The following is a 57193-nucleotide window of genomic DNA, read 5'->3' on the forward strand; positions in this document are numbered from 1 at the left end:
CCCACTCCGCCCCCGGCGCCTTCGACTTCCACACCCTCAAGGCGACGACCTTCGACCAGGACCTCGACTTCGACAACCTGGAGCCGCGCCTGAACTTCACCACCGGACGGTCCGACGACGTCAGCGTCCGCTGGACCGGGAAGCTCGTCCCGGAGAAGACCGGCCCGCACACCTTCTCGATCACCGGCGACAACGGCTTCCGCCTCTGGATCGACGGCGAACTCGCCATCGACCACTGGGTCGACGACTGGGACCGCGAACAGGCCTCCCGGCCCCTCGACCTCACAGCAGGCCGGTCCTACGACCTCAAGGTCGAGTACTTCGAGCACTACGGCGGCTCCAACCTCCACCTCCGCTGGACCCCGCCCGGCGCCGCCAAGGAACCCGTCCCGCGGTCGGCGTTCCGCCTCCCCGACGGTTTCGACTACGACGGAGCCCTCGCGGCCACCGTCCAGGCCACCGGCCGCACCCTGAAGCTCGACTTCGCCCAGCCCCTCACCGCGCCCCCGGCCGGCTTTACCGACCACCTGGACGCGGTGATCGGCGGCGCCGCATGGCCCCTGGGCCGGGCGCGCCTCGACCCCGCCGACCCCACGTCCCTCCTGGTGGCCCTCGAGGAGCCGGTCGTCGGCAACAAGACCGGCACGGCCCGCGGCACCGCCGACATCCGCTACGACGGCCAAGGCGGCCTCTCCGGCACCGATGGCAACGTTGTCAAGGAGTTCTGGAGCAGCGGTCCCAACCACTCCACGTACCAACTGCGCACCCGCTGGGCCGACGAGGTCGGACCGGGCAACGCCCTCCCGGAGTACCCCCGCCCGCAGCTGACCCGGGACGCCTGGCGCAGTCTCAACGGCCGCTGGCAGTTCGCCGCCGCCGAGCCGGGCGAGCAGCCGCCCGTCGGCAGGACCCTGACGGAGCGCATCCTCGTCCCGTATCCGGTGGAGTCCCAGCTCTCCGGCATCGAACGGCGCGAGGACCGCATGTGGTACCGCCGCACGTTCACCGTCCCCGCCGACTGGCACATCGGCTCCGGCAAGCGGCTCAGGCTCAACTTCGGGGCCGTCGACTGGCGCTCCGAGGTGTATGTCAACGGCACGAAGGTCACCACGCACGAGGGCGGCTACGACAAGTTCAGCGCCGACATCACCGACGCGCTGAAGCCCGGCCGCACCCAGGAGCTGATCGTCGGCGTGTACGACCCGACCGACGCGGCCTCCGGCGAGAACCCGCCGCTCGGCAAGCAGCGCCTGGACCCCAGCGGCATCTGGTACACCCCGTCCTCCGGCATCTGGCAGACGGTCTGGATGGAGCCCGTGGCCCGCGACCACGTGGACTCCCTCAAGATCACCCCCGACGTGGCCGGCGAGAAGGTCACCGTGGAGGCCCGGGGCGTCCGCGACGGCGTACCGGTCACGGCGACGGCGTACGAGGGCCGGCGCAAGGTGGCCACGGCGAGCGGGCGCACCGGGGCCCCGCTGACCCTGACCGTCCACGATCCGCACCTCTGGTCGCCCGACGACCCCTTCCTTTACAGGCTCGAGGTCAAGGTCGGCGCCGACCGGGTCGGCAGCTACTTCGGGATGCGCTCCATCGCCGTCGAGAAGATCGACGGCGTGCCGCGCACGGTCCTCAACGGCGAGCCGGTCTTCATGATGGCCACGCTCGACCAGGGCTTCTGGCCGGACGGCCTGCACACCGCGCCCACCGACGAGGCGCTGGCCTACGACCTGAAGGCGCACAAGCGGCTCGGCTTCAACTCCGTGCGCAAGCACATCAAGGTCGAGCCGGACCGCTGGTTCTACTGGGCCGACAGGCTCGGGCTGCTGGTGTGGCAGGACATGCCGGCGATGACGGCCGGGGTGAATCCGAGCGCGACGTCCCGCGCCCGCTACGAGCGTGAGATGAAGGAGATGATCGACGAGCACATCAGCAGCCCGTCGGTCGTCATGTGGGTGACCTTCAACGAGGGCTGGGGCCAGTACGACGTGGGCCGGGTCGCCGAGCAGGCCAAGGCCTGGGACCCGACCCGGCTGGTGAACGGCCAGTCCGGGCTGAACCTCGGCGCCGACGGCGGCACCGGCGACCTCATGGACGAGCACGGCTACCCCAGCCCCGCCCTGCCGCCCCGGCCGGACGGCGAGCGCGCCCTGGTCAGCGGCGAGTACGGCGGCCTGGGCCTCGCGGTGCCCGGCCACGCCTGGTCGGTCCAGCAGTCCTACGTCGACGTCGACCCGGCGACCTATACCGAGGACTACCTCACGAAGCTGGACGAGGTCCGGGCGCTGGTCTGCAAGGGCAGCAACGGCGCGGTGTACACCCAGATCGCGGACGTGGAGGGTGAGCTGAACGGCTTCCTCACGTACGACCGGGCCGTACTGAAACCCGACACCGTCAAGCTGAAGGCCGCGCACGAGGCGTTGATCCGTGACGCCTCCCGGGTGACTCCCACGGGGTGCCCGGCGGCGCAACCTGTGCTGAACTGACGGCAGATGCACCATAAGTCCCGCCCCCTTCACCGGGGCGGGACTTAATCTGCTGTTAACTGTACGTAGCGTGATCGTACTTGACCGTAATCGGCTGGGGGCGATTGACTGCTGGCCCACCCGTCGTCGACGCGAGGCAAGCCCTTGACTGCTGATCTGCTCGCTCCTCTCGACCTGGCGTTCTGGAACATCGAGTCCGCCGATCACCCGATGCACCTCGGTGCGCTCGGGATCTTCTCGGCGCACTCGCCCGCGGCGGGCGCCCACGCGGCCGATCTGCTCGCGGCCCGGGCCGCCGGTGTCCCCGGACTGCGGATGCGCATCCGTGACGTGTGGCAGCCGCTGCCCTCCGCCCTGCGCCGGCCCCTCGCCTTCGGCGGCGCGGCCCGGGAGGCGGACCGGGACTTCGACCCGCTGAACCATGTGCGGCTGCACGCCCCGACCGCCGACTTCCACGCGGTGGCGGGCCGGCTCATGGAGCGCCCCCTGGAGCGCGACCGGCCGCCCTGGGAGGCCCATGTGCTGCCGGGCGAGGACGGGGTCTGCTTCGCCGTGCTGTTCAAGTTCCACCACGCCCTGGCCGACGGGCTGCGGGCGCTGACCCTCGCCGCCGGCGTCATGGACCCCATGGACATGCCCGCCCCCCGGCCCCGCCCCGCCGAGACCCCGCGCGGCGTCCTGCCGGACGTGCGCGATCTCCCCGGCATGATGCGCGGCGCCCTGTCCGACATGAGCCGCGCGCTGGACATCGGCGCCTCCGTCGCCCGCTCCTCCCTCGACGTGCGCTCCACCCCCGCGCTCACCTGCGAGCCGAGCGGCACCCGCCGCACCGCCGGAGTGGTGCTCGACCTCGACGACGTGCACCGCGTCCGCAAGACCGTCGGCGGCACCGTCAACGACGTCCTCATCGCCGTTGTCGCGGGCGCCCTGCGCCGCTGGCTCGACGAGCGCGGCGACGGCAGCGAGGACGTCGCGCCCCGCGCCCTGATCCCCGTCTCCAAGCGCCGCCCGCGCACCGCGTACCCGCAGGGCAACCGGCTCTCCGGGTACCTGATACGGCTTCCGGTGGACGACCCCGACCCGCTGGCCCGCCTCGCCTCGGTCCGGGACGCCATGGACCGCAACAAGGACGCCGGCCCCAACCGGGGCGCGGGCGCCGTCGCCCTGCTCGCCGACCACGTCCCCGCCCTCGCCCACCGGCTGGGCGGCCCCCTGGTCGGCCAGGCGGCCCGGCTCTGGTTCGACCTCCTGGTGACCAGCGTGCCCCTGCCCAGTCTGGGCCTGACGCTCGGCGGCCACCCGCTCACGGCCGTCTTCCCCTTCGCCCCGCTGGCCCCCGGCCACTCCCTGGCGGTCGCGGTCTCCACGTACCGGGGCAGCGTGCACTACGGCCTCGTCGCCGACGGAGAGGCGGTCCCCGACCTCGATCTGTTCGCCACGGCCGTCTCGAAGGAGGTGGCGACGCTGATCAAGGCCTGCCGGTCGTGATCAAGGCGAGTTTGGCGGTGCGGCCCGGCGCTCCGTAAAATTCGCCCTTCGCAAGCGGGCGCGACCGGCGCGCGCGACGGCAGAGCAGGGAACGACAGCGGCGATGACGGTGACAGAGGACGGCCCGCAGGCCATGGACGAGGCGAGCGGGCTCTCGTACGGGCCCGGCATCGACCCGGAGCGGCTGGCCGTCTGCCTCAGCGTGCTCGAGGAACTCGACAAGCTGGAGGTCGACCACCCGGACGCCATCGCGGTGCGCCGGGCCACGGCCGGCGTCTACCGCACGGTCAAGCAGCGCCGGCGCCAGGAGCGCCGGGCCGCCAAGACCGCCCACGACAAGGCGGTCACGGAGGCCACGGCGACCGGCTCCGCCCAGCGCATCGACGACGAGACCGAGGGCCTGCTGCCCTCCTCGCCCACCGAGGAGGGCAGGATCGCCGGGATACTCCAGCGCCCGCGCTCCTGCTACACCTGCAAGGCCCGGTACGTGGAAGTCGACTACTTCTACCACCAGCTCTGTCCGGACTGCGCCCGCCAGAACCGCGAGAAGCGCGACGTCCGCGCCGACCTCACCGGCAAGCGCGCGCTGCTCACCGGCGGCCGGGCCAAGATCGGCATGTACATCGCGCTGAGGCTGCTGCGCGACGGCGCGCACACCACGATCACCACGCGTTTCCCGAAGGACGCCATCCGCCGCTTCAAGGCGATGGACGACTCCGCGGACTGGATGCACCGCCTGGAGGTCGTCGGCATCGACCTGCGCGACCCGGCCCAGGCCGTGGCCCTCGCCGACCGGATCGCCGATGCGGGCCCGCTCGACATCCTCGTCAACAACGCGACGCAGACGGTGCGCCGCCTGCCCTCCGCCTATGCCGCGCTGGTCGAGGGCGAGAGCGCCCCGCTGCCCGCCGGTGAGCTGCCCGCCCACCACGTCATCGGCGCCTTCAACTCCGGCGCGGTCGACGGCATCGCCGCGCTGCCCCTCGGCACGAGCGGACTCGACGCCCAGCAGGTCGCCGGCCTCGCCCTGGTCGCCGGCAACGCCAGCGTCGAGCGGCACCTGGACGGCACGGCGATCGACGCGGGCGGGCTCGTGCCCGACGTGGTCGACTCCAACACCTGGGTGCAGACGATCGAGCAGATCTCGCCCGTCGAGCTGCTGGAGACGCAGCTGTGCAACTACACGGCGCCGTTCATCCTGATCAGCAAGTTGCGGCCGGCCATGGCCGAGGCCGCGAAGAAGGCGGAGAGCGGGCGCGCGTACGTGGTGAACGTCTCCGCGATGGAGGGGGTCTTCGGGCGCGGGTACAAGGGCGCAGGGCATCCGAACACCAATGCAGCGAAGGCCGCGATGAACATGGTGACGCGGACCAGCGCGCAGGAGATGTTCCAGACCGACGGCATTCTGATGACCTCGGTGGACACGGGCTGGATCACGGACGAGCGGCCGCACTACGACAAGCTGCGGCTCGCCGAGGCCGGGTTCCACGCGCCGCTCGACCTGGTCGACGGTGCGGCCCGGGTCTACGACCCGATCGTGCGGGGCGAGGCGGGGGAGGACCTGTACGGGGTCTTCCTGAAGGACTACGCGCCCGGGAAGTGGTAGCCGCCCGCTTCCCGTGACACGTCGTCAGCCGACGGCTCCGAGACGGGAGTTGCGTGCCGCGGGCAGCTGGAGGGACCGTGCGCCGGTCATCCGGGGCCCCGGCGTCGAAACCGGCCGTGCGGCCCTCCTCGGACACCTGGCACAGGGTGAGGAGGCCGTCGCCGGCCGCAGCGGCCCGCCGGCGGGCCGCACCCGACCCGCGGCCTGGAGCTCCTTGCCGGCCGGGCGGCCACGGCGCAGCGGCGCGGCGATGCGCACCGCGTGGTCGTGCGGTCGACGGCGGGCGGGCCCGGGCCGGGGCGTCCGTGAGGCCGCGACACAGTCAACGGCGCCTGAGCTGCGCAACCGGCTGGAAAGCGCCATCGCCGACCTACGCCGTTCGAGTGATTCGCAAAACGCCCTTCTGTCCACAAACCCGTACGTGAACACGAGTTGACCTACGGATGACGCGCGATCGTTACCGGTTGTTTTCAGCCCCATCGAGCGGGGCCCCGCTCATTTGGTTAGTCTGATGCGGACGGACACCAGCACGGGGTCCTACCCACACCCATGGTCCGTCATGGGACCAGCCGGTTCACCACGGCCTGCTCTCCCGTGAGTCGACCGGCGCCACCGCGTCCGAACTGCTTTTGACATAGAGGCCCGAGCGGGCGTCAGGCGCAGCAGGACCGGCGCGTACGTCCCGAGGGTGACCGACACATAAGGAGTGCGCGGTGACACCGGAGAAGACGAATCGCGATCAGCGCCCCAAGGAACGCGGCGAGCGCGCCGGCCGACGGGTCGACGAGCTCGGCAGCCTCGACGTGTGGGCCCGTTCGGCCCCCATCCGCCTCGCGGGCTACGAGGAGGACCTCGCAGAGCCCCACATCCTGCCCAGCGTCGACTGACGGGCGGGCAGCCCCCACCGCGATCGCAGCGCATGGGCGTGCCAGACTCACGACCATGCTGATCAGGCAAGCAAAGGCCGACGACTGGCCTCGCATCTGGCCGTTCTGGCACCGCATCGTCGCCGCGGGCGAGACCTACGCATGGGACCCGGGCACCTCCGAGGAGGAGGCCCGGGTCCTGTGGATGAACCCGGCGAAACGCGTCTACGTCGTCGAGGACGACCACGGCGGCGTCGTCGCCTCCGCCTACCTCACCCCCAACTACGGTGGCCCGGCCGCCGGCATCGCCAACGCCGGCTTCATGGTCGACCCCGGTCAGGGCGGCCGGGGCTACGGCCGGGCCCTCGCCGAACACCTCCTGGCCGAAGCCCGGGCCGCCGGCTACCGGGGCATGGTGTTCAACGCCGTCGTCGAGACCAACCCGGCCGTGACACTGTGGACGTCCCTCGGCTTCACGATCCTCGGCACGGTGCCCGACGCGTTCGACCACCCCCGGCACGGCCGGGTGGGGCTGCACATCATGTACCGGGCGTTGTAGACGGACCGGGCGGCCGCGGCTCTCAGGGCCGGGCGTACGGCCGGGTCATGATCTCCATGTTGTGGCCGTCCGGGTCGTCGAAGTAGGCGCCGCGACCGCCGAAGAGGTCGTTGACCCGGCCGGGCCGCGTGTGGCTCGGGTCGGCGTAGTAGGTGACACCGATCGCCTCCAGACGGCCGATCATGCCGTCGAACTGCTCCTCGGGCACGAGGAACGCGTAGTGCTGCGGCTGGATCGGCTCGTCGGTCTTCTCGTAGTAGTCGAGGGTCACGCCGTTGCCCAGGTCGACGGGCAGGAACGGGCCGAAGGGGGCGCCGACCTCCAGCCCCAGGACGGCCGCGAGGAACTCCGCCGACAACTGGCGGTGGGAGGCGTAGACGGCGGTGTGATTCAGGTGGGCGACCGTGGTCGGCAGTTCGGTGGAGCGCAGGGTGTCGGACATACGTGGGTTCGTCTCCGGGTCTCGGGGTCCGTGATGAAGCGCCTCTGAAGGGCGCGGGATGAAGACACGGAGGCGAGAGGCGGGGCGCGTGCCCTCTCCGGCTCTCGGACGGGGCCGGGCGGGGTCACCCCCGCCGCGCTCACGTCGAGGCCGGGCGCCTCACTCGTGCATGGCCTACGGCCGACCCGGCAGTCACCCGGCCGACCTTAGTCCATGGGCGCCGTACGCTGCCACGGGTTTCGTTCCTCCAGCTGCCCGGCCAGATCCAGGAGTTGCGACTCCGTGCCGGGACGGCCCACCAGCTGCACGGCACATGGGGCGCCGGAGGGGAGAGTGCCGCAGGGGACGGACATGGCCGGCCAGCCGGTCAGGTTCCACGGAGGCGTCAGAGGCGAGTAGTTCGTGTTCGCCAGCACATTGCTCAGCCAGCCCCGCTCGTGCCACGGCCCGGCCTTCGGGGAGCGGCGGGCGAGCGCGGGCGTGAGCAGCACGTCGTGCTCGGCGAAGAACGGCTCCAGCCGCCGGCGCAGCTGCTCCCGGCCCGCCCCGGAGCTCACGGTGCGCAGGAAGAGCCGGCCGAGCCCGGCGTGGACGCGGGTACGCCGGGTCAGCAGCCGGGGGTCGAGGGGCCGGGCGTCCGCGGCGGTGCCCGCCGTCCAGTGGGCCAGGGAGGTCGTGGCGAGGGACATCGGGTAGGGCGGGTCGGCGCGCCGGACCTGATGGCCCGCCCTCATCAGCAGTCCGGCCGCGTCCCGGGCGGCCGCCGCGTACGGGCGGCTGACGGCGACACCGGCCAGCGGACTGCGCAGCGACACCGCGACCCGCAGGACGCCCGGCGCGGACACGGGGCCGGGTTCGGTGCCGGCGAGGACCGAGAACATCAGGCGGGCGTCCTCGACCGTCGTGGCGAGCGGCCCGTTCTCCGACATGCCGAACCAGGTGCTGTCCCCTTCACCGGTCGGGACCACTCCCCGCCCCGGTTTGATGGTGACGAGGCCGCAGTTGGCGGCCGGGATGCGCAAGGAGCCCATGCCGTCGTTGCCGAGGGCGATCGGCACCATCCCGGCGGCGACGGCGGCCGCGCTGCCGCCCGACGAACCACCCGCCGAACGCGAAGGGTCCCACGGGTTGCGGGCGATGCCCAGCACACCGTCCGTGGTGCCGAAGACGCACAGTTCGGGGACGTTCGTCAGGCCTACGACCACCGCGCCCGCCGCCCGCAGCCTGGCCACCGTCACATGGTCCTGTGCGGCCGGCGTGTCCGGTGTCGCGGCCGAGCCGATCCGCCGGGACTCACCGCGCACGGCGAGATTGTCCTTGACGGCCACGGGCACCCCGGCCAGCGGCAGTTCCGCGAAGTCGCCGCGCGCCGCCACCTCGTCGGCCTCGGCCAGGGCCGCCTCGGCGCGCACCGCGCGGAAGGCCCCGACCCGGGCGTCGAGCCGCTCGATCCGCGCCAGGTGCTCGGCGACCACCTCGCGCGGCGTCACCCGCTTGTCGCGTACGGCGGCGGATATCTCGGCGGCGGTGCGGCCGGCCCAGGTGGTCACAGCGGCTCCTCGGAGGGGGGAGGGCGGACTTACTGACGAGTACGTAGGGAGAACTGTGCACCCGGTGAAGGCCGTGCGTCGAGGTCGCCGGCCATGCCGGGGCCGGGCCGATGCCGAGGGCGGGGGCCCTGCGGCGGCCGGTTCAGCGCAGATGGCGCTCGAGGAAGGCCTCGGTGACGTCCATCGAGGCCGCCCACTTCGGCCCGAACGTGTGCCCCTCGCCGGTGACCGTGCGGAGCTCGACGTCCTTGCCCGCCTTCTCGAACACGGCGGCGGCCTCGCGTGACCAGGGCAGGGGGCAGGTGTCGTCCGCGGTCCCGTGCTGGATCAGCAGGGGCTCGGTCATGCGGTCGGCATGGGTGAGAGGGGAGACGCCGCGCCAGAACGCCGGGTTCTCCTCGGGCGTGCCGTGCTCGTCCTCGATCTCGGTGACGAGCGGGTCACCGTCAGGCCGCTGGAAGTGGTCGATGTTCTCCTGCGGCCGCGCGCTGACCGGGGCGTACGCGACCGCCGCGTCGAACAGACCGGGCGCCACGACCAGTGTGTTGTACACGACCCCGCCGCCCATGGACCGCCCGAACAGCCCGATGCGGTCGCCGTCGATCTCGGGGCGACCGGAGTCGCGCAGGGCCAGGGCGGCGCCGATGACGTCCTCGGTGTAGCCGAGCCGCAGGTTCACGTCGTTGTCGGGGTCCTCGTCGGAGCGGGCGTGGTTGCGGTAGTCGGTGTGCAGGACGACGTAGCCGCCGCGGGCCAGACGGTCCTGCTCGCGGGGCATGCCCTGGCCGCTGAAGTAGACGTCCGGGTCGATGTAGCCGTGCGCCAGCACCAGCGCCGGGAAGGGGCCCTCGCCCTGCGGGATGTTCATGATCCCCGAGATCGTCAGGCCGTTCGCCTCGTAGGTGACGGCGTAGCGGGTGTAGGCGGAGGTACGGTCGAGCACCGCGCCGAGGCGCAGGCCGGAGCCGGTGTGCTCGCGCTGCATCAGAGCCCGGAGGGAGACGGGGTCGGCCGGGGTGGGGGAGGGCGTGCCGCGGGGGCTCTCACCGGTGGCCCGGGCCGTCGTCACGGAGGTCTCGGGCGCGCTGCCCTCCGCACCGCCGGTGCAGCCCGTCGCGAGGGCCAGCAGCAGTCCGGCGGCCGCGCAGGCGGTGCCCCGAAGCCGCATACGGTCCAGTGTGACCCCGTCGGCCACGGGAGGGTAGCTCTGACCGGGACCGCGTCCCGCCGGAGGGCAGAGGGAGACGCAGGTCACATGCGTCCGTGTCACATCGTGATGGGCCGCTGCCTCATAGGGGTGTACGCACCGACAACGGCAGAGGAGCTCACCATGAGCGCACGACTGGACATCTTCGCCACCCCGAGCGCGAGCAAGCTCGTCAAGCAGTTCACCGCCGTGGGGCGGCTGGTGGTGGAGTCACCGCTGCCGGCCGCCACACGGGAGCTGGTCTCGCTGCGGGTGAGCCAGATCAACGGATGCGCGGTCTGCGTCGACATGCACACCAAGGAGGCCACCGCCGCGGGCGAGAGTGCCGTACGTCTCCACCTGGTCGCGGCGTGGCGGGAGGCCACGGTCTTCACCGAGGCCGAGCGCGCCGCGCTGGAGCTGGCCGAGCAGGGGACCCGGATCGCGGACGGCGCCGGCGGAGTGCCGGACGACGTGTGGGAGCGGGCCGCCAAGCACTACGACGAGGAAGGGCTCATGGCGCTGGTGACCCTGATCGCCTTCATGAACACGGCGAACCGGCTGAACGTGATACTCGAGCAGCCGGCGGGCGACTACCAGCCCGGCCAGTTCAAGTAACCGCGAAGCACCGGGCCCTGGGATGGTGATCCTAGGGCCCGAGCTGTGCCCGCAGCCACTCCTCCACCTCGCCCACGTGCGCGGCCGCCGCCGCGCGGGCCGCCTCCGGGTCGTGGGCCGCCAGGGCCCGGTGGATCGCGGCGTGCTCGCGGCGGGTGCGGGCGAAGGCGCCCTCCTCCTGGTAGCCGCGCCAGACCCGGGCGCGGAACGTCCGTGAGGACAGGCCCTCCAGGATCGCGGCCATGGTCTCGTTGCCCGCGGCCGCCGCGATCACCCGGTGGAAGGCCAGGTCGTGGGCGAGGATCTCCTCCGGATCGTCGGTGGCGTTCATCGCCGCCAGGTGCTTGTCCACCTCGGCCAGCTGGTCCGCGGTGATCCGCGCGGCGGCCAGCGCCGTCGCCGTCGACTCCAGGATCCGACGGATCTCCAGCAGCTCCACCAGTTGCGGTCCGCGCGACAGATCGGCCACGACCCCGAAGGTCTCCAGCAGGTCGCCGGCCTCCAGCTGCGTCACGTAGATGCCCGAGCCGTGCCGGGCCTCCAGCACGCCCAGCACCGTGAGCGCGCGGATCGCCTCCCGAATCGAGCTGCGGGAGATGCCGAGCTGGGCGGCCAGGTCGCGCTCGGTCGGCAACCGCTGGCCCGGCTCCAGGCGGCCCTCGCCGATCATCGCCTTGATCCGCTCGATGGCGCGCTGCGTCACTGTGCCCTTCTGCGGGGCTGTCTCGTCGTCCACGCCATTCCTCCGATCCCTGCGCTCGGGCGCAGTCTAACCAGCAGGGTGGTCGGACCACTATGGGCCAGAAGCGCGAAAAACCGCGCCGGAGGGTGTTCTGACGGGGAAGTGGTCTGATAAGTATGCGGGCATCTGCTCGAACACCGGTCGATGGGAGCCCCCTGAGATGCCCGGAAGCACAGTGCGGAAGCGCAACACGTCCCGGACCCTCGGCGCGGCGGTCCTGGCCGCCGGAGCCTCCCTGGTGCTCGCCGCCTGCGGCAGCACCAAGGACACCGGCGCCGCCGGGGCCGGAGGCGGTGACGGCACCGGCAAGGTCGGGGTGGTGCTGCCCCTGCTGACCTCGCCGTTCTGGCAGTCGTACAACGACTACGTGCCCAGGATGGCGAAGTCCGAGGGCGTGGACGCGATGAAGACCGTCAACTCCAACAGCGACCCCTCGCAGCAGATCACCGACATCAACAACCAGCTGAACCAGGGCGTCGAGGGACTGGTGGTCGCCCCGCTGGACAGCGCCGCCATCGAGGCGGGCCTCGACCAGGCCGAACGCAAGGGCGTCCCGGTCGTCGCCGTGGACGTGGCGCCCGACAAGGGCAAGGTCGCCATGGTGGTCCGGGCGGACAACGTCGCGTACGGCGAGAAGGCCTGCCAGTACCTCGGCGAGCACCTCACCTCCGGCAAGGTCGTGCAGATCATGGGCGACCTCGCCTCGGTCAACGGCCGCGACCGCTCCGAGGCGTTCCGCGCCTGTGTGAAGAAGAACTTCCCGAAGCTGAAGGTCCTCGAGATCCCGGCCAAGTGGGAGTCCGACACGGCGGCCTCCAAGCTCGACACCCTCCTCAACGCCAACCCCGACATCAAGGGCATCTACATGCAGGCGGGCGGCGTCTACCTCGCCCCGACGCTCCAGACCCTCAAGTCCAAGGGCATGCTGAAGAAGGCCGGGCAGCCGGGACACATCGCCATCGTCTCCAACGACGGCATCCCGCAGGAGTTCGACGCGATCCGCAGGGGCGAGATCGACGCGACCGTCTCCCAGCCCGCCGACGCCTACGCCAAGTACGGCATGTACTACATCAAGGCGGCGATGCAGGGGAAGACGTTCAAGCCCGGCCCGACGGACCACGACTCGACCATCGTCGAGCTGCCCAGCGGCATCCTGGAGGACCAGCTGCCCGCGCCGCTGGTCACCAAGGACAACGTCGACGACCCCGAGCTCTGGGGCAACACGGTCACATGACGACGTCACTCGTGGAAGCGCGGGGCGTCGTCAAGCGCTACGGCCCCACCACCGCCCTCGCCGACGGCCGGCTCACCGTCCTGCCGGGCGAGTCCCACGCCCTCGTCGGCCGCAACGGCGCCGGCAAGTCGACCCTGGTGCGCATCCTCACCGGCCTCCAGGCCCCCGACGAGGGCACCGTCCGCTTCGACGGCGAACCCGCGCCCCCGCTCACCGACCGGGACGCCTGGCGCCGCAAGGTCGCCTGCGTCTACCAGCACCCGACGGTCGTCCCCGAACTGACCGTCGCCGAGAACCTGTTCATCAACCGGCAGCCGCTCCGCCGGGGCTTCATCAGCTGGCGCCGGCTGCGGTCCGAAGCAGCCGCCCTGCTCGCCACCTGGGACGTGCGCGTCGACCCCGAGGCCCGCACCGCCGACCTCAAGGTCGAGGACCGGCAGATGGTGGAGATCGCCCGGGCCCTGAGCTTCGGCGCCCGCTTCATCGTCCTGGACGAACCCACCGCCCAGCTCGACAACCGGGAGATAGAGCGCCTCTTCACCCGGATGCGGGCCTTGCAGGACGCGGGCGTCACCTTCCTGTTCATCTCGCACCACCTCCAGGAGGTGTACGAGGTCTGCCAGACCGTCACGGTCCTGCGTGACGCCCGCTGGATCACCACCGCACCCGTCGCCGACCTTCCGCGCCAGGCGCTGGTGGAGGCGATGGCGGGGGAGACGATCGCCGAACAGGCCGAGCGGCGGCGGACCGTCGAGCCCGCGGGCCCCGTGCTCCTCGACGTCCGCGGCCTCCGTTCGACGGCCTACGAGAACGTCGACCTCACCGTGCGCCGCGGGGAGGTCGTCGGACTCGCCGGGTCCAGCGCCAGCGGCAAGATCGAGCTGGCCGAGACCTTCGCGGGACTGCACACACCCACCGGCGGGACGGCCCGGCTGGAGGGGGCGCCGCTGCCGTTCGGCGACGTCCGGGGGGCCCTCGAAGCCGGGGTCGGATTCGTGCCCCGCGACCGGCACGAGCAGGGTCTGGTCTTCGGCATGTCCATCGGCGACAACGCCACCCTCAGCGTGCTGGAACGGCTCGGCCGCTTCGGCTTCGTCGGTACCGACCGCAAACGGGGCGTCGCCACCGCGCTGATCGAGCGGCTCGACATCCACGCCGAGGGCCCCGAGCAACCCGTGTCGGACCTGTCCGGCGGCAACGCGCAGAAGGTCGTCATGGCCCGGGCCCTCGCCTCCGGCCCGCGGCTCCTGGTCCTCGTCAACCCGACCGCGGGCGTCGACGTGAAGTCCAAGGAGTCCCTGCTCGCCCGCGTCGACAGCGCCCGCGAGGACGGTACCGCCGTACTCGTCGTCTCCGACGAGCTCGACGACCTCAGGCGCTGCGACCGCGTCCTCGTCCTCTTCCACGGCCGTGTCGTCGCCGAGCACCCGGCGGGCTGGCGCGACCACGAGCTGATCGCCTCCATCGAAGGAGTGGACCATGGCTGACACCAAGGCCCCGCCGGTGAAGCCGGTGCTCGTGACCGGCACCGGGTCGGCGAGGACCGTGCTGTTGCGCAGGGCCCGCGAACTGGCCCTCGTGCCCGCCTTGTTGCTGCTCATGGTGCTCGGCACGATCGTCAACGACTCGTTCCTCACCGAGCGCAACCTGATCTCGATCCTCGGCGCCTCCGCCGCCCTCGCGATGGTCGTGCTCGCGGAGTCGCTCGTCCTCATCACCGGCAAGTTCGACCTGTCCCTGGAATCGGTGGTCGGCATCGCGCCCGCCGTCGGAGCGCTGCTGGTGCTCCCCGCCGCCCAGTCCGGGTGGGGCACCGAATTCCCCGCCGCGTTCGCGCTGTCGGCGGTCCTGGTCGCGGGCGCGGCCGTCGGCGCCTTCAACGGCGTCCTGGTCGTGAAGTTCAAGCTCAACGCGTTCATCGTGACGCTGGCGATGCTGATCGTGCTGCGCGGCCTGCTGGTCGGCGCGACCAAGGGCAAGACGCTGTTCGGCATGCCCGACAGCTTCTACGCGCTGGCCACCACCACCTTCCTCACCGTCCCGCTGTCGGTGTGGATCGCCGCGATCGCCTTCGCGGTCGCCGGGCTGGTCCTGAAGTACCACCGGGTCGGACGCGCCCTGTACGCCATCGGCGGCAACGCGGACGCGGCCCGGGCGGCGGGCATCCGCGTGGAGCGCGTCATGCTCGGCGTGTTCGTCGTCGCGGGCGTCCTCGCCGCGGTCGGCGGCATCATGCAGACCGGCTACGTCGGCGCGATCAGCGCCAACCAGGGCCAGAACATGATCTTCACCGTGTTCGCGGCCGCGGTGATCGGCGGCATCGCCCTCGACGGCGGCAAAGGCACCATGTTCGGCGCCCTCACCGGCGTACTCCTGCTGGGGGTCGTGCAGAACCTGCTCACTCTCGCGCAGGTGCCGTCGTTCTGGATCCAGGCCATCTACGGCGGGATCATCCTGGTCGCCCTCATGATCGCCCGGGTCACCACCGGCCGCGCCCAGGACTGACCTCCCCGCCCCCGCACCCGACCCGAAAGGACCTCCGTGTCCCCGACGCCCGCCCGCATCACCGCGGTCGACACCCACGACATCCGTTTCCCCACCTCGCGCGAGCTCGACGGCTCGGACGCGATGAACCCGGACCCCGACTACTCGGCGGCCTACGTCGTCCTGCGCACGGACGCTGCCGACGGACACGAGGGGCACGGATTCGCCTTCACCATCGGGCGGGGCAACGAGGTGCAGGTCGCCGCGATCGAGGCGCTGCGCGGACACCTGGTGGGCCGTGACCTGGACGAGCTGTGCGCCGACCCCTCCCTCCTCAACCGCGACCTGATCGGCGACAGTCAGCTGCGCTGGCTGGGACCCGAGAAGGGCGTGATGCACATGGCGATCGGCGCCGTCGTCAACGCCGTGTGGGATCTGGCCGCCAAGCGCGCCGGCCTGCCGCTGTGGCGGCTGCTCGCCGAGGCCGAACCCGAATGGCTCGTGCGCCAGGTCGACTTCCGCTACCTCACCGACGCCCTCACCCCCGAGGAGGCCCTGACCCTCCTGCGCGAGGGCCGGAAGGGCGCCGAGGAGCGCACCGCCCGCCTGCTGGAGAACGGCTACCCCGCCTACACCACCTCGCCCGGCTGGCTCGGCTACGACGACGAGAAGCTGACCCGGCTCGCGGCCGAGGCCGTCGCCGCCGGCTTCCGGCAGATCAAACTCAAGGTCGGCGCCGACCTCGACGACGACATCCGCCGCTGCCGCGTGGCGCGTTCGGTCATCGGCCCGGACCTGCGCATGGCCGTCGACGCCAACCAGCGCTGGGACGTCGACGAGGCGATCCGCTGGACCAAGGCCCTCGCCGAGTTCGACCCGTACTGGATCGAGGAACCCACCAGCCCCGACGACATCCTCGGCCACGCGGCGATCCGGCGGGCCGTCGCCCCCGTGAAGGTCGCCTCGGGCGAGCACGTGCAGAACCGGATCGTCTTCAAGCAGCTCCTCCAGGCGGGCGCGCTGGACGTCGTCCAGATCGACGCGGCCCGCGTCGGCGGCGTCCCCGAGAACCTCGCGATCCTGCTGCTCGCCGCCAAGTTCGGCGTACCGGTCTGCCCGCACGCGGGCGGCGTCGGCCTGTGCGAACTCGTCCAGCACCTGTCGATGTTCGACTACGTGGCCCTCACCGGCACCACCGAGGACCGCGTCATCGAGTACGTCGACCATCTGCACGACCACTTCCTCGACCCGGTGGCGATCCGCGAAGGTCACTACACGGCACCCACCGCGCCGGGCTTCTCGGCGGCCATGCGGCCCGAGTCGCTGGCGCGGTACACCTACCCGGGCGGCGAGTTCTGGGCCGCCGACCTCCGGAAGGGGCAGGTCGCATGAGTGACTTCGAGGGCCTGAAGGCCCTGGTGACGGGCGGGGCCTCCGGCATCGGCCGGGCCACCGCCGAGCTTCTCGCCGAGCGCGGTGCGCGGGTCGCCGTCCTCGACCTGGACCCGTCGCCGGTCGACGAGCCACTGCTCGGCCACCGTGCGGACGTCACCGACGACGCGTCCGTGCGCGAGGCCGTCGCGGCCGCGGTCGCCGGCCTGGGCGGCCTGGACGTTCTGATCAACAACGCCGGCATCGGCGCCCAGGGCACCGTCGAGGACAACCCCGACGACGAATGGCACCGCGTCTACGACGTCAACGTGCTCGGCATCGTCCGCACCACCCGCGTCTGCCTGCCCCACCTGCGTGCCTCCGCGCACGCGGCGATCGTCAACACCTGCTCCATCGCCGCCACCGCGGGCCTGCCGCAGCGCGCCCTGTACAGCGCCACCAAGGGCGCGGTGTACTCCCTCACCCTCGCCATGGCCGCCGACCACGTCCGCGAGGGCATCCGCGTCAACTGCGTCAACCCGGGCACCGTCGACACCCCTTGGGTCGGCCGCCTCCTCGACGCGGCGCCCGACCCGGCCGCCGAACGCGCAGCCCTGGAAGCCCGCCAGCCCACCGGCCGACTCGTCTCGGCGGCCGAGGTCGCGGGTGCCGTCGCCTACCTGGCGAGCCCCCTGTCCGGCGCCACCACCGGCACCGCGCTCGCCGTCGACGGCGGCATGCAGGGCCTGCGGCTGCGCCCGGTGGCCTGGTGAACCGGCTCGGCCGCAGCGCCGTCGAGGTCAGCGCCCTGTCCTTCGGCGGCGCCGCCATCGGCAACCTGTACACCGAGGTCGGCGGGGAACAGGCACACGAGGCCGTGGACGCCGCCTGGCAGCGGGGCATCCGCTACTTCGACACCGCCCCCCACTACGGACTCGGCCTGTCCGAACGCCGCCTCGGCGCCGCCCTGCGCGACCGGCCCCGCGACCGGTACACCCTCTCCACCAAGGTCGGCCGCCGCCTGGAGCCCTCGGACGGCGCAGGCGACGACCTTGCGGGCGGCTTCGCCGTGCCCGCCACCCACCGCCGCGTGTGGGACTTCAGCGCCGACGGCATCCGCCGCACCCTGGAGTCCAGTCTGGAACGCCTCGGCCTCGACCGGGTCGACGTCGTCTACCTCCACGACCCCGACGAGCACGCCGAAGCGGCCTTCCGTGAGGGCTACCCCGCCCTGGAGAAGCTCCGCTCCGAGGGTGTGGTCGGCGCGATCGGCGCCGGGATGAACCAGGCGGAGATGCTCACCCGCTTCGTCCGGGACACCGACGTCGACGTGGTGCTGTGCGCCGGCCGCTACACCCTGCTCGACCAGAGCGCCCTGACCGGCCTGCTGCCCGCGGCCCACGAACGCGGTACGTCCGTCGTCATCGGCGGCGCCTTCAACTCCGGTCTGCTGGCGAATCCGCAGCCGGGCGCCAAGTACAACTACACCGTCGCACCCTCCGACCTGGTCCAGCGGGCGCTGCGCCTGAAGTCCGTCGCCCACCGCCACGGCACCACGCTGCGCGCCGCCGCCCTGGCCTTCTGCGCCGCCCACCCGGCCGTCGCCAGCGTCCTCGTCGGCGCCCGTTCGGCACTCGAAGTGCGCGACTGCGCCCACCAGTTCGCCGCGCGGGTGCCCGCCGCGTTCTGGCAGGAACTGCGCGCCAAGGGCCTGCTGCCCGCCGACGCCCCCGTGCCCGCCGAGGCGCCGTCGAAGGAGCCGTCATGAGAGTCGCCCTGCACACCAAGGTGCGCGCCGACCGCGTCGCCGCGTACGAGGCCGCCCACCGCGAGGTCCCGGAGGAACTCACCGCCGCCATCCACGCGGCCGGCGCCACCTCCTGGACCATCTGGAGGAGCGGCACCGACCTGTTCCACGTCCTGGAATGCGAGGACTACGCCCGACTCCTCGCCGAACTGGAGACACTGCCGGTCAACGTCGCCTGGCAGGCCCGCATGGCCGAGTTGCTGGACGTCGTGCACGACTACTCCGGCGAGGGCGCGGACGCCGGCCTGCCCGTCGTGTGGGAGCTGCCGTCATGACCGTCGTCGACGCCCACCACCATGTCTGGGACCTGTCCGTGCGGGACCAGGACTGGATCGGGGAAGGCAGCCCGATCCGGCGCGACTTCACCATGAAGCATCTCGCACCCGAGGCCCGCGAGGCGGGCGTCGACCGCACGGTCCTCGTCCAGACCGTCACCGTCCCCGAGGAGACCCCGGAGTTCCTGGCCCTGGCCGACGAGTACGACCTGATCGCGGGAGTCGTCGGCTGGACCGACCTCACCCGCCCCGACGTGGCCGGCGAACTGGCCCGGCTGCGGGAACTCCCCGGCGGCCGGTACCTCAAGGGCATCCGCCACCAGGTCCAGGGCGAACCCGACCCGGACTGGCTGCTCCGCCCGGACGTACACCGCGGACTGACCGCCGTCGCCGACGCCGGGCTGGTCTACGACCTCGTGGTCCTGCCCCACCAGCTCCCGGCCTGCGCACGGGCCGCCGCCTCCCTGCCCGGCCTCACGTTCGTCCTCGACCACCTGGGCAAGCCGCCCATCGCCTCCGGCCTGCTCGAACCCTGGGCGTCCGGCCTGCGCGCCCTCGCCGCCCTGCCCAACACGGTCGCCAAACTGTCCGGGCTGGTCACCGAGGCAGACCTCGCCTCCTGGACCGTCGAGGACCTGCGCCCCTGGGCCGACGTGGCCCTGGACGCCTTCGGGCCCGGCCGCCTGATGTACGGCTCGGACTGGCCGGTGTCCACCCTGGGCGCCGCGTACGGCGACATCCTGCGGTCCACGCGCCGGCTGACCGACCCGCACGATCACGCACAGATCTTCGCCACCACCGCCACCCGCGTCTACGGCCTCTGAACCGGCCCCGCCAGCCGCGTCGGCGGCAGGTACTCCCGTACGAACGTCCGCTCCCAGCACGCGCCCGTCTCCCGCAGCTCGCGCCACGTCGTGCAGCGGTAGCGGAACAGGCGGGCGCGCACGTACCGCGGGGGCTCGTCCGGCGGGAACGGCGAGCGGCGCAGCAGCTTCAGGGTGTCCCGGTCGTTCTCCAGCAGCCGCTCCACCAGCGTGCCGAACCAGGGCTCGGCATAGGCGGGGGAGAGGGCCGCGAACCACATCAGCCAGTCGAGCCGCAGATGGTAGGGCGCGAACTGACGCGGCCAGCGCCGGGGATCACCCGGCTTGCCCTTGAACTCGTACTCCCGCCAGCCCGAGTCGGCACGCGGTACGTCGTCCGAGGTGCCCTCCACCACCACCTCGTACCGCACCCGGCTCACACTGCCGAACGCCCCGTAGGTGTTGACCAGGTGGAGCGGGTCGAAGGAGCGGTTCATGACCTGGCGGCGGGAGAGCATGTTGCGGACGGGCCGGTAGCTGAGGCCCACCAGCAGCGCGGACACCGCGAGCACCACCACGACGTACCAGAGCGGGGCGTCGGGCACGTCCGGCGGATCGGCCGGGAACCGCACCGCCGACAGGGCCAGCACGATCGTGATCCAGTTCAGCCACGCGAAGTTGCCCGACAGCACCAGCCACAGCTGGGTGACGATCATCAGCGACGCGGCGGCCGTCGCGACCGGCTGCGGAGTGAACAGCAGGAAAGGCACCACGAGTTGGGTGACGTGGTTCGCGGCCACCTCAACCCGGTGCAGGGGCCTGGGCAGATGATGGAAGAACCAGCTCAGCGGGCCCGGCATCGGCTGGGTCTCGTGATGGTGGTCCAGGCACGTCAGCTTCCGCCAGCACGCGTCGCCGCGCATCTTGATCAGGCCCGCGCCGAACTCCACGCGGAACAGGATCCACCGCAGCAGGAACAGCACGACGACCGGCGGGGCCACCTCGTCGTTGCCGAGGAACACGGCGAGGAAACCGACCTCCAGCAGCAGTGACTCCCAGCCGAACGAGTACCACGTCTGCCCGACGTTGACGATCGACAGGTACAGCGCCCACGGCACCAGCCACAGCAGCATGCCGCCCCACAGCGGCAGCAGCGAGTCCAGCCCGGCCAGCAGGGCCGCCGACACCGCGCAGCCCGCCCAGGCGCAGAGCGCGAAGAAGCGGTCCGAGTAGTGCAGCTGGAACAGGCTCGGCGCCCGCCCGAACGGCACCCGCTCCACGAACCGCGGCACCGGCAGCATGCCGCGCCGCCCGATCAGCGCGCGGAACTGGAGCGCCGCCGTCAGGAACGCCACCAGGTACACGGCGGCCAGCGCCCGCTGGAAGACCAGCCGGGTCAGCCAGTAGTCGGATGCGGTGAACCACTCCACGGCCGTGCGGTCCTCCTCCCAGTGCGGCGCCAGACTGGTTGTCACGCTCCGTGTGCCGGTGCTCCGGTTGCGTGACCCAGGTGAGCGAAGCAAACAATAGTGACGAGTTGCCCGAAACGGGCCGAGGTGAGCGGGAGGACGAGGTGCGGACACCCACCGGGACCTTCGTCCTGGCCTGCGTGCTCTCGGCGGCGCTCCTCCTCTCGGGCTGCGACGGTCGCACGACCGGTCACGGCGACCACGCCGGCACCCGGGGAGAACTCCTCCTCCAGCCGGCCGCCGCCCCGGGGCCCGACCCCTTCACGGACTCCACGGCCCTCACGGCGGCTACCCCGTCTCCCGCCCCGCGAACGCCGGGTGGCACCGACCGGGCCTTCGCCGCCTCGCGCGGGCCGCGCTCCCTCTCCGGCGGAACCCCCGGCCTGTACGGCGGCACCGAGCGGCGCGGCAGCTGTGACATCGGCCGGCAGGTCGGCCATCTCACCCGCGACCCGGCCAGGGGCCGCGCCTTCGCCAGGGCCGCGGGCATCTCCCCGGCGTCCGTCCCCGACCACGTGCGCGCACTGACCCCGGTCGTGCTGCGCGCCGACACCCGCGTCACCGGCCACGGCTTCCGGGCCGGACGGATCACCCGCTACCAGTCCGTCCTCCAGGCCGGAACCGCCGTCCTGGTCGACGACCGGGGCGTGCCGCGTGTCCGGTGCGCCTGCGGCAACCCGCTCCGCCCACCGGCGGCGCTGCGCGGCACGCCGGTCACCAGAGGCACCCCCTGGGCCGGCTACCGCCTCGGCGAGGTGATCGTCGTGACGCCCGCCCCGCGGGTCGTCACCGACTTCACGATCATCGACCTCACCGCCCGGACCTGGATCGAACGCCGTCCCGGCCACGACGTGCGCCACGACCGTGCCCTGCCTCCTCCGGTCTGGACGACCGCACCCCCCGAGCCGTCCCCGCCCCTGCGGCAGACCGAAGCCGTCCCGCTACCGGAGCCGGGGACCGCACACCCCTCGGACGCCCCGGCCGACGCGAGTCTTCAGGGCACGGGCACGGACACGGACACGGACCCGGGCATGGACCCGGATCCGCACCTGCCCCCGGCCGACGAGACCGCCCCGCTCCCCGACCGGCCGGCCGCCCCCGAGGAGGCGCCCGACGGCCCCGGCGACGTCGGCCCCGGCACCGTCCCGGACAACCCCGATCCGCCCGACGGAGCCGGGCTGATCCCCGACGACCGGTCCGCCGACCGCATCCCCGGCAGCCCCACAGGCGTCTTCACCAACTGAGGGCCACTCCGGCGGAGCGGCTCGTACACTCGGCACATCCGGTCGAAGAATCGGACGAATCCTGGCAAGGTGGGCCCATGGCTGATCGGGGAGCGAGCGCCCTGTCCCTCCCGGACGACTGGCCCGCCCGCCCGGACCCGATCCTCGCGCTCAACCGGATGGGCAGCTTCGACTGGGATCTGGACACCGGCCTGATGCAGATGGACGCCCAGGCCCACGAAGTCTTCGACATGCGCCCCGACGAGTACGACGACCACCCCGAGACCCTCGCCAAGCGCGTCCCGCCCGACGAGTCGCGGCGCCTGGACACCGCGGTCTCCCAGGCCCTGAAGGACGGCAGCGAGAACTACGGCGCCTACTTCCGCATCCGCCGCCGCGACGGCACCCTGCGCTGGACCCACACCCAGGGCTACATCCGGCGCGACGACACCGGACGCCCCCGCCGCATCATCGGCATCATCCGGGACGCCACCCAGGAACTCGGCGAGAGCGACGCCCGCCGTGACCAGGCCGCCAAGGACGAGGCCCGCCGGGAGCAGACGAGCGTCGTCGAACTCACCACGGCCGCCCTCGCCCACGCCCGCACCGTCCAGGACGTCATCGACGTCCTCAAGGACACCCACGGCCTCACCCACCTGGGCGCCGCCAGCCTCGTCATGGGCCTGGTCGAGGCCGGCCGCATCCGCCTGGTCGCCGAGGGCCCCTCGGACAGCTTCGTGCCCGGCACCCGTGTGACGCGGATCGACGAGCCCTACCCGATGAGCGAGGCCGTACGGACCCTCGGGCCGTGCTTCATCGAATCACCGCAGGAGTTCGCCGAGCGCTACCCCATTCTGTGGCCGCACATCACCGACCTCGACATCACGTCGGCCGCCTATCTGCCGCTCATCGTCCAGGCCAGGCCGATCGGCGTGATGGGCCTGCTCTACAGCGACCGGTACGGGTTCACGCCCGAGGAGCGCAACATCCTCGTCGCCCTCGGCAGCAGCATCGCGCAGAGCCTGCAACGAGCCATGTTCTACGAGCAGGAGATGGACCTCGCGCAGGGCCTCCAGCAGGCCATGCTGCCCCGGACCATCCCCAGCGTGCCCGGCGCCGACATCGCCGTCCGCTACCGCGCCGCCACCATCGGGGGCACCGTCGGCCGGGACATCGGCGGCGACTGGTACGACCTGATCCCGCTGCCCGGCGGCCGGGTCGGCGCCGTCATCGGCGACGTCCAGGGCCATGACACGCACGCGGCCGCCGTCATGGGCCAGCTGCGCATCGTGCTGCGCGCCTACGCCGCCGAGGGGCACCCGCCGGCCACCGTCATGGCCCGGGCCTCCGTCTTCCTCCACGAACTCGACACCGACCGCTCCGCGACCTGCCTCTACGCGGAGGCCGACCTATCCACGGGCGTGTTGCAGATGGTGCGGGCCGGGCACATCGACCCGCTCGTGCGGCACACCGACGGCTCCTGCCGCCGGGTCACCGTCCCGGGCGGTCTGCCGCTCGGCCTGTCCGCCGAGTTCGGCCGTCTCGACTACCCGGTGGGCACCATAGAGCTCGACCCGGGCGACACCCTGCTGCTGTGCACCGACGGCCTCGTCGAGCAGCCCGGCGCGGACCTCGACGACGGGATGCGGACCCTCACCGCGCTCGTCGACACCGGTCCCGACGACGTACGGGACCTGGCCGACCGGCTCATCGACGTGGCCGCCGAGCGCGGCGGCGACGACGACGTGGCGCTGCTCCTGCTGCGCCGGCGCGGCCCCGACAGCCCGGAGTCCGGCCGCCGGCTCCAACGGCACGTGGCCCCCGGTGATCCCGGGGCCCTCGCCGAGGCCAGGCGCATGATCCGCATCGCGGTCGCCGGCTGGGGAGCGGGCGACCGCGCCGACGAGATCGAACTGGTCGCCGACGAGCTGATCACCAACGCCCTGATGCACACCGAGGGCTCCGCCGTCGTCACCCTGCGGGCTTTCACCGGCTCCGAGCGGCGGCTGCGCGTCGAGGTCGAGGACTCCTCCAGCGCCCTGCCGCGCCGCCGCGAGGCGGGCGACTCGGGCGTCTCCGGGCGGGGCCTGCTCCTGGTGGAGCTGCTCACCGACGTGTGGGGTGTGGAGGCCCGTGGCGGCGGCAAGGCCGTGTGGTGCGAGTTCGTGGTGCCCGCCCCCGGCTGACCCCGCGTGGCACTCTGGAGCTATGCCGGAACTCCCCGAGGTCGAGGCGCTCAAGGACTTCCTGACCGAGCACCTTGTCGGCCACGAGATCGTACGGGTGCTGCCCGTCGCGATCAGCGTCCTGAAGACGTACGACCCGCCCCTGTCCGCGCTGGAGGGCCACGAGGTCGCCGCCGTACGCCGGTACGGCAAGTTCCTCGACGTCGCGACCGCGGACGGCCCGCACTTCGTGACGCACCTGGCCCGCGCGGGCTGGCTGCACTGGAAGGACCGCCTCCCCGACGGCCCGCCCCGCCCCGGCAAGGGCCCCCTCGCGCTGCGCGTGGCCCTGGAGACCGGCGCCGGTTTCGACCTGACCGAGGCCGGCACCCAGAAGCGGCTCGCGGTGTACGTCGTGGCGGACCCGCAGGAGGTCCAGGGCATCGCCCGGCTCGGCCCGGACCCGCTGGCCGACGACTTCGACGAGCGGCGTTTCACGGAACTCCTGGCCGGTGAACGGCGGCAGCTCAAGGGCGCCTTGCGGGACCAGAGCCTGATCGCGGGCGTGGGCAACGCCTACAGCGACGAGATCCTGCACGCGGCGAGGATGTCGCCCTTCAGACTGGCGGCGACCCTGAGCGGGGAGGAGACCGGGCGGCTGTACGCGGCCCTGCGCGAGACGCTCACCGAGGCGGTCGAACGCTCCCGGGGCGTGGCGGCCGGGCGGCTGAAGGCCGAGAAGAAGAGCGGACTGCGCGTCCACGGCCGCACCGGAGAGCCCTGCCCGGTGTGCGGCGACACCGTCCGCGAGGTGTCCTTCGCCGACTCCTCGCTCCAGTACTGCCCGACCTGCCAGACGGGCGGCAAGCCGCTGGCGGACCGCCGGATGTCCCGGCTGCTGAAGTGACCCGGGGCCGCGTCACCGTGGGGGCGGTGCCCACTCGAACATCAGGATGGTCGCGTCGTCCCGCAGCCGGCTGGTGGCGGAGTCGAGGATGGAGTGGATGAGGCGCCGCAGTGTCTCGGGCGCCAGCTCACCGGCGGCCGTCGCCCGGATGATGTAGTCGGCGAACTGCTCCAGGCCGAACTCCCCGCCGTCCGCGGACCGTGCCTCGGTGACCCCGTCGGTGTACATCAGCACCCGGTCGCCGGGCTTCAAGGCGATCTCGTGCACCGGCCGCCTCCGTCCGGCGAGCAGGGACGGCAGGCCCATCGGCGGGTCCGGCTCGCGCAGCATGGCGTCGACGAGCAGTCGCCGGTCGCGGATCACGAGCGGGGTGGGATGACCGCAGTTGATCCATTGCAGCACTCCCGAGGCCAGGTCCAGCTGGACCAGGACCCCCGTGCAGAACTGGTCGGGAAGCCACTGCGCCAGCGCGTCGTCGACGCCCTGCACCAGCTCCGGCAGGTCCGCGCCGGCCCGCCGGGCGTTGCGGCACGCCGCCAGCGACACGGCCGTGGTGAGCCCGGAGGCCAGGTCGTGGCCCATGGCGTCGAGGACCGTGGCGTGCAGGGTCGTCTCGGTCAGGGAATGGTCGAAGGCGTCCCCGCCGATCTCGTAGGCCGGTTCCAGCACGGCCGTGGACACGACGTGGGCGGTGCCGATCGTGCGGGGCGGCAGGAAGGCCCGCAGCATCTCGGCCGGCAGGCGCATCCGGTGCATGCGGGTGCGCCGGACGCAGGAGTCCTCGTACGCCCGGCTGGACGTGATCATCATGGCGATCAGCGTCGCGAGGGCCCGGCCGCCGCGCAGGACCGCCGGTGTCAGCGACGGCGCGTGCACGGCGAGGACGCCGAGGCGTTCCGCGCCGTCCACCAGGGGCAGCCAGGCGGTCATGCCGCCCGTCTCGGACTCTGCCACGCGCAGCGACTGGGTGCGGTACGTCCAGCCCGCGAGTGAGCCGTCGACGAGGAGGGACGAGGTGACGTCGGTCAGCGGCACGAGACGGCGTTGCTGGATGTCGGCCAGGTAGACCACGGAGTGCGGGATCCCCAGGGCCTTGGTACAGCGGGCCGCGGCGGTGATCAGGTCCAGCGCCGCGGTCTCCGGGTCGGCGAGGAACTCCTCCAGACGGCCGTCGCCGGTCTCCGCCGTCGCCACTTCGTCTCCCCTCGCGTGCTGTCCGGGTGCGTCGGTCAGCAGTCTCACACCGGGGACCCGCCGGCGCCCGGCGGCAGGGGCGGACGGATGGTCAGCTCGGCTGGAGTCTCCACAGGACCTCGCCGGCCGCCGAGCGGATCTCGTAGCGGGCGATCTCCCCCGGATGCATGGAGGAGCTGGCCATCATGGTGTCGGGGTGGTCGTCGTGACCGGGGCCGTGCCAGCTGGTCGCGGTCTCCTCGGTGCCGTCGCGTCCGACGATCACCAGGTGGCAGGCGCGCGGAGCCGAGGCGTCCTTCACCTTCAGCTCGACCTGGCTGCCCGAGGCCTCGTCCTCCGTCGTGACCTGCGCCCACACGCCCGTCCGCGCGTCGGTCGCCGCGACCGTCAACGGCCCCTCGGCGCTGCCCTCGGCCATCATCGCGATGCCCGGTACGGACGCCGCGAAGACCACCGAGGCGGCCAGGGCGAACAGCAGGCGTCTGCGTCCGGCCCGGCGCCGGGTCGCCACCTCGGCCAGCAGCCCGTCCAGCATGCGCGGCCCGGGCTGCGCCATCGGGTGCACGAACCGCGGCGTCGATCGCCGGTACAGCATCAACTGCCGTGCGGTCGGGCCGAATTCCGTCACCTCTGCGGCGCACCGAGGGCACTCCATGAGGTGGTCCTCGAAGCGGAAGGCCTCCGCCTCGTCCAGCACGCCGAGCGCGTAGGCCGCGACGTCGCGATGCCTCTCCAGGGACCTCATGCCGAATCCTCGTGCCGTTGGGTGCGGGTGGGGTTACTCCTTGCTCCCACCGGTACGGACCAGGCCGCGGAATCACTCAAGGCGGTGACACAATCGCAACCAAAGGATTCGGAGCCCTCGGGCCCCCGGATTGGTCCGGTGCCGCGGAAATCTAGAAAAGATGGATCGCGAGGTGTCCCAGCGGCAGTCCGAGCTGCCAGGCGGGCGTCCAGACCTTCGGCCCCTCGTCCTCCCCGACCACCGGAGCGCCCCCCGGCACCGCGTTCAGATCGGGCGCGAGCAGCTCCGTGTCCTGCAGCCAACGCCAGGCCTCGTCCGCGAGGTCGAGGTCCGGCGCGGGCCGGCCCGACCGCGCGGCGACGGCGGTGAGATCGGCCAGCCGCTCGCGCACCCACTCCTGCCACGGCTGGTCGTACGCGGTCAGTGACAGCCACGTCTCCAGCTGGGTGACCACCCGGATGCCGGACAGTTCCCCGTCGGTGTCGGAGAGGAAGATGGTCAGCGCGAGGGCATCCCGCCCGGCGCGGAACTCGAAGGACGTCGGCGGCATCAGATCGCCGGTCCGCAACAGCTCGTCGGCGATGTACTCGGCGTACAACCACGCCATGGGGACGGTCAGTTCGCCGTCGGCACCGTCCGTGTTCCCCTGCTCTCTGTCCAGCATCCCTTCCTGCCTTCCTCCGGTACGCGCGCGTTGCCCGACACCGGGCCCCCGGGGACGCTGACGGCCCCCTCCGGAACACGGATGAGAACAGCCGATTACTCAACCGGGGTCATCGGCAAGGCGCTTTACGGAGGCTTGACCCATCCATGGGTTTCACCGCAGGTCGGTGGCGTAACCCGGTAGCACCCTGCGCAGGGCGCGCAGCGCGTAGTACGCGCGGGACTTCACGGTACCGGGCGGGATCCCGAGAGTCGCCGCGGCTTCCGCCACACTCGCCCCCTGGAAGTACACGAGCACCAGGACTTCACGGTGCTGGGGAGTGAGTGTCTTCACAGCCTGGCGGACGTCGAGCGTCGCCGCGGCCCGCTCGGCGTGGTCGGAGATGACCCGCGCGCTCTCCAGCACCGCGTCGCCGACCTCGGCCGGGCGGGCCTGACGGGCCCGCCGGGCGTCGATCGCGAGCCGCCGCGCGACGGTCATCAGCCAGGGTCGTACGGAGTCGAAGTCGTCGGCGCGCAGGGCTTCGGGATGCTGCCAGGCGCGCACCAGCGTCTCCTGCACCAGGTCTTCCGCGCGCTGCCGGTCACCGTCGCAGAGCCGGAGCAGCAGCGCGAAGAGGGGCCGGCCGTGCTCCCGCTGCAGTGCGGCGAGCTCGTGCTCGGCGGTCGTCCCGTTCATGAGTGTGGATCCGGCCGTCATGGCCGTATGCCACCGCAGGGCGCGGCCCGGGCACAGGGCACGTACCCGGCTGTGCGGCGGACGGTCGATCGCGTCGACGAACGGTTCGACGAACGGTCGGGTGCCCGGCCATGTGGGTGCCGGAGGGGCTGATGAGCGTGTCGGAGCCGCGTGGGGCGCCGTGAGCCTTCTTTCCTGATTGTGTGTAAATACGACCACAACGCCCACAGTGGGGTGAATGCATGCTCGCACGCAGTCGACAGATCGCCCTGGCCCTGACCGTCGTCCTCGCCGCAGGCGCCGCCTGCCAGGCCCGCGGCCACGAGAAACCCGACCGCGGACGCCCGGCACCGGCCGCCGCCGGGCCCCGCGGGTTCACACTGGTCGCCTCCGGCGACGTCCTCCCGCACAGCTCGATCATCGACCGGGCCCGCTTCGACGCCGGCGGCACCGGCTACGACTTCCGGCCGATGCTCGCCGGGATCCGCTCCGTCGTCTCCCGCGCCGACGTGTCCCTGTGCCACATGGAGACCGTCTACGGCGCGGACGGCGTCTACACCGGATACCCCACCTTCAAGTCCCCGCCCGAGGTGGCCCGGGCCCTCGCCGACACCGGCTACGACGGCTGCTCCACCGCCTCCAACCACACCCTGGACGACGGCGCCGACGGCATCCACCGCACCCTCGACGCCCTCGACCGCGCGGGCGTCCGGCACGCCGGATCGGCACGTACCGAGGAGGAGGCCCGCACGGCGACGGTCCTCCGGGCGGGCCCGGCCGAGGTCGCCCACCTCGCCTACACCTACGACACCAACGGCTTCCCGCTCCCCGACGGGCAGCCCTGGGCCGTCAACCTCATCGACGAGGCCAGGATCATCGAGGACGCCCGCGCCGCGCGCCGGGCGGGCGCCGACGTGGTCGTGGTCTCCGTGCACTGGGGCACCGAGTGGCAGGACGCCCCCGACGAGCGGCAGTTGACCCTGGCCCGGGCCCTCACCGCCGCACGCACCGGGGGCCGCCCCGACATCGACCTCGTCCTCGGCACCCACGCGCACGTCCCGCAGGCCTACGAGAAGGTCAACGGCACCTGGGTCGTGTACGGCATGGGCGACCAGATCGCCGGCGAGATGACCAACCACGAGGGCGCCAAGGACCCACGCGGCAACCAGTCCACCCTCGGCCGCTTCACCTTCGCCCCGCCCGCACGGCCGGGCGACCGCTGGGAGGTGACCAAGGCCGAGTTCGTCCCGCAGCTGTTCGACGTCGACGCCGGCCGGGCCGTGAACCTCAACCGGGCCATCGCCCAGGGCGCCGACGTCCGGGCCGTCCGCGACCGCATCCGCGACATCGTGCTCAGCCGCGGCGCGGCCGAGGACGGACTGGTGATGGGGGAGTAGCGCCGGACCGGTCGCCTCAGGGCGTCACGGCGTAACTCAGGTCGTGCGCCACGAGCGACACCGGCTCCATCCGAAGCCACACCGTCCCGCGCCGCGCCGGATCGTCGTGGAGGTAGTGCACGAACCGCTCGTCCCACCGCTCCTCGTCCGCCCCCAGGTAGCGGACGAGCTTGCGCCGCCCCCGCGCCACGTCGAACGGCAGCACTTCGGCACGGCCCCGGGCGATCACCTGCCGCACCAGCCCGGTCGCCGGCTCGCACTCGTCCACGACCAGCGCGACCTCGGGATCGGCCCGCACCCGGCCCAGGAGGTGTGCCCACGGCCCGGTCAGGACCCAGAACGCACCCTCCTCCCAGAGGAACCAGACGGGCCGGACCGTCGGCCCGTTCGTGGCCAGGCGCGCGGTGAGCGGCCGGCGCAGGAAGGCGTCCACATCGAAGGCGTGAGAAGTCACCGCAGCATCCTCGGGCACCGGCGAACCCCGTGCCTACCGAACCGGAGACCCAGGTCCCCTACGGCACCACCCCGCCGACCGGAGACCCGGCCCGCTACGGCACCACCGTGACCGGCCAGCGCCCGGCCTTCACCAGGCGTACCGCCACCGAGCCGACGATGCGGTGGCCCGCCTGTTCCGAGGCGCCCACGACCACCGCGTCCGCCTTGAGTTCGTCGGCCGCCGTCACCAGGCCGTTGTACGGGTCGCCGCGGAACGTGTGGAACTCCCATCGGACCTCGAATATCCCCTTGAGCCGCTCGGCCGCGTCCCGGATCTGCGCCACCAGGTCCTCGGCGATCTCTTCCGTAGTCTCGGCGACCGGCGCCCCCAGCGCAGCGCTCGCCGCCGGCACCGGCTGCACGTACACCACGGCGAGCAGCGCGTGCTGCCGCCGGGCCAGGCCACCGGCGTAGGCCGCCGCCCGCAGGGAGGAGTCGGAGCCGTCCACCCCGACCACGATGACCTTGGGCCCGTCCGTGCCCCGCTCGAACCGATGGGCGTGCTGTTCCGTCACGCCGCGAGGCTATCGGAACCCCCCGGCCCGCCCACCGGGCGGGAGCGCTCGACGGGCGAGGTGGCACGGGTGTTCCTAGAGTCGAAAGCATGGGCGCCATCGCGGACACCGAGAGGGCCGAGGACACCTCGGGCCCGATACGGCCGCCCCACCGTGCGCACGGTTTCCTCAGCCGGGTGCCCGAGGGCTTCGCCGTCTTCTTCGGAACCCTCGGTCTGCTCTGCGCCCTGCTGGCGCTGATCCCCCCGCTGCGCACCGGGCTGCGTCCGCTCGTCCGCTTCCTGGACCTGCTGCTCGTCCCGGTCAGCGCCAACCTCGCCTACGCGGTCTTCCTGTTCCTCCTCGCCGCCGCGACCGGTGCCCGCAAGAAGATCGCCTGGTGGCTGGTCGTCGTCTACCTGGGCCTGCTCGTCCTGACCGACATCCTCGGCATGGCCGTCGGCGAGTTCGCCGAGTCCGTCCCCTCCTTCGTGGTGTGCGGCCTCGCCCTGATTGTGATGGTCATCGCCCGCGAGGAGTTCTACGCCGCCTCCCGCCGTGCCGCCGTACGCCGGGCTCTCGCCGTCCTGGTGGCCGGCCTGGTCGTGGCGATCCTGGCCGGCTGGGCCCTGGTCGAGGCCTTCCCGGGGACCCTGCCCAGCGGCGAGCGGCTGGCCTGGGCGGCGAACCGGGTCTGCGGCGGTCTCGTCCCCGCCGGGAGTTTCGACGGCCGTCCGCCGCACGCCCTGTTCTTCCTGCTCGGCCTGTTCGGCGCGCTCGTCCTGCTGAACGCCGCCACCACGCTGTTCCGCTCCCAGCGCCTGGAAGCCGCCCTGCACGACGACGAGGAGGCCCGCGTCCGTGCCCTCCTCGGCCGCTATGGCGACCAGGACTCCCTCGGCTACTTCGCCACCCGCCGCGACAAGGCCGCCGTCTTCTCACCCAGCGGAAAGGCGGCCGTCACCTACCGCGTCGAGGCCGGCGTGTGCCTGGCCAGCGGCGACCCGGTGGGCGACCGGGAGGCCTGGCCGCACGCGATCGCCGCCTGGCAGGACGTGGCCCGCCGCCACGCCTGGGTCCCGGCCGTGATGGGCGCCTCCGAGGACGGCGCCCAAGCCTTCGTCCGCGCCGGGCTCGGCGCGCTCCAGCTCGGCGACGAGGCGATCCTGCACGTCCTCGACTTCGATCTCGACGGCCGCGACATGCGCGTCACCCGCCAGGCCGTCAACCGGGTCCGCCGCACCGGCGTCACCTGCCGCGTCCGCCGCCACTCCACCCTCTCCGAGGAGGAGATGCGCCGGTTCGTCGAACGTGCCGACGCCTGGCGCGACACCGAGACCGAACGCGGCTTCTCCATGGCCCTGGACCGTCTCGGCGACCCCGCCGACGGCGACTGCCTCCTCGCCGAGGCCCTCGACCAGGACGGCCGGCTCCTCGCCATCCAGTCCTTCGTGCCCTGGGGCAAGGACGGCGTCTCCCTGGACCTGATGCGCCGTGACCGCACCGCGCCCAACGGCGTCATGGAGTTCATGGTCGCCGAACTGTGCGCCGCCGCCCCGAAACTGGGCGTGCGCAAGGTCTCGCTGAACTTCGCCGTGTTCCGCTCCGTGTTCGAGGAGGGCGCACGCATCGGCGCGGGACCGGTACTCCGCCTCTGGCGCCGCCTGCTGCTGTTCTTCTCCAAGTGGTGGCAGCTGGAGGCCCTGTACCGCTCCAACGCCAAGTACCACCCCGAGTGGTACCCCCGCTTCCTCTGCTACGCGGAGGCCGCCTCCCTCGCCCGGGTCGGTCTCGCCTCCGGCATCGCCGAGGGCTTCGTCTCCGTACCGTCGATGCGCAAGTTGTGGGAAAAGGGGCACCCGAAGGGCGGGCAGCGGCCCGCCACCACGGAGGGGCTGCCGTCGTTGGCGGCGCTCGGCCTCGCCGGAGGGGACGGGACCGAGCCCGCCGACCCCCTCTCCGGCCTGTCCGACCAGGCCCGAATCCGGCACCACAAGCTCGACCGGCTGCGCGCCGACGGCACCGACCCCTACCCGGTGGGCGTCCCGGCCCGCACCCACACCCTCGCCGAGGTCCGGCCGGGCGAGCAGGTCACCGTCGCCGGCCGGATCATGCTGGTCCGCGACTTCGGCGGCATCGTCTTCGCCGTCCTGCGCGACTGGTCCGGCGACCACCAACTCGCCCTCACCCGCGACCGCTCCGGCCCCGCCCTGCACCGCTTCACCGCCGACACCGACATCGGCGACCACATCACCGCCACCGGCCGGGCGGGCGTCAGCGACAAGGGCGAACCGACCGTCTTCGTCACCTCCTGGCAGCTCACGGGCAAGTGCCTGCGCCCCCTGCCCGACAAGCGCCGGGGGCTGGCCGACCCGGAGGCCAGGGTCCGCATGCGCTACCTCGACCTGGTCTCAAGCCCCGACGCCCGCGACGTGGTCCGCGCCCGCTCCACCGCCATCCAGGCCGTGCGCCAGGGCCTGCTGGAACGCGGCTACCTCGAGGTCGAGACGCCGGTGCTCCAGCAGATCCACGGCGGCGCCAACGCCCGCCCCTTCACCACCCACATCAACGCCTACGATCTCGACCTGTATCTGCGCATCGCCCCCGAGCTGTTCCTCAAGCGACTGTGCGTCGGCGGCCTGGAGAAGGTCTTCGAGATGGGCCGCACCTTCCGCAACGAGGGCACCGACTACAAGCACAACCCCGAGTTCACGATCCTGGAGGCCTACCAGGCGTACGCCGACTACGAGGTGATGCTCCACCTCGTCCGCGAACTGATCCAGGGCGCCGCGACCGCCGCGTTCGGCAGGCCCGTCGCCCACAAGGACGGCAAGGAGTACGACATCTCCGGGCAGTGGCCCGTCAAGACCGTCTACGGCGCCATCGGCGAGGCCCTCGGCGAGGAGATCCACCCCGGCACCGAGCTGCCCGGCCTGCTCCGCCTCTGCGACCGTGCCGGTGTGCCGTACACCGCCGACGACGGCCACGGCGACGTCGTCCTGGAGATGTACGAGCGGCTCGTCGAGGAGAAGACCCGCCTGCCCACCTTCTACAAGGACTTCCCGACCGACGTCTCCCCGCTGACCCGGCAGCACCGCACCGACCCGCGCCTCGCCGAACGCTGGGACCTCGTCGCCTTCGGCACCGAACTCGGCACCGCCTACTCGGAGCTCACCGACCCCGTGGAGCAGCGCCGGCGCCTCACCGCCCAGTCCCTGCTCGCCGCCGGGGGCGACCCCGAGGCGATGGAACTCGACGAGGACTTCCTCGACGCCCTCGAATACGCCATGCCGCCCACCGGCGGCCTCGGTATCGGCGTCGACCGGCTGGTCATGTTCCTCACCGGACTGACCATCCGCGAGACCCTGCCCTTCCCCCTGGTGCGCCGCCGCTGACCCACCTGCGTGGGCCGAACGGGTGAATGTGTGCCGCCACACCGGTGTTGCTCGCGTGCGTCGGCCTTCCGCCGGGCGACTGATGAGTCATGAAGAAGGATCAGTTGCTCACCCGGCTGCTCACCCGGCGCCGGGCGTTGATCGCGGGGGCCGGCGCCGTGGGAGCGGCCGCCACGGCCGGAGTGGTCACGGCTGTCACCGGGGACGGACCCGTCACCTCCGCCCCGGCCGCGGGCTCCCAGGCACGCCGCCTCGTCAAGTCCTCCGCGTACCGGCTGCATCCCCTGACCGGCTACGGCCCGCCGCGCGCCGCGCCCCGCCGGACCCTGGTCCGCCGCGAACCGCTGCTGCGCGTGTCCGGCCGGGGCCGCACCATGGTGCTGACCTTCGACGACGGCCCCGACCCCCGCTACACCCCCGACATCCTGGACACCCTGGCCAAGTACGACGTGCGAGCGATGTTCTTCGTGTGCGGGGAGATGGTCGCCGGCAGCAGGAACCTGCTGGCCCGGATGGCCGACGAGGGCCACGTCGTGGGGAACCACACGTGGTCCCATCCGCTGCTCACCCGCCTCACCCGCAGGCAGATCCGCTCCCAGATGGAACGCACCTGCGACGCCGTCGAGGACGCCTACGGGGAGCGCCCCGAGTGGTTCCGCGCGCCCTACGGTGCCTGGAACCGCGCCGCCTTCCAGCTCGGCGCCGAACTCGGCATGGAACCGCTCGGCTGGACGGTCGACACCCTCGACTGGACCACCCCCGGGACCCGGTCCATCGCGAACCGGGTCGAACGCGGCGCCGCCCCCGGCGTCGTGGTGCTCTCGCACGACGCCGGGGGCGACCGCTCGCAGAGTGTGCGGGCCCTGCGGCGCTATCTGCCCGAACTGCTGGATTCCGGCTATCACGTCACCGTGCCCCGGAGGCATTACGCGTGAGGGGCGTCGGACTTTCGCCCTCCCGGCCGGGAACGCTCAGCGCACCTCGATCAGGCGGGCGAAGGCGACGACGTTCCCCGCATAGCCTTCCTGCTCGGAGAAACCGCCGCCGCAAGTGATGACCCGCAGTTCCGGCGCTCCCTTGGAAGCGTAGACACGGTCGCCGGGGAAGTTGTTCTTCTCGAACACCTCGACGCCGTAGATCTCGAACAGGGCGGTCTTTCCGTCCTGCCGGGCGACCTCGACGCGATGCCCCTTCTTCAGGGCCCCGAGTCCGTAGAACACGGCGGGGCCCTGCTGGTTGTCGACATGGCCGACCACGACCGCGGTGCCCTTCTCGCCGGGGGTGACGGCGCCGGTGAACCAGCCGGCCAGGTTGGGGTCCTCCGGCGGTGGCGCGCCGACCCAGCCGTCCGCGTCCAGGCCGACCGGGATCATCGGTGCGTCGACCTGGATCGCCGGGATCCTGATCCGCTCCGGGAGGGCGTAGGGCAACGGGCGTACGGTCCCGGCGAAGGTGCCCCCGGGTACCCGGCTGTCGGCCGCGGCGGCCGTGGCCGGCTGCGGCGGGCCCTCGTCGAACTCCCCCGAACCATTCCGGATGAGCGCGAGGCCGGTCAGCAGAACCAGCGCTATCACGCCCCACGGGGCGCGCTTCTTCCGCCGCGCCTCCTCTTCCGCCTCGGCCAGCTCGGACGCAGACATTCGCCATCCCCTCTCGACGCGGCCGTCGCCGTGTCAATCGCGCATATCAGAACGCTAAATGGCATGCGCGAAACCGGCGACGGGGGCGGGGGCGAACGGGTGGGCCCGGGAGTGAAAGGGGCGCTCCGCGGAAGGAAGGTGCGCCATCCGAGTTGCCGCGGCGAGGAAATTTCTGATGGCCCGTGACCTGCGGCGACATCCGATTGTGCGGTTTTCCAGCACCGCCTTCTCTCACCAGGACGGACCATTCCCGAAATGCGGCTCGCGGCACGGCAACTGACTGTCTTCCTGGGAGGCGCTTTCTCGCCGATCGACCGGGGACGGGTCCCGGGGCGTCTTCCGCGGAGGTTCACATGCGTAACACTCGTGCCCTGGCGGTCGCCGGCGCAGCGGTCGCCGCCCTCGGGCTCTCCGCCCCAGCGGCCGTCGCGTGGGACACGCCCAGCAACATTGTCGTCCTGCCCAGCGTGATCGCCCGCGGCGGCCAGCTGACCATCACGGTGGACGGCTGCCGCCACGGCGGTACGGCGACGTCCAACGCGTTCTCGCCGACCAGCCTCTCGCCTGTCCACGGCGGCTCCCGTGAGACGGCGAGGGGCACCGCCACCATCAACAGCAACGCCCGTCCGGGGCCGTACGACATCACGGTCAACTGCTCCGGCAGGCGGATGACCAAGCCGCATGCCTTCACTGTCATCGGCGGTGTCCGCGGCGGTATCGGCGGCAGCAGCACCACCGGTGCGACCCCGACCGACATGGCCATCGGCGGCGGGCTCGTGGCCGCGGCGGTCGTCGGCGGCGGCGTGTTCTGGATGCGCCGCCGGGCCGAGCGCCGCATCTGACGTCTCGCTCCGCGCTTCTTCGACTCTTCGCCTCGCACGTGAACGGCCTTCGCCCCGGCTGCCCCTCATCAGGGGAGCCGGGGCGAAGGCCTGCGGCCGCGGGACGGGTCAGCCGGCGTCCTCGTCGGTGCGGCGGCGCGAGAAGTGGTAGGTGACGCCGAGCGATCCGGCGATCAGTGCGGCGCCGAGACCGATCTCCTTGAGGTCGAAGCCGGCGACGGTCCCGCCCTCACCGGCGTGCACTCCCTTGTGGGGGTGGCGCGTCGGGTGATGGGCGGGGTGGTGCGTGGGGTGGTGCGTCGGACGGCCGCCCGCGATCGTCAGGCGCGCGGTGCCGCTCGACCTGTCACATTCGAACTGGACGTCGTACACGGCACCGTGCTTGGCGTCCCAGTCGACGACGGCCGTCGCCCAGGACTCCTCCGGCGGGATGGTGACCACGTCGAAGACGGGTGAGTTGACCGCCGCCTCCCCCCGGCACGCCTCGTTGCGTACCACCCGCAGGGTGACCTCACCCCCGGCTGCGACGGTGGACGGCTCGACGCTGAAACCGAAATCGGTCCGGGTCGCCGCGTCGGCGGCGGGCACGCAGGAGGTGAGGGCGCCGGCGCCCAGCAGCACGGCCGAAGCGATGCATATCGCGCGCATGGTGAATCCTCCGGGTCCCCGAGGAGCAGCCGCGGACCTGTTCCGCTCACGTCACACATGCACCTCGATGCCCGAAACGCTAAGAACACGCGCGTGGTGGCGCGATCGCAGTAGTGCGAATGGGGTATGGGTGTGGGCCGCCCGGGGGAACGCCGTTGACGCGGCCGGGGGACCGCGACGGTGTGTCGCGCGCCCCCCGGCCGGGATCCGTGGTGCGAGGCGCCGTCAGTCCCCGACGCCCGGGAAGAGGTTCAGGAACGGGTCCGCCGAGGCGGTCACGCCCCTGCTGTAGGGCGAATCGAAGTCCCAGATCAGGAACAGCAGGAAGGCGATCAGCGCCGAGAACAGCCCGGCCAGGACCAGTTCGCGTGTCGTTCTGCGGATCTGCAGCGCGAAGATCATCCCGATGGTGATGACGGCCCCGGCGATCAGCCCGAACCACACCACGCCGGGCATGGTCTCCCCGGTCGACTCCGCCCGGGCGATCCGGGCCTGGTTCGCCACGGTCACCTGGTCCAGCAGCGGCTGGTAGGCCTGGGCCTGGAAGTCCGTCGCCGGCTCGTAGTCGGTGACGTCCTGGCGGATCCGCTCGAAGAGCTCGGCGCCACGCTCGGTGACCTCGCCCTTGTCGGCCATGGTGTCCCACTCGGTGGTCACCACATGGCTCACATACGTCCGGATGTCGTCCCGGATGCGGTCACGTTCCTCGGCCGGATAGACCCGTACCCGCTCCGAGATCTCGTGCAGCGCGGTCGCCTCGGCCTGGACGTGGTCCTGCGCGGCGCTGCGCCCCTCCCAGACACCGGCGATAGCCAGGCCCAGGACGATGGCGTAGACGACGCCGATCCACATCGTCATGTACTCGATGACGTCCGGAGTCTCACTGGGGTCCTCGTCCTCGGGCGCCGCGCGGTGCCGTACGAAGGTGATGATGACGACGACGGCACAGGCGGCCAGCATCGCGAGGGTGAGAACAAGCCATTCCGGCAAGAGGTACCTCCAGGGCTTCAGGGATCAGCGCGCGCGCAGCGCGGCGACGGCCACCACCGCGGGCACCGTGACGAGCAGGACGAAGGTGAGCGGCGACATCGCACCTTTCGCCGGCCGCGGCCGGGGCGACGTGGCGCGGTAGCGCGGGTAGTGCACGGGCGTCGCGGACGGACGTGGCGCGGGGGTGGCCGGCGGGGCCGGTGCCGGTGGAGCGGGTGCCGGAGCCGGGGGAGCGGGCGCCGGCGGCACCGGTCTCGGGGCCGGCCGGGGCGGCGCAGGGCGCGGCGCGGGCGGCGGCGGTGGAGGCGGCGGCTCGGGCCTGGCCGTGGGTTTCGGGGATGGGGGTGTCGGCTTCGGGGGAGGCGGGGGGTCCGGGGTCGGCTTCGGTGGGGGCGTCGGCTTCGGCGGCGGCGGAGTCGGAGTCGGGGTCGGCGTGGGGGAGGGGCTCGGCGGGGGGGGGGGGGCCGGGAGGTCAGCGTCGCCGCCGCCAAGGCCCGTGCCGCAAGGGCGGATTGAGTCGAGAGGGGTCCATGCACGACGAAGATCATGAGCCCTCTTGCGCCCCGACGTGCCGGAGCGCAAGGGGATTGCCCCGAAAGAGGGATATCCGGGTCTCATCGGTTTGATCAGTGGTCGCCCGCAGGGGCGTGATGTGTACCTGTGTGCGACGGCGCGGGGGCCGATCACAGGTTCCGGAAAGAAATTTGGCCGACGGTTGAACGCAAACGCCGCTCCCGTGCGTACTCATGGCCGTGCGGCGGCGCAGCAGGGCGCTGCAACACCCTTGCGATTATGGGGAGTTGACGATGAAGACCTCCTGGCGGAGCGCCTCACTCGTGGCGAGCGCCGCGGCGGTCCTGGCGCTGACGACGGCGTGCGGTCAGGACAGCCCACCGGCGGCCAGCCAGAACGTGGGCGCCACTGCCGCGCCCGGGGACTACGGGAGCATCGGTGCGGGCGCCGGGAGCGCAGCGGGCGGCACCGCGACCCAGCCGGCCGCGCCGAGCCCCTCGAGCCCGTCCAACCCCGCCGGCAAGCTGTCCGTCTCCACCGCCGACAAGGTCGGCAAGGTGGTCACCGACAGTCTCGGACTCACCCTGTACCGGTTCGACCAGGACACCGAGCAGCCGTCCAAGTCGAACTGCGACGGCGACTGCGCCAAGACCTGGCCGCCGGTCCCGGCCGACGACGCCGAGGCCGGCGAGGGCATCGACAAGGCGCTGCTCGGCTCGGTCACCCGGGCCGACGGCACCAAGCAGCTCACGGTGGCGGGCTGGCCCGCCTACCGCTACGCCAAGGACGTCAACGCCGGTGACGTCAAGGGCCAGGGTGTGGGCGGCAAGTGGTACGCGCTCGCCCCCGACGGCAAGAAGGCGCAGGGCGGCGCGGAGGCAGGTGCGGAGGGCGGCGGCGAAGCGGTCCAGGCCGGGCTGTCCACGCGCAACGACCCCAAGCTCGGCGAGATCGTCATCGACAAGAACGGCATGACCGTCTACCGGTTCAAGAAGGACGAGGCCTGGCCCAAGCCGGTCTCCAACTGTTCCGGTGACTGCCTGGAGAAGTGGCCGCTCGTGGAGCCCGTCGACTTCGCCGACACCAAGGGCATCCAGGAGAAGGGCTACATGATCTTCGACCGGACCGACGGCAAGGGCAAGCAGCAGACGATCAACTGCTCGCCCATCTACACCTTCGCCGGCGACAAGGCTCCCGGTGACACCAACGGCCAGGGCGTCGGCGGCACCTGGTACGCCGTCCGGCCCGACGGAAAGCTGGTCGGCGCGTCGGAGAAGTAGAGAAACCTCCCCAGGGCTGATCATCTCGCCCGCCCGAAGCGCAGACCCGGTCCGCCCCTCCGTGCCTCACGGAGGGGCGGACCGTTTTGCCGTGCTTCACCTGAACTCGTCGAATTCGCAGCACTCTTCCCTTCCGGACCGGAACTCTCCGGAATGCCTCGGGCACGGTTCGTCATATGTTCGTCGGGCATGCGGAGGGGTATCAATTCGGCACGTGCCGCAGGCAGTGACCGGGAACGGATGGTCAATTTCCGTTTCGGGTCGCTCCATTGGCGGGCGATCAGTAGCCTCTGCTCGAACACCGGATCGCCTACGCCTTGGAGAGATAGATGGAGCGTCCCGCCTGGGCCCCACGGAGCATCGACATCTCGGTGCCCAGCGTTTCCCGGATGTACGACTACTATCTGGGCGGATCGCACAACTTCGAGGTCGACCGGGAAGCGGCCCGCAGGGCCATGGAGTTCATGCCGGGACTCCCCAAGATCATGCAGGCGAACCGCGCGTTCATGCGCCGCGCCGTGCGCTACGCGGCCGACCAGGGCGTCTCCCAGTTCCTGGACATCGGTTCCGGCATCCCCACCTTCGGCAATGTGCACGAGGTGGCGCAGACCGCCCGCCCCGGCGCGCGCGTGGTGTACGTCGACCACGACCCGGTCGCCGTGGCGCACAGCCAGGCGGTCCTGGAGGGCAACGACGACGCGGGCGTCGTCGCCGCGGACCTGCTCAAGCCCCAGGAGATCCTGCGCAGCCCCGAGGTGGAGCGGCTGATCGACCTGAATCAGCCAGTGGCGTTGCTCCTCGTTGCCATACTGCACTTCGTGGAAGACGAGGACGACCCGTACGGGGCCGTGGCCGAACTGGGCGAGGCACTCGCGCCCGGCAGCCTGCTCGTGCTCACCCACGCCTCCTACGAGGGGATCCCGCTGCCGCCGGAGCGGGCCGGGGGCGCGGTGGACGTGTACGAGCACATCCGTAACCCGCTGATCATGCGCTCGCGCGAGGAGATCGCGCGGTTCTTCGAGGGGTACGACATGGTGGAACCCGGACTGGTGGCGATGCCGCGCTGGCGGCCCGACACCGCACCGGAGGACGAGGATCCCTATGCGTTCTCCGGGTTCGCGGGCGTGGGGCGTACGGCGTGATCGCGGAACCGGACGGGCCGGAGGACAGACTGCGCCGGTTCGCGACGATCTGGAGCCGGGCCGTCTTCCCGGTGACCTCGACGTCGTCGACCCGCACCGAGTTCGAGACGCAACTGCTGCCCCTGGCCCGGCGGCTGAGTGAGGCACTGCTGGCCCGCGCCTTCGACTCCGAGGCGGGCAGGGAGGTCGGCGCCGCCCTCGTGGACGCGCACTGCACCGACCCGGAGGCGCTCAGCCGCACCCTGGACTGCGTCGACGCCTATCTGGTTCTGTACTGCGGCGGCGACGGCGACCAGGAGGACCTGCGGGCGCGGTGCGCGCGGCTGCAGCACGCGATGGCCGCCGGTTTCGCCCGGGCGCTGCGCGAGCGGACCCTGGCCGAGCAGGAGGCCATCGCACAGGCCGCCCTCCAGGCGCAGGGCGTGGTGGCGCAGGCCCTGCACGCGAGCGAGGCGCGTTTCCGCGCCGTCTTCGAAGGCGCGGCCATAGGCATCGGCATGGCCGACCTCGAGGGCAACATACTGCAGGTCAACGGCGCGCTGCTGCGCATGTTCGGGGTCTCCGACCAGACGCTGCGCAGCCGCAACGTCCGGGACTGGACCCACCCCGACGACGCTCCGCAGACCTGGCGGCTCTACGACGAACTCGTCCGGGGCGAGCGGGAGCACTACCACCTGGAGAAGGCGTTCTACCGCCCTGACGGAACCGTCCTGTGGACGAACCTGACGGTCTCCCTGCTGCGGGACGCCGACGGTGACCCGCAGTACCAGCTCGCCCTCATGGAGGACACCACCGAGCGGCGGCTGCTCAACCTGCGGCTGCGCTACGAGGCCACACACGACGCGCTGACCGGGCTGCCGAACCGCACGTTCTTCTTCGAGCGCCTGGAGAAGGCGATGGGCGCCGGGGAAGGCCAGCGGTTCGGGCTCTGCTACCTGGACCTGGACGGCTTCAAGACCGTCAACGACAGCCTCGGTCACGCGGCCGGCGACCGGCTGCTGGTGGAGGTCGCCGACCGGCTGCAGTCCTGCGCCACGGCGCCCGGCGAGATGGTCGCGCGACTCGGCGGCGACGAGTTCGTGGCGCTGACCACCGGGCCCGACACCCAGCGCGAGGTCGACGAACTCGCCGGGCGCATCATGAACGCGCTGCTCGCGCCGATCAGCGTCGACGGCCGGGAGCTGACCGTGCGCGGCAGCATCGGCATCGTCGAGGGCCCGGCCGGGGAACGCAGCCCGGCGGAGGTGCTGCGCAGCGCGGACATCACCATGTACCGGGCCAAGTCGGCGGGCGGCAACCGCTTCGAACTGGCCGATCCGGAGGCGGACGCCCGGGCCATCACGCGGCACGGGCTGACCACGGCGCTGCCGACGGCGCTGGAGCGGGGCGAGTTCTTCATCGAGTACCAGCCGCTGGTGCATCTCGGCGACGGCAGCGTCCGGGGCGCCGAGGCCTTGGTGCGCTGGCTGCATCCGCAGCACGGGGTGCTGGGGCCGGACCGGTTCATCCCGCTCGCGGAGCACACGGGCCTGATCGTGCCACTGGGCCGCTGGGTTCTGGAGCAGTCGGTGCGCCAGGCCCGCGAGTGGCGCGAACTGCACGGCGGTGTCGAGGCGCTGGGGCCGCTGCGGATCAACGTGAACCTGTCGCCGTGCCAGTTGACGCATCCCGGGCTGGTCCAGGACACGGTCGACATCCTGGAACGCACGGGCGTCGCGCCGGACGCGCTGTGCCTGGAGGTCACCGAGTCGGCGCTGATCGGCGCGGACGACGATCTGCTGAAGCCGCTGCGCCGGCTGGCGGAGATGGGCGTCGACATCGCCCTGGACGACTTCGGGACGGGGTATTCCAATCTCGCCAACCTGCGCCGGCTGCCCGTCAGCATCCTGAAGCTGGACCGGTCCTTCACCCAGAGCATGCAGCAGTTCCCGGCCGATCCGGTCGACCTGAAGATCGTCGAGGGGATCGTCTCGCTGGCCCACAGCCTGGATCTGGCGGTGACGGTGGAGGGGGTCGAGACGGGTGCGCAGGCCGAGCAGTTGCGGATACTGGGCTGCGACACGGCACAAGGCTGGTACTACGCAAGGCCGGGCCCCCCGGAGAGGCTGCACGAACTGGCCCTGGTAGACGCAACAGGCTAGGGCCTGCCCGGCGAGGGGATGCCTTCACGTCTCGGCGCGGCGGAACTTACGGTTTGTGGGTTACCCAGAGAAGTTCCGCCGGCCAGCGGTGTGCCCAGTCGGGTGGGTCGGTTTCGTTGTAGCCGTTGGGTGCTCCGAGTTCGGGCCGCGGCTCGATGAGGTCGTCGATGATGAGACCCGCGCCGCGCAGGACCTTGACCCAGCCGCCGTAGGTGAGCTGATAGCTGGTCGCGCCGTCGTCTTCGGCGATGGTGTTCAGCCCGAAGTAGTCCTGCTGCAGCGTCGTGGTCACGCGGCTGGCGGCTTCGTCGTAGCAAGCTTCGAACCATGGGCTGGCGACGTTGAACACCAGGCGCCCGCCTCGGCTCAAGACGCGTGCGGCCTGCGGGACGGCCAGGTGCGGGGGCGCCCAGCTGAGCCCACCGAAGTCGCAGAACACCAGGTCGAAGCTGTCGGCGGCGAAGGGGAGTTGTTCGGCGGCGCCTTGCACCAGCGGGTAGCGGGCCGCTCCCATCGCGCGGGCCGCTGCGGCGAGTTGGGCTTCGGACAGGTCGAGCCCGACCACGGTGGCGCCCTCGGAGGCGAGCGCCCTGGACCACTGGCCGGCGCCGCAGCCGAGTTCGAGGACGCGCTTGCCGGTGACGTCGCCCAGGGCGTGCAGGTGCGCGTCGGGGATGGAGTACATGCCCCACAGCCGGGGTGTGGCGCCGATTTGCGGGTCGTGCTCGTGCTGGTAGGCGCTGCTGATCTGGTTCCAGAACCGCCGGTTGGCGGGGATGCTGTCCACATGCCGACTCCAGCACTGCCTGCCGAGGGCGGTCAACACGATGAGGGTACTGGCCGGCCCTCGCCTCGGTCCGGCCCTGGCTCGGCCCATGATCCGCCGGACGAGCCCTAGGGGGCAGCGCCCTCAGGGGCGCGGGGAACCGCGCGAACAACCACAACGCACCTGCACTCCGAAACGACGCCTGCACCCAACGCCGCTCCCGAGTCCGCCTCACCGCTCGAGCAGCATCCGCTGCAACTCCCGAGCGGCCCGGGGCGGAGCCACATCAGTGCGATGCGCCAGCGCGATCGTGCGATGCAGGCCGGGCCGGGCCAGCGGAGTCACCCGCAGCCCGCGCCCGGACCTGGCCGCCACCATCCGCGGCACGACGGCGACCCCCAGCCCGGCCCGCACGAACCCCAGCACCGCGTCCATCTCCCCGCCCTCCACCGCGAAGTCGGGTTCGAACCCCTCGGCCCGGCACGCGGCCACGGTCAGTTCCCGCAGGTCGTACCCGTGCCGGAACATCACCAGCCGCTCACCCTCCAGGTCGGAGACCCGCACGGTACGCCGTCCCCGGCCGGGCCTCGGCGCGTCCGGGGACGAGACCACGACAAGATCCTCCCGCAGCAGCTCCACCGTGGTCAGCGCCGGCGAGGGCGTCGGCAGCGGCAGCACGACCAGCGCCAGATCCAGCGCGCCACGCGCCAGTTCCCGCACCAGGTCGTGCGACCCGCCCTCCTCGATCAGCAGCCGGATCCCCGGATAGCGATCGTGGAAGGCCCGCAGCACATCCGGCAACAGGCCCGTGCACACACTCGGCGTCGCCCCCAGCCGCACCCGCCCCCGCCGCAGCTGCGCCAGCTCCTGCACCTCGTGCCGCGCCGTGTCCGCGTCGGCCAGGATGCGCCGGGCCAGCGGGAGGAGCGCCTCCCCGGCGTCCGTGAGCGTGATGTTGCCCCGGGCGCGCAGGAACAGGTCCGCGCCCAGCTCCCGCTCCAGCGCCTTGATCTGCTGCGACAGCGACGGTTGGGCGACATGGACCAGATCGGCGGCCCGGGTGAAGTGCCGGGTCTCGGCGACGGCCACGAAGTACTGGAGCTGCTGGAACTGCATGCTCCCACGATAGCTCCAGCCTATGGATTCAAGCCGGACCATGTCTTGGACCGATCGGCTGCGGATCCGTAGCGTGCTGTTCCATGGCTCTGGCAACGCGGACGGACCGACGGCCGTCTCTCGCACGTACCGTGTGGGACTCCACCGTCGGCAAGAAGACCGTGATGGCGGTCAGTGGTCTGATCATGCTGCTGTACCTGGTCGTCCACATGATCGGAAACCTGAAGATCTTCTTCGGGGCGGGAGAGTTCAACCACTACGCGCACTGGCTGCGCGTCGTCGGCGAGCCGTTCATGCACTACGAGTGGACGCTCTGGCTCGTCCGGATCGTGCTGATCGTCGCCGTCGTCGCGCACGCCACCTCGGCGTACCAGCTCAGCCGCCGCGACATCAGGGCCCGGCCGAGCAAGTACGTGCACAAGAGGCCGCGGGCCGGCTACGCGACCCGCACCATGCGCTGGGGCGGGATCATCCTCGGGCTGTTCATCGTCTGGCACGTCCTGGACCTGACGACCGGCACCGTGCACCCCGGCTTCCAGCCCGGCCACCCGTACCAGAACGTCGTGGACACCTTCTCCACCTGGTACGGCAACGCCGTCTACATCGTCGCGATGCTCGCGCTCGGCCTGCACGTCCGGCACGGCTTCTGGAGCGCGGCCCAGACCCTCGGCGTCGGCAGCCGCACCCGCGACCGCGCCCTGAAGACCGTCGCCGACATCCTCGCGCTGCTGCTCACGGCCGGTTTCATCGCCGTACCCGTGGGCGTCATGACCGGAGTGGTGAGCTGAAGATGACTAACTACGCCGACTACGCGACCGGTGAGCCGGTCGTCGACACCAAGGCCCCCACCGGGCCGATCAACGAGCGCTGGGACAAGCGCCGCTTCGAGGCCAAGCTGGTCAACCCCGCCAACCGGCGCAAGCACACCGTGATCGTCGTCGGCACCGGCCTCGCCGGCGGCTCCGCCGGGGCCACCCTCGCCGAACAGGGCTACCACGTCGTCCAGTTCTGCTACCAGGACTCCCCGCGCCGCGCCCACTCCATCGCCGCGCAGGGCGGCATCAACGCCGCAAAGAACTACCGCAACGACGGCGACTCTATCCACCGGCTGTTCTACGACACCGTCAAGGGCGGCGACTTCCGGGCCCGCGAGTCCAACGTCCACCGGCTCGCGCAGATCTCCGTCGAGATCATCGACCAGTGCGTGGCCCAGGGTGTGCCCTTCGCCCGGGAGTACGGCGGGCTGCTCGACACCCGGTCGTTCGGCGGCGTGCAGGTGTCGCGCACGTTCTACGCCCGCGGCCAGACGGGCCAGCAGCTCCTCCTCGGCGCCTACCAGGCCCTCAGCCGGCAGATCGCGGCCGGGAACATCGAGATGCACCCGCGTACCGAGATGCTCGACCTGATCGTCGTCGACGGGCGGGCGCGCGGGATCGTGGCCCGGGACCTGGTCACCGGGAAGATCGACACGTACTTCGCGGACGCCGTGGTGCTCGCCTCCGGCGGCTACGGCAACGTCTTCTACCTGTCGACGAACGCCATGAACTCCAACGCCACCGCCATCTGGCGGGCCCACCGGCGCGGAGCGCACTTCGCCAATCCCTGCTTCACCCAGATCCACCCCACCTGCATCCCGCGCACCGGCGACCACCAGTCCAAGCTGACACTGATGAGCGAGTCGCTGCGCAACGACGGGCGCATCTGGGTGCCCAGGGCGAAGGGCGACCAGCGGCCCCCGAACGACATCCCCGAGGACGAGCGCGACTACTACCTGGAGCGCATCTATCCGTCCTTCGGCAATCTCGTGCCTCGTGACATCGCCTCCCGTGCCGCGAAGAACGTGTGCGACGAGGGCAGGGGAGTGGGGCCGGGCGGGCAGGGCGTCTACCTCGACTTCGCCGACGCCATCGCGCGCATGGGCCGGGGCGCCGTCGAGGCCAAGTACGGCAACCTCTTCGACATGTACCAGCGGATCACCGACGAGGATCCGTACCAGGTGCCGATGCGGATCTACCCCGCCGTGCACTACACGATGGGCGGACTGTGGGTCGACTACGACCTCCAGACCACCGTCCCCGGGCTGTTCGCGATCGGCGAGGCCAACTTCTCCGACCACGGCGCCAACCGCCTCGGCGCCTCCGCGCTGATGCAGGGACTCGCGGACGGCTACTTCGTCCTCCCCGCGACCATCAACGACTACCTGGCCCGCAACCCCCACGACGACGCGGTGACCGACGGACACCCCGTCGTCCAGGAGGTGCTGGCCGACACCCAGGACCGGCTCAACCTGCTGCTGTCCGTCGACGGCGACCGCACCCCCGACTCCTTCCACCGCGAGGTCGGCGAACTCATGTGGGAGTTCTGCGGCATGGCCCGCACCGACTCCGGCCTGCGCAAGGCGCTGGAACGCATCCCGCAGATCCGCGAGGAGTTCTGGCGCCGCATCAAGGTGCCCGGCACCGGCGAGGAGTTCAACCAGTCGCTGGAGAAGGCCAACCGCGTCGTCGACTACCTGGAGCTCGCCGAGCTGATGTGCCTCGACGCGCTGCACCGCGAGGAGTCCTGCGGCGGCCACTTCCGCGAGGAGTCCCAGACACCCGACGGCGAGGCCGCCCGCAGGGACGCGGAGTTCGGGTACGCGGCCGCCTGGGAGTTCACCGGCACCGGCGAGGCTCCCGTCCTGCACAAGGAAGACCTCGTCTTCGAGTACGTCCACCCCACCCAGCGGAGCTACGCATGAAGCTCACCCTGCGCGTCTGGCGGCAGCGCAACGCCGACGCCGACGGCACGATGTCCACGTACGAGGTGGACGGGATCTCTCCCGACATGTCCTTCCTGGAGATGCTCGACACGCTCAACGAGGAACTCATCGTCAAGGGCGAGGACCCCGTCGCCTTCGACCACGACTGCCGTGAGGGCATCTGCGGGGCGTGTTCGCTCGTCATCAACGGCGACGCGCACGGGCCCGAGCGGACGACGACCTGTCAGCTGCACATGCGGTCGTTCAAGGACGGCGACACGATCGACGTGGAGCCGTGGCGGGCATCGGCGTTTCCGGTGATCAAGGATCTCGTGGTGGACCGGTCGGCCTTCGACCGGATCATCCAGGCCGGCGGGTACATCACCGCGCCGACGGGGGCGGCTCCCGAGGCGCACGCCACGCCGGTGCCGAAGCCGGATGCCGACTTCGCCTTCGAGCACGCCGAGTGCATCGGGTGCGGGGCGTGTGTGGCGGCCTGTCCCAACGGGGCGGCGATGCTGTTCACGTCGGCGAAGATCAACCATCTGAACGTGCTGCCGCAGGGGGCTCCCGAGCGGGAGACGCGGGTGCTGGACATGGTGGAGCAGATGGACGAGGAGGGGTTCGGCGGGTGCACGCTCGCCGGGGAGTGCGCCACCGCCTGCCCGAAGGGCATTCCGCTGATGTCCATCACGAGCATGAACAAGGAGTGGCTGCGGGCCGCGCGGAAGGCCGCCAGGCGGTAGTTCAACAGCCGCACATCCTCTCTCCCGGCACACGTCACTCGGGCGTCGGCCGGCACGGGGACAACAGGGAGCGGTGGCACCGCTCGCCGCCCCCGGCCCGTGACCAGGAGAGAGCCATGACCGGCGTACTGACCGTCGACCGCCCCGCGCAGCCCACGGCCCCCACCCGCTACACCGTCGCCCTCGCCCGGACCGAGGAGGACGTACGCGCCGCCCAGCGGCTGCGCCACGACGTCTTCGCCGGAGAGATGGGCGCCCTGCTGGCCGGCCCGCAGCCAGGCCTCGACGTCGACCCCTTCGACGCGCACTGCGACCACCTGCTCGTCCGGGAGGAGACGACCGGCCAGGTCGTCGGCACCTACCGGCTGCTGCCGCCGGAACGCGCGGCGATCGCCGGGCGGCTGTACTCCGAGGGCGAGTTCGATCTGACCGCGCTCGACGGGATCCGGCCGCAGCTCGTCGAGGTCGGCCGCTCCTGTGTGCACCCCGGCCACCGCGACGGGGCGGTCATCAGCCTCATCTGGGCCGGCATCGCCCGCTACATGGTCGACCGCGGCCACGAGTGGCTCGCCGGCTGCTGCTCCGTCCCGCTCGCCGACGGCGGCACCCTCGCGTCCGCCACCTGGGACCGGGTGCGCGACAAGCACCTCTCGCCGGAGGGGTTCCGGGTGCGGCCGCTGCTGCCGTGGACGCCGGGCCCCGCGCCCGCCGCCCGCGTCGAACTGCCCGCCCTGCTGCGCGGCTATCTCCGCCTGGGTGCCTGGGTGTGCGGCGAACCGGCCCACGACCCGGACTTCGGTGTCGCCGACCTGTACGTGCTGCTGCCGATGAGCCGCGTCAACGCCCGCTACCTGCGCCACTTCCTCTCCCTCGTACCGGCCTGATGAGCGCCTGGCTGCCCACCGCGCCCTGCACGCCGCAGACCTGTGTCGAGGCGCCGGCGGCCGTGCGGGCGCGGGCCGTGCCGCGCGCCGTGCTGCGGCTGACCGCGGTCCTCCTGCTCCTTCTCACGGGGATGGCGCTCACGCCCTTCGGCGCCCGGATACCGGCGTCGCTGGTCCGGCGGTGGTGCCGGTGGATCGTGCGGGCCGCCGGCGTCCGGGTCCGCATCACCGGCGCCGCCGCCCCCACCGGCGGACTGCTGCTGGTCGCCAACCACATCTCCTGGCTGGACATCCCGCTGCTCGCCGCCGTACGCCCCGCCAGGATGCTGGCCAAGACCGAGGTGCGGAGCTGGCCCGTCGCCGGGGCGCTGGCCGCGCGCGGCGGAACCCTCTTCATCGACCGGGACCGGCTGCGGGCCCTCCCGGACACGGTCGCCCGGATCGCCGGGGCCCTGCGCGAGGGCGCCGCGGTCGCGGCCTTCCCCGAGGGCAGCACCTGGTGCGGCCGGGCCCAGGGCACCTTCCGCAGGGCCGTCTTCCAGGCCGCCCTGGACGCCGGGGTGCCGGTCCAGCCGGTGCGGATCGGCTACCGGCTCAGCGACGGCACGGCCACCACGGCCCCCGCGTATGTCGGCGAGGACACGCTGCTCGCCTCCCTGTGGCGGGTGGCGACGGCCCGCGGCCTGATCGCGGAGGTCGAGGTACGGGGCCCCGTACCGCCGGGCGGCAGCCCCGACCGCCGGGCTCTCGCCCGCGCCTCCCAGCCGCCGGAGACGACGGCGCCGTCGTGGACGCACACGGTGCTCGTGGCGTAGGACGTGCGCCGACCGGGCGGCACGGCCGTCCCGTCCTGCCCGGTGGCTGCGTCGGGCGGGGACATCGGCCGTACGGCCGCAGGCGCGGCCCGGTCATCAGGACCTGCTCCGGCCGGGCGCAGGCGTGGCGTCCCGTCCCGCCCGAGGGGCGGGGCCCGCTGCGCGCCACGTCTCGGAGGGGCCCGGTGTGCGGCAGGAGGGCGGCCCGGCCGTCGTACGGGATGCCGCCGCGCGCGGGGCAGGCGGGCTGCGGCCGCCCGGGATCGCACACGAGTGGCAGCCGCCGGCTCGCCGAGCGCAGGCCCGGCGCATGAACCCGGACGTCCCTGCCCGCAGGGACTTGCCTCAACGGCCCCCGGACAGCGTGCGCGCCAGATACGGCGCAGTCCGGCCCTGCGCCGAGCGCGCGACGTCCGCGGGCGGCCCCACCGCCACGATCCGGCCGCCCGCGTCGCCGCCGCCCGGGCCGAGGTCGATCACCCAGTCCGCGCGCGCGACGACGGACATGTCGTGCTCGACGACGATCACGGTGTGCCCGGCGTCGACGAGGCCGTGCAGCTGGCGCATCAGGACGTCCACGTCGGCCGGGTGGAGGCCGGTCGTGGGTTCGTCGAGGAGGTAGAGGGTGTGGCCGCGCCGGCCGCGCTGCAGTTCGCTCGCCAGCTTGATGCGCTGGGCCTCGCCGCCGGAGAGCTCGGTGGCGGGCTGGCCTAGGCGGAGGTAGCCCAGACCCACGTCGAGCAGAGTGCCGAGGCTGCGGGCCACAACCGGGATGTCGGCGAAGAACTCCGCCGCGGCCTCCACCGTCAGATCCAGCACCTGCGCGATGTTCCGCCCGCGGTACGTCACCTCCAGTGTCCGAGGGTTGTAGCGGGCCCCGCCGCAGTCCGGGCAGGGCGCGTACGTGCTCGGCAGGAACAGCAGCTCCACACTGACGAACCCCTCGCCCTGGCAGGTCTCGCAGCGCCCTCCCGCCACATTGAAGGAGAACCGCCCGACGCCGAAACCGCGTTCGCGGGCCCCGTCGGTGGCCGCGAACACCTTGCGTACGACGTCGAAGAGGCCCGTGTAGGTGGCGAGGTTCGAGCGCGGGGTGCGGCCGATCGGCTTCTGGTCGACCGAGACCAGCCGGCCGACCCCCGCCGAGTCCTCCGTGATCTCGCCGATGAGCGTGGACTTGCCGGAGCCGGACACCCCGGTCACCGCGGTGAACACGCCGAGCGGGAACTCCGCCGTCACGCCGCGGAGGTTGTGCCGCGAGACCGGGCCGGTCTTGAGCCACCCGGTCGCCTCGCGCACGTCCCGGGCCAGGGCGGGGCAGTGGTCGAACAGGTAGCGGGCCGTCGCCGACTCCTCGACACCGGCCAGCTCGGCCACCGGACCGCTGTGCAGCACCCGCCCGCCGTGCTCGCCCGCGTCCGGGCCCACGTCGACCAGCCAGTCGGCCCCCCGCACGACGTCGAGGTGGTGCTCCACCACGAACACCGAGTTCCCGGACGCCTTCAGCCGCTCCAGCACCGTGAGCAGCGCCTCGATGTCCGCCGGATGCAGTCCCGCCGACGGCTCGTCGAGGACGTAGACGACCCCGAACAGGCCGGAGCGCAGTTGGGTGGCCAGCCGCAGGCGTTGCAGTTCGCCCGCGGAGAGCGTGGGTGTGGGCCGGTTGAGACTGAGGTAGCCGAGACCCAGCTCGACGACCGGCGCGATACGGGACCGCAGGTCGTCGGTGAGGACCCGGGCGGCCTCCGAGGTCGCGTCGAGACCGGTGGCCAGCTCCGCCAGCGGCAGTGCCGCCAGGTCGGCGATGGTCCGGCCGCCGAACGTCACCGCCAGGGCTTCGGGGCGCAGCCGGCTGCCGCCGCACGCCGGGCAGGGCGCGCTGGTGAGGAACCGCTCGGCCTTCGCCCGCAGGGCCGGGCTCTTGGAGTCCGAGAACGTCTTCATCACGTACCGGTGGGCGCTCATGTAGGTGCCCTGGTACGGCCGTTGGATCCGGTCGGCGTCCCGCACGGGGTGCACCGTGACCACCGGTTGCTCGTCCGTGAACAGGATCCACTCCCGCTCGTCGGCGGGCAGTTCCCGCCACGGCCGGTCCACGTCGTGGCCGAGGGCGTCGAGAATGTCCCGCAGGTTCTTGCCCTGCCAGGCACCCGGCCACGCGGCGATCGCCCCGTCGCGGATCGACAGCGACGGGTCGGGGACCAGCAGCTCCTCGCTCGTACGGTGCACCTGCCCGAGCCCGTGGCACTCCGGGCAGGCCCCCACCGCCGTGTTGGGCGAGAACGCGTCGGAGTCGAGCCGCTCGGCGCCGGGCGGGTAGGTGCCGGCCCGGGAGAACAGCATCCGCAGGGAGTTGGAGAGGTTGGTGACGGTGCCGACGGAGGAGCGGGAGGTGGGCGCCGCGCGGCGCTGCTGGAGTGAGACGGCCGGGGGCAGTCCGGTGATCTCCCCGACCTTCGGGGCGCCGACCTGGTGGATCAGCCGGCGTGCGTACGGCGCGACCGACTCGAAGTAGCGCCGCTGCGCCTCCGCGTAGATCGTGCCGAACGCCAGCGACGACTTTCCCGAGCCGGACACGCCGGTGAACACGGCCAGCACGTCCCGGGGGATGTCGACGTCGATGCCCTGGAGGTTATGCTCGCGGGCGCCACGGACACGGACGAACGGGTCATGGGAGTCGCGGTCGTGCATGGGAAACGACTCTAACCGGAGGTGATCGCGGCGAGCCGCCGGTAGGAGTCCAGCAGGGCCTCACGGTCGTACGTGCTGGTCGTGACCAGTACCTCCTGCGCGCCCGTCTCCTTCAGCACCGTCTCCAGCTCGTGCGCCACCTGCTCCTCGGTCCCGGCGATGTGGCCGGTCAGGCCGGACTCGTAGAAGCCGCGCTCCTTGCCGGTCATCGTGAGAGTCTCCACGCGCCCGGCGGGTGGCAGCGGCGGGAAGGTGCCGTGCGTACGCGAGTACGCCATGGACCAGGCCTCGGGAATCAGCAGCCGCCTCGCCTCGTCGGGGGTGTCGGCCACGGCGATCGTGCCCGAGATGACGACGTAGGGTTCCGCGGCCCAGGGGGAGGGGCGGAAACGGTCGCGGTAGTGGTCGATGCCGCGCCGCATCCTGTCCCGGTTCCTGAGGTCGCCGATGACCATGGGCAGCCCGGCGCGGGCCGCGATGCCGGCACCCTCGCCCATGGCCAGGACGAACGGCGGCACGCTCAGGCCCTCGGCGGGGCGGGCGTGCACCCCGGTGGGGGAGCTGCCCCGGAACCAGCCGAGCAGCTCGCCGAGCTGGGCCTCGAAGTCCTCGGCGTCGCCCTTGTCGCGGCCCAGGGCCCTGCGCACGCCGTCCGTGAAACCGACAGACCGGCCGAGACCCATGTCGATCCGCCCGGGGAACAGCGATTCCAGCACCCCGAACTGCTCGGCCACGACCAGCGGCCGGTGGTTGGGCAGCATCACCCCGCCGGTGCCGACCCGGATCGTCCGGGTCGCGCCCGCGACGGCGGCGGCCAGCACGGTCGGCGCGGAACCGGCGACCCCGGGCACGCCGTGGTGTTCCGAGACCCAGAGCCGGTGGTAGCCGAGCCGCTCCAGTTCCCGTGCCATACGCACGGTGTCGCGCAGCGCCTCGGGGTGGGTGTGCCCCTCGCGGGTGCGGGAGCGGTCGAGGACGGACAGGCGCACGGGTTCCATACCAGGTTCTACGCCGGGCGGGGCCGCCGGTATTCCGGCGCCGCCCGGGGACCACCCGGAAAACCGGGTGACCGCGTCCTGGCACGTGAGGACACTGTTCCGTATCCCGTAGCGAAAGGCGGCCGACCATGACCGTCCCCAACGTCCTGCTCTCCGGCATCGTCGGATCGACCGCCTATGGCCTCGCCCGCCCGGGTTCGGACATCGACCGCCTCGGCCTGTTCGCCGTACCGACCGGAGAGCTGCACGGTCTGCGCCGGCCGAAGGAGTCACACGTCAGCACGGCGCCGGACCGCACCCTGCACGAGGCGGCCAAGTGGTGCCGGCTGGCCCTCGGCGGCAATCCGACCGCGATGGAGCTGGTGTGGCTCCCGGACGACCTGTACGAGGTGCGCACCCCGCTCGGCGACGAGCTCATCGGCATCCGTACGGCGTTCCTGAGCGCCCGGCGCGTCCGGGACGCCTATCTCGGGTACGCCACCCAGCAGTTCCGGCGGCTGGAGGCGCGCGGCGACGGGTCGTTCTCCTCCGACACCCGCAAGCGCACCGCGAAGCACGCCCGGCACCTCAAACGGCTGTGCGGCCAGGGCCTGGAGCTGTACACCACCGGGCGGCTGGCGATCCGTGTCGAGAACCCGGACGAGTACCACGCCTTCGGCGAGCACGTCGCCGCCGACCCGTCGGCCGCCCTGCCCCTGCTCAGGCACTACGAGGCCGCCTTCGACGCGGGCCCCACGGCGCTGCCGGACGAGCCCGACGAGGCGCCGGTGGAGGCCTGGCTGCGCCGGGTCAGGGCGCACTTCTACACGGAGGCGGCCTGCTCAGCCGTCGGGGCGTAGCAGGCCGCGCTCATAGGCCCTGACCAGGTTCTGCGGGACGAGGCGACGCACGCCGTCGACGGTGACGGGGACCAGCGTCGGGGTGCTCGCTTTCCACTGGGCGCGGCGGTGACGGGTGTTGCTGCGGGACATCTTCCGCTTGGGGACAGCCATGGGACTCCTCCTCGGTGGGCAGGCACCGGAGACGCTACATGAAAATGGATCCCATTAACAATGTGCGTCCCGGTGCCCGGCCACCGCGGCCCCGGAGGGGCGTGTCAGTCGTCCGCGCCCACGAGCATCCGCACCTCGAACTCCTCGTGCGCGGCGGCCTCTTCACCCGGGCTCTTGTCCAGCACCGTGCCGAGCCAGCCCAGGAGGAAGCCCACGGGGATGGAGACGATGCCGGGGTTCTGCAGCGGGAACCAGGCGAAGTCGGCCTCGGGGTAGAACGAGCCCGGGGCCGAGGAGACCACGGGGGAGAAAGTGGCCAGCAGGACGGAGCAGAGCAGACCGCCGTAGAGGCTGAGCAGGGCGCCCTTCGCGCTGAAACGCCGCCAGAAGAGGGTGTAGATGATCGTCGGCAGGATCGCGGACGCCGCGATGGCGAAGGCCAGGAAGGCGAGCGTCGCGGTGTTCGCCCCCCAGGCGACGAGGGCCAGCAGGATGCCGAGGACCCCGATCACCGCCCCGGACAGCCGGGCGACGGTCAGCTCCTCCGTCTCGCTGGCCCGGCCCTTGCGGATCACCTCGCTGTACAGGTCGTGCGCGAGGGAGGACGCCGCGGCCAGGGTGAGGCCGACCGCCACGGCGAGCAGCGTCAGATACGCGAGGCAGGTCAGCAGCGCGGTGAGGACACTGCCGCCCAGCTCGTGGGCGAGCAGCAGGACGGAGGCGTTTCCGGTGCGGTCCGTGCTCTCGATGGCGTCCCGGCCGAGCAGCGCGGTGGCACCGAGGCCCATGATGCCGGCCCCGAAGCAGACCGCACCGACCAGGCCGACGGCCCACAGCACGGAGGAGCGCAGGACGCCGCTGTTGCGCGGGGTGAGCAGCCGCATCAGCACGTGCGGGAGGGCGGCGAGGCCGAGCACGATGGCCAGTTCCAGGCTGAGGAAGTCCAGCTTGTTGCTGACGGTGCCGCCGTAACGCAGCCCCGGTTCGAGGAAGCTCAGGCCCGAACCGCTGCGCTCGGAGGCCCTCTCCAGCAGCGCGTTGGGGTTCCAGTCGAAGTGGTGGAGCACCCATCCCGCGGTGAACAGCACACCCACCACCAGCATCACGGCCTTGATGATCTGGATGACCGTCGCGCCGGGCATGCCCCCGAGGGAGGCGTACAGGATCACGAAGACGCCGATCACGACCACGCACAGGGTGCGGGTGGTGCCGCTCGGCACGCCCGTGAACTGGGTCAGCAGGGCCACACTGCCGACGAGTTGGGCCACCAGGTAGAGCGTGGCGATGGCCAGGATGCAGACCGCCAGCGCGACCCGTACCGGCCGCTGCTGCCGGGGCAGGCGCAGCGCCACCGTGTCGCCGAGCGTGAACTTGCCCGTGCGGTGCAGGGGTTCGGCGATCAGCAGCAGCACCATCATCCAGGCGACCGTGGTGCCGCCGAGGTACATCAGCCCGTCGTACCCGGTCAGGGCGACCAGCCCGGTGCTGCCCAGCAGGGTGGCGGCGGACAGGTAGTCGCCGCACATGGCGAGACCGTTGCGCAGCGGCGACATGGCACGGTTGCCGAGGTAGAACTCGCTGATCTCGTCGCGCTGAGGAGCCGTCAGCAGCGCCGTGAACAGGGTGATCACGACCACGGTCAGGAACAGGACGAACGTCAGCTGCAGACTGCTGTCGTCGATGGCGGCGGCGGTCACCACGTGCGGAACCCCCTCGTCCCGTGCTGAAGCGGCTGCCCCGCCCCCTGTGGAGGCACCGCCGAACGGGCGCGTCGGCTCTCGGTCTCGTGCAGCCGGGACCTGAGGCCGCGGGCGAGCGGATCGACCCGGGTGCGCATGTGCCGGACATAGCACCACGCGGTCACGCCCATGACGACGAACTGCCCGAGACCGAGGACGAGTCCGAC

The 57193-nt window shown here is 72.0% G+C and carries 51 protein-coding genes (2 of these 51 only partly in view); 30 read left to right on the plus strand and 21 right to left on the minus strand.

Translation table 11 applies throughout. From position 1 onward, the window contains the following. From IO24_RS0113985 to IO24_RS0114005, 5 genes are all read left to right on the plus strand, one after another. Positions 1-2486, plus strand: the 3' portion of a protein-coding gene (locus IO24_RS0113985; RefSeq protein ID WP_031135545.1) for a glycoside hydrolase family 2. Its footprint begins 133 nt before the window's first position; 2486 of the gene's 2619 nt are visible here — the last part of the coding sequence; the start codon falls outside the window, past its left edge; the stop codon is at positions 2484-2486. A gap of 144 nt (positions 2487-2630) precedes the next feature. Then, on the plus strand, positions 2631-3974 hold the full coding sequence (locus IO24_RS0113990) for a wax ester/triacylglycerol synthase family O-acyltransferase (RefSeq protein WP_031135547.1): 1344 nt from the start codon (positions 2631-2633) through the stop codon (positions 3972-3974). Positions 3975-4077: 103 nt separating this feature from the next. Then, positions 4078-5580: an SDR family NAD(P)-dependent oxidoreductase gene (locus tag IO24_RS0113995; RefSeq protein ID WP_031135549.1), complete on the plus strand. Its 1503-nt coding sequence runs from the start codon at positions 4078-4080 to the stop codon at positions 5578-5580. A 713-nt stretch (positions 5581-6293) separates the two neighbouring features. Continuing rightward, positions 6294-6467, plus strand: a complete 174-nt coding sequence (locus tag IO24_RS44380) for a hypothetical protein (protein WP_102913158.1) — start codon at positions 6294-6296, stop codon at positions 6465-6467. 55 nt (positions 6468-6522) lie between these two features. Beyond that, the gene (locus IO24_RS0114005; RefSeq protein ID WP_031135550.1) at positions 6523-7005 is read left to right on the plus strand and encodes a GNAT family N-acetyltransferase; all 483 of its coding nucleotides are present in this window, start codon (positions 6523-6525) and stop codon (positions 7003-7005) included. A gap of 22 nt (positions 7006-7027) precedes the next feature. On the opposite strand, the gene IO24_RS0114010 is transcribed toward IO24_RS0114005, so the two are convergent. The 3 genes from IO24_RS0114010 to IO24_RS0114020 all read right to left on the minus strand — a co-directional run bounded on the left by IO24_RS0114010 (position 7028) and on the right by IO24_RS0114020 (position 10165). Beyond that, on the minus strand, positions 7028-7447 hold the full coding sequence (locus tag IO24_RS0114010) for a VOC family protein (RefSeq protein ID WP_031135552.1): 420 nt from the start codon (positions 7445-7447) through the stop codon (positions 7028-7030). A gap of 206 nt (positions 7448-7653) precedes the next feature. Further along, on the minus strand, positions 7654-8997 hold the full coding sequence (locus IO24_RS0114015; RefSeq protein WP_031135554.1) for an amidase: 1344 nt from the start codon (positions 8995-8997) through the stop codon (positions 7654-7656). A gap of 142 nt (positions 8998-9139) precedes the next feature. Continuing rightward, a complete protein-coding gene (locus IO24_RS0114020; protein WP_031135556.1) occupies positions 9140-10165 on the minus strand; it encodes an alpha/beta hydrolase family protein in 1026 nt (341 codons plus the stop codon). 162 nt (positions 10166-10327) lie between these two features. Here IO24_RS0114020 and IO24_RS0114025 point away from each other — a divergent pair, with 162 nt between their 5' ends. Beyond that, a complete protein-coding gene (locus IO24_RS0114025; RefSeq protein ID WP_031135558.1) occupies positions 10328-10801 on the plus strand; it encodes a carboxymuconolactone decarboxylase family protein in 474 nt (157 codons plus the stop codon). Between the two features lie 31 nt (positions 10802-10832). Here the strand turns inward: IO24_RS0114025 and IO24_RS0114030 are convergent, their stop codons facing one another. Beyond that, entirely contained in the window at positions 10833-11537 is a 705-nt protein-coding gene (locus IO24_RS0114030) for a FadR/GntR family transcriptional regulator (RefSeq protein WP_031135560.1), read from the minus strand. Between the two features lie 166 nt (positions 11538-11703). Between IO24_RS0114030 and IO24_RS0114035 the strand changes: the two genes are divergently transcribed. Genes IO24_RS0114035 through IO24_RS0114070 form a run of 8 tightly spaced genes read left to right on the plus strand, consistent with a single transcriptional unit; the run spans position 11704 to position 19538 of the window. Then, complete coding sequence (locus tag IO24_RS0114035) at positions 11704-12777, plus strand: sugar ABC transporter substrate-binding protein (RefSeq protein ID WP_031135563.1); 1074 nt, start codon at positions 11704-11706, stop codon at positions 12775-12777. Continuing rightward, positions 12774-14264, plus strand: a complete 1491-nt coding sequence (locus IO24_RS0114040; protein WP_031135565.1) for a sugar ABC transporter ATP-binding protein — start codon at positions 12774-12776, stop codon at positions 14262-14264. Before IO24_RS0114035 ends, IO24_RS0114040 begins: the two co-directional genes overlap by 4 nt. Continuing rightward, positions 14257-15282 (plus strand): ABC transporter permease, encoded by a 1026-nt coding sequence (locus IO24_RS0114045; protein WP_031135566.1) that lies wholly within the window; start codon positions 14257-14259, stop codon positions 15280-15282. The genes IO24_RS0114040 and IO24_RS0114045 overlap by 8 nt, the downstream gene beginning before the upstream one ends. Before the next feature lie 36 nt (positions 15283-15318). Then, the gene (locus IO24_RS0114050; protein ID WP_031135567.1) at positions 15319-16653 is read left to right on the plus strand and encodes an L-fuconate dehydratase; all 1335 of its coding nucleotides are present in this window, start codon (positions 15319-15321) and stop codon (positions 16651-16653) included. Beyond that, on the plus strand, positions 16650-17405 hold the full coding sequence (locus IO24_RS0114055) for an SDR family NAD(P)-dependent oxidoreductase (protein ID WP_031135569.1): 756 nt from the start codon (positions 16650-16652) through the stop codon (positions 17403-17405). The genes IO24_RS0114050 and IO24_RS0114055 overlap by 4 nt, the downstream gene beginning before the upstream one ends. Further along, a complete protein-coding gene (locus IO24_RS0114060; RefSeq protein ID WP_031135571.1) occupies positions 17402-18400 on the plus strand; it encodes an aldo/keto reductase in 999 nt (332 codons plus the stop codon). Before IO24_RS0114055 ends, IO24_RS0114060 begins: the two co-directional genes overlap by 4 nt. Next, complete coding sequence (locus IO24_RS0114065; protein ID WP_031135574.1) at positions 18397-18714, plus strand: L-rhamnose mutarotase; 318 nt, start codon at positions 18397-18399, stop codon at positions 18712-18714. The genes IO24_RS0114060 and IO24_RS0114065 overlap by 4 nt, the downstream gene beginning before the upstream one ends. Continuing rightward, a complete protein-coding gene (locus tag IO24_RS0114070; RefSeq protein ID WP_031135576.1) occupies positions 18711-19538 on the plus strand; it encodes an amidohydrolase family protein in 828 nt (275 codons plus the stop codon). The genes IO24_RS0114065 and IO24_RS0114070 overlap by 4 nt, the downstream gene beginning before the upstream one ends. On the opposite strand, the gene IO24_RS0114075 is transcribed toward IO24_RS0114070, so the two are convergent. Continuing rightward, positions 19526-20947, minus strand: a complete 1422-nt coding sequence (locus tag IO24_RS0114075; protein ID WP_031135578.1) for a lipase maturation factor family protein — start codon at positions 20945-20947, stop codon at positions 19526-19528. The genes IO24_RS0114070 and IO24_RS0114075 overlap by 13 nt on opposite strands. A gap of 143 nt (positions 20948-21090) precedes the next feature. On the opposite strand from IO24_RS0114075, the gene IO24_RS0114080 reads away from it, so the two are divergent. From IO24_RS0114080 to IO24_RS0114090, 3 genes are all read left to right on the plus strand, one after another. Beyond that, positions 21091-22230, plus strand: coding sequence for a DUF6777 domain-containing protein (locus tag IO24_RS0114080; RefSeq protein WP_031135580.1), 1140 nt, complete (start codon positions 21091-21093; stop codon positions 22228-22230). Positions 22231-22307: 77 nt separating this feature from the next. Continuing rightward, a complete protein-coding gene (locus IO24_RS0114085; protein ID WP_031135582.1) occupies positions 22308-24395 on the plus strand; it encodes a SpoIIE family protein phosphatase in 2088 nt (695 codons plus the stop codon). Positions 24396-24417: 22 nt separating this feature from the next. After that, on the plus strand, positions 24418-25281 hold the full coding sequence (locus tag IO24_RS0114090; protein WP_031135584.1) for an Fpg/Nei family DNA glycosylase: 864 nt from the start codon (positions 24418-24420) through the stop codon (positions 25279-25281). A gap of 12 nt (positions 25282-25293) precedes the next feature. Here IO24_RS0114090 and IO24_RS0114095 read toward each other — a convergent pair whose 3' ends face one another. The 4 genes from IO24_RS0114095 to IO24_RS0114110 form a co-directional block, all read right to left on the minus strand. After that, positions 25294-26475, minus strand: a complete 1182-nt coding sequence (locus IO24_RS0114095) for a PP2C family protein-serine/threonine phosphatase (protein WP_031135585.1) — start codon at positions 26473-26475, stop codon at positions 25294-25296. Between the two features lie 91 nt (positions 26476-26566). Beyond that, complete coding sequence (locus IO24_RS0114100) at positions 26567-27220, minus strand: zf-HC2 domain-containing protein (RefSeq protein ID WP_031135587.1); 654 nt, start codon at positions 27218-27220, stop codon at positions 26567-26569. 151 nt (positions 27221-27371) lie between these two features. After that, the gene (locus IO24_RS0114105; RefSeq protein ID WP_031135588.1) at positions 27372-27884 is read right to left on the minus strand and encodes a hypothetical protein; all 513 of its coding nucleotides are present in this window, start codon (positions 27882-27884) and stop codon (positions 27372-27374) included. Positions 27885-28037: 153 nt separating this feature from the next. Further along, positions 28038-28583: a sigma-70 family RNA polymerase sigma factor gene (locus IO24_RS0114110; RefSeq protein WP_031135590.1), complete on the minus strand. Its 546-nt coding sequence runs from the start codon at positions 28581-28583 to the stop codon at positions 28038-28040. 221 nt (positions 28584-28804) lie between these two features. Between IO24_RS0114110 and IO24_RS0114115 the strand changes: the two genes are divergently transcribed. Continuing rightward, positions 28805-29959: a CapA family protein gene (locus IO24_RS0114115; protein WP_031135592.1), complete on the plus strand. Its 1155-nt coding sequence runs from the start codon at positions 28805-28807 to the stop codon at positions 29957-29959. 16 nt (positions 29960-29975) lie between these two features. On the opposite strand, the gene IO24_RS0114120 is transcribed toward IO24_RS0114115, so the two are convergent. Together IO24_RS0114120 and IO24_RS0114125 are read right to left on the minus strand one after the other, a co-directional pair. Further along, positions 29976-30413: a pyridoxamine 5'-phosphate oxidase family protein gene (locus IO24_RS0114120; RefSeq protein WP_031135594.1), complete on the minus strand. Its 438-nt coding sequence runs from the start codon at positions 30411-30413 to the stop codon at positions 29976-29978. A gap of 94 nt (positions 30414-30507) precedes the next feature. Further along, positions 30508-30969 (minus strand): universal stress protein, encoded by a 462-nt coding sequence (locus tag IO24_RS0114125; RefSeq protein ID WP_031135596.1) that lies wholly within the window; start codon positions 30967-30969, stop codon positions 30508-30510. 89 nt (positions 30970-31058) lie between these two features. On the opposite strand from IO24_RS0114125, the gene lysX reads away from it, so the two are divergent. Both lysX and IO24_RS0114135 read left to right on the plus strand, forming a co-directional pair. Continuing rightward, the gene (lysX, locus tag IO24_RS0114130) at positions 31059-34343 is read left to right on the plus strand and encodes a bifunctional lysylphosphatidylglycerol synthetase/lysine--tRNA ligase LysX (protein WP_031135598.1); all 3285 of its coding nucleotides are present in this window, start codon (positions 31059-31061) and stop codon (positions 34341-34343) included. Between the two features lie 89 nt (positions 34344-34432). Next, positions 34433-35278: a polysaccharide deacetylase family protein gene (locus tag IO24_RS0114135; RefSeq protein ID WP_031135599.1), complete on the plus strand. Its 846-nt coding sequence runs from the start codon at positions 34433-34435 to the stop codon at positions 35276-35278. A 36-nt stretch (positions 35279-35314) separates the two neighbouring features. Here IO24_RS0114135 and IO24_RS0114140 read toward each other — a convergent pair whose 3' ends face one another. Continuing rightward, positions 35315-35983 (minus strand): class F sortase, encoded by a 669-nt coding sequence (locus IO24_RS0114140; protein ID WP_031135601.1) that lies wholly within the window; start codon positions 35981-35983, stop codon positions 35315-35317. Between the two features lie 353 nt (positions 35984-36336). On the opposite strand from IO24_RS0114140, the gene IO24_RS0114145 reads away from it, so the two are divergent. Beyond that, positions 36337-36825 (plus strand): hypothetical protein, encoded by a 489-nt coding sequence (locus IO24_RS0114145; protein ID WP_031135603.1) that lies wholly within the window; start codon positions 36337-36339, stop codon positions 36823-36825. Between the two features lie 108 nt (positions 36826-36933). Here the strand turns inward: IO24_RS0114145 and IO24_RS0114150 are convergent, their stop codons facing one another. Beyond that, on the minus strand, positions 36934-37473 hold the full coding sequence (locus IO24_RS0114150) for a hypothetical protein (RefSeq protein WP_031135604.1): 540 nt from the start codon (positions 37471-37473) through the stop codon (positions 36934-36936). A gap of 225 nt (positions 37474-37698) precedes the next feature. Then, the gene (locus IO24_RS0114155; RefSeq protein ID WP_031135606.1) at positions 37699-38433 is read right to left on the minus strand and encodes a bestrophin-like domain; all 735 of its coding nucleotides are present in this window, start codon (positions 38431-38433) and stop codon (positions 37699-37701) included. 836 nt (positions 38434-39269) lie between these two features. On the opposite strand from IO24_RS0114155, the gene IO24_RS0114165 reads away from it, so the two are divergent. The 3 genes from IO24_RS0114165 to IO24_RS0114175 all read left to right on the plus strand — a co-directional run bounded on the left by IO24_RS0114165 (position 39270) and on the right by IO24_RS0114175 (position 43539). Beyond that, positions 39270-40256, plus strand: coding sequence for an SCO0930 family lipoprotein (locus tag IO24_RS0114165; protein WP_031135608.1), 987 nt, complete (start codon positions 39270-39272; stop codon positions 40254-40256). A 329-nt stretch (positions 40257-40585) separates the two neighbouring features. Beyond that, positions 40586-41398 (plus strand): SAM-dependent methyltransferase, encoded by an 813-nt coding sequence (locus IO24_RS0114170; protein ID WP_031135609.1) that lies wholly within the window; start codon positions 40586-40588, stop codon positions 41396-41398. Then, positions 41395-43539, plus strand: a complete 2145-nt coding sequence (locus IO24_RS0114175) for a putative bifunctional diguanylate cyclase/phosphodiesterase (protein ID WP_031135611.1) — start codon at positions 41395-41397, stop codon at positions 43537-43539. The genes IO24_RS0114170 and IO24_RS0114175 overlap by 4 nt, the downstream gene beginning before the upstream one ends. A gap of 46 nt (positions 43540-43585) precedes the next feature. Here IO24_RS0114175 and IO24_RS0114180 read toward each other — a convergent pair whose 3' ends face one another. Beyond that, complete coding sequence (locus IO24_RS0114180; protein ID WP_031135613.1) at positions 43586-44326, minus strand: class I SAM-dependent methyltransferase; 741 nt, start codon at positions 44324-44326, stop codon at positions 43586-43588. Positions 44327-44536: 210 nt separating this feature from the next. Then, positions 44537-45421, minus strand: a complete 885-nt coding sequence (locus tag IO24_RS0114185) for a LysR family transcriptional regulator (protein WP_031135615.1) — start codon at positions 45419-45421, stop codon at positions 44537-44539. 83 nt (positions 45422-45504) lie between these two features. Here IO24_RS0114185 and IO24_RS0114190 point away from each other — a divergent pair, with 83 nt between their 5' ends. The 5 genes from IO24_RS0114190 (at position 45505) to IO24_RS0114210 (ending at position 50606) form a co-directional block, all read left to right on the plus strand. After that, positions 45505-46209: a succinate dehydrogenase gene (locus tag IO24_RS0114190; protein WP_045297092.1), complete on the plus strand. Its 705-nt coding sequence runs from the start codon at positions 45505-45507 to the stop codon at positions 46207-46209. Positions 46210-46211: 2 nt separating this feature from the next. Further along, a complete protein-coding gene (locus tag IO24_RS0114195; protein WP_031135619.1) occupies positions 46212-48161 on the plus strand; it encodes a fumarate reductase/succinate dehydrogenase flavoprotein subunit in 1950 nt (649 codons plus the stop codon). Next, on the plus strand, positions 48158-48907 hold the full coding sequence (locus tag IO24_RS0114200) for a succinate dehydrogenase/fumarate reductase iron-sulfur subunit (RefSeq protein WP_031135620.1): 750 nt from the start codon (positions 48158-48160) through the stop codon (positions 48905-48907). Before IO24_RS0114195 ends, IO24_RS0114200 begins: the two co-directional genes overlap by 4 nt. A gap of 116 nt (positions 48908-49023) precedes the next feature. After that, the gene (locus IO24_RS0114205) at positions 49024-49791 is read left to right on the plus strand and encodes a GNAT family N-acetyltransferase (RefSeq protein WP_031135622.1); all 768 of its coding nucleotides are present in this window, start codon (positions 49024-49026) and stop codon (positions 49789-49791) included. Next, entirely contained in the window at positions 49791-50606 is an 816-nt protein-coding gene (locus IO24_RS0114210; RefSeq protein WP_031135624.1) for a lysophospholipid acyltransferase family protein, read from the plus strand. The genes IO24_RS0114205 and IO24_RS0114210 overlap by 1 nt, the downstream gene beginning before the upstream one ends. 345 nt (positions 50607-50951) lie before the next feature. On the opposite strand, the gene IO24_RS0114215 is transcribed toward IO24_RS0114210, so the two are convergent. Next, positions 50952-53297, minus strand: a complete 2346-nt coding sequence (locus IO24_RS0114215) for an ATP-binding cassette domain-containing protein (RefSeq protein ID WP_031135626.1) — start codon at positions 53295-53297, stop codon at positions 50952-50954. 11 nt (positions 53298-53308) lie between these two features. After that, entirely contained in the window at positions 53309-54295 is a 987-nt protein-coding gene (locus tag IO24_RS0114220; RefSeq protein WP_031135628.1) for an LLM class flavin-dependent oxidoreductase, read from the minus strand. A gap of 128 nt (positions 54296-54423) precedes the next feature. On the opposite strand from IO24_RS0114220, the gene IO24_RS0114225 reads away from it, so the two are divergent. Further along, positions 54424-55134 carry a nucleotidyltransferase domain-containing protein gene (locus IO24_RS0114225; RefSeq protein WP_031135630.1) on the plus strand — a complete coding sequence of 237 codons (711 nt, stop codon included), beginning with the start codon at positions 54424-54426 and terminating at the stop codon, positions 55132-55134. Here IO24_RS0114225 and rpmF read toward each other — a convergent pair. The 3 genes from rpmF to IO24_RS0114240 form a co-directional block, all read right to left on the minus strand. After that, a complete protein-coding gene (gene rpmF, locus IO24_RS0114230) occupies positions 55117-55287 on the minus strand; it encodes a 50S ribosomal protein L32 (RefSeq protein ID WP_031135631.1) in 171 nt (56 codons plus the stop codon). The genes IO24_RS0114225 and rpmF overlap by 18 nt on opposite strands. A gap of 104 nt (positions 55288-55391) precedes the next feature. Then, positions 55392-56987 carry a sodium/solute symporter gene (locus IO24_RS0114235; protein ID WP_031135633.1) on the minus strand — a complete coding sequence of 532 codons (1596 nt, stop codon included), beginning with the start codon at positions 56985-56987 and terminating at the stop codon, positions 55392-55394. Next, positions 56981-57193 carry the end of a DUF485 domain-containing protein gene (locus tag IO24_RS0114240; protein ID WP_031135636.1) on the minus strand. Its footprint extends 234 nt past the window's final position, so the window shows 213 of its 447 coding nt (coding positions 235-447); its start codon lies beyond the right edge, outside the window; it ends in the stop codon at positions 56981-56983. Before IO24_RS0114240 ends, IO24_RS0114235 begins: the two co-directional genes overlap by 7 nt.

This window comes from Streptomyces flavovariabilis (assembly GCF_000725785.1).
Classification (GTDB): domain Bacteria; phylum Actinomycetota; class Actinomycetes; order Streptomycetales; family Streptomycetaceae; genus Streptomyces; species Streptomyces hawaiiensis.

What these genes read in the sequence shown, in the direction of transcription:
- IO24_RS0114145 (WP_031135603.1), top strand. Translation starts at nt 36,337, where the DNA reads ATGCGTAACACTCGTGCCCTGGCGGTCGCCGGCGCAGCGGTCGCCGCC.
- IO24_RS0114105 (WP_031135588.1), bottom strand. Translation starts at nt 27,884, where the DNA reads ATGCTGGACAGAGAGCAGGGGAACACGGACGGTGCCGACGGCGAACTG.
- IO24_RS0114035 (WP_031135563.1), top strand. Translation starts at nt 11,704, where the DNA reads ATGCCCGGAAGCACAGTGCGGAAGCGCAACACGTCCCGGACCCTCGGC.
- IO24_RS0114150 (WP_031135604.1), bottom strand. Translation starts at nt 37,473, where the DNA reads ATGCGCGCGATATGCATCGCTTCGGCCGTGCTGCTGGGCGCCGGCGCC.
- IO24_RS0114215 (WP_031135626.1), bottom strand. Translation starts at nt 53,297, where the DNA reads ATGCACGACCGCGACTCCCATGACCCGTTCGTCCGTGTCCGTGGCGCC.
- lysX (WP_031135598.1), top strand. Translation starts at nt 31,059, where the DNA reads ATGGGCGCCATCGCGGACACCGAGAGGGCCGAGGACACCTCGGGCCCG.
- IO24_RS0114085 (WP_031135582.1), top strand. Translation starts at nt 22,308, where the DNA reads ATGGCTGATCGGGGAGCGAGCGCCCTGTCCCTCCCGGACGACTGGCCC.
- IO24_RS0114195 (WP_031135619.1), top strand. Translation starts at nt 46,212, where the DNA reads ATGACTAACTACGCCGACTACGCGACCGGTGAGCCGGTCGTCGACACC.
- IO24_RS0114040 (WP_031135565.1), top strand. Translation starts at nt 12,774, where the DNA reads ATGACGACGTCACTCGTGGAAGCGCGGGGCGTCGTCAAGCGCTACGGC.
- IO24_RS0114190 (WP_045297092.1), top strand. Translation starts at nt 45,505, where the DNA reads ATGGCTCTGGCAACGCGGACGGACCGACGGCCGTCTCTCGCACGTACC.
- IO24_RS0114045 (WP_031135566.1), top strand. Translation starts at nt 14,257, where the DNA reads ATGGCTGACACCAAGGCCCCGCCGGTGAAGCCGGTGCTCGTGACCGGC.
- IO24_RS0114200 (WP_031135620.1), top strand. Translation starts at nt 48,158, where the DNA reads ATGAAGCTCACCCTGCGCGTCTGGCGGCAGCGCAACGCCGACGCCGAC.
- IO24_RS0114220 (WP_031135628.1), bottom strand. Translation starts at nt 54,295, where the DNA reads ATGGAACCCGTGCGCCTGTCCGTCCTCGACCGCTCCCGCACCCGCGAG.
- IO24_RS0113995 (WP_031135549.1), top strand. Translation starts at nt 4,078, where the DNA reads ATGACGGTGACAGAGGACGGCCCGCAGGCCATGGACGAGGCGAGCGGG.
- IO24_RS0114020 (WP_031135556.1), bottom strand. Translation starts at nt 10,165, where the DNA reads ATGCGGCTTCGGGGCACCGCCTGCGCGGCCGCCGGACTGCTGCTGGCC.
- IO24_RS0114100 (WP_031135587.1), bottom strand. Translation starts at nt 27,220, where the DNA reads ATGAGGTCCCTGGAGAGGCATCGCGACGTCGCGGCCTACGCGCTCGGC.
- IO24_RS0114110 (WP_031135590.1), bottom strand. Translation starts at nt 28,583, where the DNA reads ATGACGGCCGGATCCACACTCATGAACGGGACGACCGCCGAGCACGAG.
- IO24_RS0114185 (WP_031135615.1), bottom strand. Translation starts at nt 45,421, where the DNA reads ATGCAGTTCCAGCAGCTCCAGTACTTCGTGGCCGTCGCCGAGACCCGG.
- IO24_RS0114225 (WP_031135630.1), top strand. Translation starts at nt 54,424, where the DNA reads ATGACCGTCCCCAACGTCCTGCTCTCCGGCATCGTCGGATCGACCGCC.
- IO24_RS0114170 (WP_031135609.1), top strand. Translation starts at nt 40,586, where the DNA reads ATGGAGCGTCCCGCCTGGGCCCCACGGAGCATCGACATCTCGGTGCCC.
- IO24_RS0114210 (WP_031135624.1), top strand. Translation starts at nt 49,791, where the DNA reads ATGAGCGCCTGGCTGCCCACCGCGCCCTGCACGCCGCAGACCTGTGTC.
- IO24_RS0114205 (WP_031135622.1), top strand. Translation starts at nt 49,024, where the DNA reads ATGACCGGCGTACTGACCGTCGACCGCCCCGCGCAGCCCACGGCCCCC.
- IO24_RS0114115 (WP_031135592.1), top strand. Translation starts at nt 28,805, where the DNA reads ATGCTCGCACGCAGTCGACAGATCGCCCTGGCCCTGACCGTCGTCCTC.
- IO24_RS0114165 (WP_031135608.1), top strand. Translation starts at nt 39,270, where the DNA reads ATGAAGACCTCCTGGCGGAGCGCCTCACTCGTGGCGAGCGCCGCGGCG.
- IO24_RS0114135 (WP_031135599.1), top strand. Translation starts at nt 34,433, where the DNA reads ATGAAGAAGGATCAGTTGCTCACCCGGCTGCTCACCCGGCGCCGGGCG.
- IO24_RS0114090 (WP_031135584.1), top strand. Translation starts at nt 24,418, where the DNA reads ATGCCGGAACTCCCCGAGGTCGAGGCGCTCAAGGACTTCCTGACCGAG.
- IO24_RS0114140 (WP_031135601.1), bottom strand. Translation starts at nt 35,983, where the DNA reads ATGTCTGCGTCCGAGCTGGCCGAGGCGGAAGAGGAGGCGCGGCGGAAG.
- IO24_RS0114005 (WP_031135550.1), top strand. Translation starts at nt 6,523, where the DNA reads ATGCTGATCAGGCAAGCAAAGGCCGACGACTGGCCTCGCATCTGGCCG.
- IO24_RS0114065 (WP_031135574.1), top strand. Translation starts at nt 18,397, where the DNA reads ATGAGAGTCGCCCTGCACACCAAGGTGCGCGCCGACCGCGTCGCCGCG.
- IO24_RS0114070 (WP_031135576.1), top strand. Translation starts at nt 18,711, where the DNA reads ATGACCGTCGTCGACGCCCACCACCATGTCTGGGACCTGTCCGTGCGG.
- rpmF (WP_031135631.1), bottom strand. Translation starts at nt 55,287, where the DNA reads ATGGCTGTCCCCAAGCGGAAGATGTCCCGCAGCAACACCCGTCACCGC.
- IO24_RS0114010 (WP_031135552.1), bottom strand. Translation starts at nt 7,447, where the DNA reads ATGTCCGACACCCTGCGCTCCACCGAACTGCCGACCACGGTCGCCCAC.
- IO24_RS0114155 (WP_031135606.1), bottom strand. Translation starts at nt 38,433, where the DNA reads ATGCTGGCCGCCTGTGCCGTCGTCGTCATCATCACCTTCGTACGGCAC.
- IO24_RS0114025 (WP_031135558.1), top strand. Translation starts at nt 10,328, where the DNA reads ATGAGCGCACGACTGGACATCTTCGCCACCCCGAGCGCGAGCAAGCTC.
- IO24_RS0114055 (WP_031135569.1), top strand. Translation starts at nt 16,650, where the DNA reads ATGAGTGACTTCGAGGGCCTGAAGGCCCTGGTGACGGGCGGGGCCTCC.